Annotated in this window: 49 protein-coding genes and 2 tRNA genes (1 of these 51 running past the window's edge); 26 read left to right on the forward strand and 25 right to left on the reverse strand. The window is 34.7% G+C overall.

All coding sequences use genetic code 11. From position 1 onward, the window contains the following. Nucleotides 1–101: 101 nt before the first annotated feature. A complete protein-coding gene (locus AC6CHK_RS14575) occupies nt 102–572 on the reverse strand; it encodes a VanZ family protein (RefSeq protein WP_498097337.1) in 471 nt (156 codons plus the stop codon). Between the two features lie 185 nt (nt 573–757). Beyond that, nucleotides 758–2,386, reverse strand: a complete 1,629-nt coding sequence (locus AC6CHK_RS14580) for an acyl-CoA carboxylase subunit beta (protein WP_498097338.1) — start codon at nt 2,384–2,386, stop codon at nt 758–760. Between the two features lie 357 nt (nt 2,387–2,743). Here AC6CHK_RS14580 and AC6CHK_RS14585 point away from each other — a divergent pair, with 357 nt between their 5' ends. The 3 genes from AC6CHK_RS14585 to AC6CHK_RS14595 are packed head-to-tail and all read left to right on the forward strand — an operon-like array spanning nt 2,744 to nt 5,491. Beyond that, nucleotides 2,744–3,622 (forward strand): DMT family transporter, encoded by an 879-nt coding sequence (locus tag AC6CHK_RS14585; protein WP_498097339.1) that lies wholly within the window; start codon nt 2,744–2,746, stop codon nt 3,620–3,622. 15 nt (nt 3,623–3,637) lie between these two features. After that, nucleotides 3,638–4,717, forward strand: coding sequence for a putative type IX sorting system protein PorV2 (locus AC6CHK_RS14590; RefSeq protein WP_498097512.1), 1,080 nt, complete (start codon nt 3,638–3,640; stop codon nt 4,715–4,717). A gap of 21 nt (nt 4,718–4,738) precedes the next feature. After that, nucleotides 4,739–5,491, forward strand: a complete 753-nt coding sequence (locus AC6CHK_RS14595; protein WP_498097340.1) for a hypothetical protein — start codon at nt 4,739–4,741, stop codon at nt 5,489–5,491. 52 nt (nt 5,492–5,543) lie between these two features. On the opposite strand, the gene AC6CHK_RS14600 is transcribed toward AC6CHK_RS14595, so the two are convergent. Beyond that, the gene (locus tag AC6CHK_RS14600; protein ID WP_498097341.1) at nt 5,544–6,113 is read right to left on the reverse strand and encodes a fasciclin domain-containing protein; all 570 of its coding nucleotides are present in this window, start codon (nt 6,111–6,113) and stop codon (nt 5,544–5,546) included. Between the two features lie 227 nt (nt 6,114–6,340). On the opposite strand from AC6CHK_RS14600, the gene AC6CHK_RS14605 reads away from it, so the two are divergent. Both AC6CHK_RS14605 and AC6CHK_RS14610 read left to right on the forward strand, forming a co-directional pair. Continuing rightward, nucleotides 6,341–6,907: an RNA polymerase sigma factor gene (locus AC6CHK_RS14605; RefSeq protein ID WP_498097342.1), complete on the forward strand. Its 567-nt coding sequence runs from the start codon at nt 6,341–6,343 to the stop codon at nt 6,905–6,907. A gap of 1 nt (nt 6,908) precedes the next feature. Continuing rightward, nucleotides 6,909–7,733, forward strand: coding sequence for an anti-sigma factor (locus AC6CHK_RS14610; RefSeq protein ID WP_498097343.1), 825 nt, complete (start codon nt 6,909–6,911; stop codon nt 7,731–7,733). A 6-nt stretch (nt 7,734–7,739) separates the two neighbouring features. Here the strand turns inward: AC6CHK_RS14610 and AC6CHK_RS14615 are convergent, their stop codons facing one another. The 5 genes from AC6CHK_RS14615 to ccoN all read right to left on the reverse strand — a co-directional run bounded on the left by AC6CHK_RS14615 (nt 7,740) and on the right by ccoN (nt 19,623). Continuing rightward, nucleotides 7,740–8,663, reverse strand: a complete 924-nt coding sequence (locus tag AC6CHK_RS14615; protein ID WP_498097344.1) for a YihY/virulence factor BrkB family protein — start codon at nt 8,661–8,663, stop codon at nt 7,740–7,742. A gap of 1 nt (nt 8,664) precedes the next feature. Continuing rightward, nucleotides 8,665–11,013, reverse strand: a complete 2,349-nt coding sequence (gene tamL / locus AC6CHK_RS14620) for a translocation and assembly module lipoprotein TamL (RefSeq protein WP_498097345.1) — start codon at nt 11,011–11,013, stop codon at nt 8,665–8,667. Next, entirely contained in the window at nt 11,013–16,049 is a 5,037-nt protein-coding gene (locus AC6CHK_RS14625; RefSeq protein ID WP_498097346.1) for a translocation/assembly module TamB domain-containing protein, read from the reverse strand. The genes tamL and AC6CHK_RS14625 overlap by 1 nt, the downstream gene beginning before the upstream one ends. A gap of 393 nt (nt 16,050–16,442) precedes the next feature. Further along, nucleotides 16,443–17,321 carry a cbb3-type cytochrome c oxidase N-terminal domain-containing protein gene (locus AC6CHK_RS14630; RefSeq protein WP_498097347.1) on the reverse strand — a complete coding sequence of 293 codons (879 nt, stop codon included), beginning with the start codon at nt 17,319–17,321 and terminating at the stop codon, nt 16,443–16,445. 22 nt (nt 17,322–17,343) lie between these two features. After that, a complete protein-coding gene (gene ccoN / locus AC6CHK_RS14635; protein WP_498097348.1) occupies nt 17,344–19,623 on the reverse strand; it encodes a cytochrome-c oxidase, cbb3-type subunit I in 2,280 nt (759 codons plus the stop codon). Nucleotides 19,624–19,795: 172 nt separating this feature from the next. Between ccoN and AC6CHK_RS14640 the strand changes: the two genes are divergently transcribed. Next, on the forward strand, nt 19,796–20,092 hold the full coding sequence (locus tag AC6CHK_RS14640) for a helix-turn-helix domain-containing protein (RefSeq protein ID WP_498097349.1): 297 nt from the start codon (nt 19,796–19,798) through the stop codon (nt 20,090–20,092). Between the two features lie 39 nt (nt 20,093–20,131). Here the strand turns inward: AC6CHK_RS14640 and AC6CHK_RS14645 are convergent. Continuing rightward, nucleotides 20,132–20,202: transfer RNA gene (locus AC6CHK_RS14645), tRNA-Gln, on the reverse strand. A 113-nt stretch (nt 20,203–20,315) separates the two neighbouring features. Further along, a tRNA-Gln gene (locus AC6CHK_RS14650) sits at nt 20,316–20,386 on the reverse strand. A gap of 98 nt (nt 20,387–20,484) precedes the next feature. On the opposite strand from AC6CHK_RS14650, the gene AC6CHK_RS14655 reads away from it, so the two are divergent. From AC6CHK_RS14655 to AC6CHK_RS14675, 5 genes are all read left to right on the forward strand, one after another. Next, entirely contained in the window at nt 20,485–21,519 is a 1,035-nt protein-coding gene (locus tag AC6CHK_RS14655; protein ID WP_498097350.1) for an AMP-binding protein, read from the forward strand. Between the two features lie 47 nt (nt 21,520–21,566). Further along, a complete protein-coding gene (arfB, locus tag AC6CHK_RS14660; protein ID WP_498097351.1) occupies nt 21,567–21,959 on the forward strand; it encodes an alternative ribosome rescue aminoacyl-tRNA hydrolase ArfB in 393 nt (130 codons plus the stop codon). Between the two features lie 44 nt (nt 21,960–22,003). Next, nucleotides 22,004–22,666 (forward strand): hypothetical protein, encoded by a 663-nt coding sequence (locus tag AC6CHK_RS14665; RefSeq protein ID WP_498097352.1) that lies wholly within the window; start codon nt 22,004–22,006, stop codon nt 22,664–22,666. A 28-nt stretch (nt 22,667–22,694) separates the two neighbouring features. After that, nucleotides 22,695–23,666, forward strand: a complete 972-nt coding sequence (locus tag AC6CHK_RS14670; RefSeq protein ID WP_055984018.1) for a deoxyhypusine synthase family protein — start codon at nt 22,695–22,697, stop codon at nt 23,664–23,666. Between the two features lie 291 nt (nt 23,667–23,957). Then, nucleotides 23,958–24,254, forward strand: coding sequence for an MGMT family protein (locus AC6CHK_RS14675; protein ID WP_498097353.1), 297 nt, complete (start codon nt 23,958–23,960; stop codon nt 24,252–24,254). A 186-nt stretch (nt 24,255–24,440) separates the two neighbouring features. Here the strand turns inward: AC6CHK_RS14675 and htpG are convergent, their stop codons facing one another. From htpG to AC6CHK_RS14715, 8 genes are all read right to left on the reverse strand, one after another. Further along, on the reverse strand, nt 24,441–26,333 hold the full coding sequence (gene htpG / locus AC6CHK_RS14680) for a molecular chaperone HtpG (protein WP_498097354.1): 1,893 nt from the start codon (nt 26,331–26,333) through the stop codon (nt 24,441–24,443). A gap of 303 nt (nt 26,334–26,636) precedes the next feature. After that, nucleotides 26,637–27,644 (reverse strand): recombinase RecA, encoded by a 1,008-nt coding sequence (gene recA / locus AC6CHK_RS14685; RefSeq protein ID WP_498097355.1) that lies wholly within the window; start codon nt 27,642–27,644, stop codon nt 26,637–26,639. A 302-nt stretch (nt 27,645–27,946) separates the two neighbouring features. Further along, nucleotides 27,947–29,143, reverse strand: coding sequence for an oxygenase MpaB family protein (locus tag AC6CHK_RS14690; RefSeq protein ID WP_498097356.1), 1,197 nt, complete (start codon nt 29,141–29,143; stop codon nt 27,947–27,949). Nucleotides 29,144–29,315: 172 nt separating this feature from the next. Further along, entirely contained in the window at nt 29,316–30,506 is a 1,191-nt protein-coding gene (gene sucC / locus AC6CHK_RS14695; RefSeq protein WP_498097358.1) for an ADP-forming succinate--CoA ligase subunit beta, read from the reverse strand. A 269-nt stretch (nt 30,507–30,775) separates the two neighbouring features. After that, a complete protein-coding gene (locus AC6CHK_RS14700; RefSeq protein ID WP_498097360.1) occupies nt 30,776–32,053 on the reverse strand; it encodes a chloride channel protein in 1,278 nt (425 codons plus the stop codon). A gap of 221 nt (nt 32,054–32,274) precedes the next feature. Next, the gene (locus AC6CHK_RS14705; protein WP_498097362.1) at nt 32,275–32,661 is read right to left on the reverse strand and encodes a DUF423 domain-containing protein; all 387 of its coding nucleotides are present in this window, start codon (nt 32,659–32,661) and stop codon (nt 32,275–32,277) included. A gap of 2 nt (nt 32,662–32,663) precedes the next feature. Next, nucleotides 32,664–33,746: a hypothetical protein gene (locus tag AC6CHK_RS14710; protein WP_498097364.1), complete on the reverse strand. Its 1,083-nt coding sequence runs from the start codon at nt 33,744–33,746 to the stop codon at nt 32,664–32,666. Between the two features lie 166 nt (nt 33,747–33,912). Beyond that, nucleotides 33,913–35,241 carry a hydroxymethylglutaryl-CoA reductase, degradative gene (locus AC6CHK_RS14715; protein WP_498097366.1) on the reverse strand — a complete coding sequence of 443 codons (1,329 nt, stop codon included), beginning with the start codon at nt 35,239–35,241 and terminating at the stop codon, nt 33,913–33,915. Between the two features lie 147 nt (nt 35,242–35,388). On the opposite strand from AC6CHK_RS14715, the gene AC6CHK_RS14720 reads away from it, so the two are divergent. The 5 genes from AC6CHK_RS14720 to gap all read left to right on the forward strand — a co-directional run bounded on the left by AC6CHK_RS14720 (nt 35,389) and on the right by gap (nt 40,503). After that, nucleotides 35,389–36,648, forward strand: a complete 1,260-nt coding sequence (locus tag AC6CHK_RS14720) for a putative DNA modification/repair radical SAM protein (protein ID WP_498097368.1) — start codon at nt 35,389–35,391, stop codon at nt 36,646–36,648. A gap of 78 nt (nt 36,649–36,726) precedes the next feature. Continuing rightward, entirely contained in the window at nt 36,727–37,485 is a 759-nt protein-coding gene (locus tag AC6CHK_RS14725; RefSeq protein ID WP_498097370.1) for a TIGR03915 family putative DNA repair protein, read from the forward strand. A 139-nt stretch (nt 37,486–37,624) separates the two neighbouring features. Beyond that, nucleotides 37,625–38,398, forward strand: a complete 774-nt coding sequence (locus AC6CHK_RS14730; protein ID WP_498097372.1) for a DUF4846 domain-containing protein — start codon at nt 37,625–37,627, stop codon at nt 38,396–38,398. 83 nt (nt 38,399–38,481) lie between these two features. Then, on the forward strand, nt 38,482–39,468 hold the full coding sequence (gene pfkA, locus AC6CHK_RS14735; protein WP_498097374.1) for a 6-phosphofructokinase: 987 nt from the start codon (nt 38,482–38,484) through the stop codon (nt 39,466–39,468). Nucleotides 39,469–39,498: 30 nt separating this feature from the next. Beyond that, on the forward strand, nt 39,499–40,503 hold the full coding sequence (gap, locus tag AC6CHK_RS14740) for a type I glyceraldehyde-3-phosphate dehydrogenase (protein WP_498097376.1): 1,005 nt from the start codon (nt 39,499–39,501) through the stop codon (nt 40,501–40,503). 69 nt (nt 40,504–40,572) lie between these two features. Here the strand turns inward: gap and AC6CHK_RS14745 are convergent, their stop codons facing one another. Beyond that, nucleotides 40,573–41,493 carry a hypothetical protein gene (locus tag AC6CHK_RS14745; protein ID WP_498097378.1) on the reverse strand — a complete coding sequence of 307 codons (921 nt, stop codon included), beginning with the start codon at nt 41,491–41,493 and terminating at the stop codon, nt 40,573–40,575. Between the two features lie 315 nt (nt 41,494–41,808). Next, nucleotides 41,809–42,690: a mechanosensitive ion channel family protein gene (locus AC6CHK_RS14750; RefSeq protein WP_498097380.1), complete on the reverse strand. Its 882-nt coding sequence runs from the start codon at nt 42,688–42,690 to the stop codon at nt 41,809–41,811. Nucleotides 42,691–42,785: 95 nt separating this feature from the next. On the opposite strand from AC6CHK_RS14750, the gene AC6CHK_RS14755 reads away from it, so the two are divergent. Next, nucleotides 42,786–43,421 (forward strand): peroxiredoxin, encoded by a 636-nt coding sequence (locus tag AC6CHK_RS14755; protein ID WP_498097382.1) that lies wholly within the window; start codon nt 42,786–42,788, stop codon nt 43,419–43,421. A gap of 98 nt (nt 43,422–43,519) precedes the next feature. Here AC6CHK_RS14755 and AC6CHK_RS14760 read toward each other — a convergent pair whose 3' ends face one another. The 3 genes from AC6CHK_RS14760 to AC6CHK_RS14770 form a co-directional block, all read right to left on the reverse strand. Beyond that, nucleotides 43,520–44,110 (reverse strand): hypothetical protein, encoded by a 591-nt coding sequence (locus tag AC6CHK_RS14760; RefSeq protein WP_498097384.1) that lies wholly within the window; start codon nt 44,108–44,110, stop codon nt 43,520–43,522. A 160-nt stretch (nt 44,111–44,270) separates the two neighbouring features. Further along, the gene (locus tag AC6CHK_RS14765) at nt 44,271–44,786 is read right to left on the reverse strand and encodes a hypothetical protein (protein ID WP_498097386.1); all 516 of its coding nucleotides are present in this window, start codon (nt 44,784–44,786) and stop codon (nt 44,271–44,273) included. Nucleotides 44,787–44,871: 85 nt separating this feature from the next. Beyond that, entirely contained in the window at nt 44,872–47,100 is a 2,229-nt protein-coding gene (locus AC6CHK_RS14770; RefSeq protein ID WP_498097388.1) for a TonB-dependent siderophore receptor, read from the reverse strand. Nucleotides 47,101–47,248: 148 nt separating this feature from the next. Here AC6CHK_RS14770 and AC6CHK_RS14775 point away from each other — a divergent pair, with 148 nt between their 5' ends. Then, nucleotides 47,249–48,307 (forward strand): Gfo/Idh/MocA family oxidoreductase, encoded by a 1,059-nt coding sequence (locus AC6CHK_RS14775; RefSeq protein WP_498097390.1) that lies wholly within the window; start codon nt 47,249–47,251, stop codon nt 48,305–48,307. Nucleotides 48,308–48,314: 7 nt separating this feature from the next. Then, nucleotides 48,315–48,473, forward strand: a complete 159-nt coding sequence (locus AC6CHK_RS14780; RefSeq protein ID WP_498097392.1) for a hypothetical protein — start codon at nt 48,315–48,317, stop codon at nt 48,471–48,473. Nucleotides 48,474–48,532: 59 nt separating this feature from the next. Here the strand turns inward: AC6CHK_RS14780 and AC6CHK_RS14785 are convergent, their stop codons facing one another. Then, nucleotides 48,533–50,431: an ABC-F family ATP-binding cassette domain-containing protein gene (locus tag AC6CHK_RS14785; RefSeq protein ID WP_498097394.1), complete on the reverse strand. Its 1,899-nt coding sequence runs from the start codon at nt 50,429–50,431 to the stop codon at nt 48,533–48,535. A gap of 112 nt (nt 50,432–50,543) precedes the next feature. Here AC6CHK_RS14785 and AC6CHK_RS14790 point away from each other — a divergent pair, with 112 nt between their 5' ends. The 3 genes from AC6CHK_RS14790 to AC6CHK_RS14800 all read left to right on the forward strand — a co-directional run bounded on the left by AC6CHK_RS14790 (nt 50,544) and on the right by AC6CHK_RS14800 (nt 53,206). Continuing rightward, on the forward strand, nt 50,544–51,062 hold the full coding sequence (locus AC6CHK_RS14790) for a DUF1761 domain-containing protein (protein ID WP_498097396.1): 519 nt from the start codon (nt 50,544–50,546) through the stop codon (nt 51,060–51,062). Between the two features lie 10 nt (nt 51,063–51,072). Then, nucleotides 51,073–52,233: an 8-amino-7-oxononanoate synthase gene (locus AC6CHK_RS14795; protein ID WP_498097398.1), complete on the forward strand. Its 1,161-nt coding sequence runs from the start codon at nt 51,073–51,075 to the stop codon at nt 52,231–52,233. A 127-nt stretch (nt 52,234–52,360) separates the two neighbouring features. Then, nucleotides 52,361–53,206, forward strand: coding sequence for a carboxypeptidase-like regulatory domain-containing protein (locus tag AC6CHK_RS14800; RefSeq protein WP_498097400.1), 846 nt, complete (start codon nt 52,361–52,363; stop codon nt 53,204–53,206). Between the two features lie 30 nt (nt 53,207–53,236). Here the strand turns inward: AC6CHK_RS14800 and AC6CHK_RS14805 are convergent, their stop codons facing one another. Continuing rightward, the gene (locus AC6CHK_RS14805) at nt 53,237–54,100 is read right to left on the reverse strand and encodes a glycoside hydrolase family 25 protein (RefSeq protein WP_498097402.1); all 864 of its coding nucleotides are present in this window, start codon (nt 54,098–54,100) and stop codon (nt 53,237–53,239) included. 66 nt (nt 54,101–54,166) lie between these two features. On the opposite strand from AC6CHK_RS14805, the gene AC6CHK_RS14810 reads away from it, so the two are divergent. From AC6CHK_RS14810 to AC6CHK_RS14825, 4 genes are all read left to right on the forward strand, one after another. Beyond that, a complete protein-coding gene (locus AC6CHK_RS14810) occupies nt 54,167–55,429 on the forward strand; it encodes an NAD(P)/FAD-dependent oxidoreductase (RefSeq protein WP_498097404.1) in 1,263 nt (420 codons plus the stop codon). Then, nucleotides 55,426–56,097 carry a tRNA (guanosine(37)-N1)-methyltransferase TrmD gene (gene trmD, locus AC6CHK_RS14815; protein WP_498097406.1) on the forward strand — a complete coding sequence of 224 codons (672 nt, stop codon included), beginning with the start codon at nt 55,426–55,428 and terminating at the stop codon, nt 56,095–56,097. Before AC6CHK_RS14810 ends, trmD begins: the two co-directional genes overlap by 4 nt. Nucleotides 56,098–56,368: 271 nt before the next feature. Next, a complete protein-coding gene (locus AC6CHK_RS14820; RefSeq protein ID WP_498097408.1) occupies nt 56,369–57,304 on the forward strand; it encodes an endonuclease/exonuclease/phosphatase family protein in 936 nt (311 codons plus the stop codon). Nucleotides 57,305–57,329: 25 nt separating this feature from the next. Further along, nucleotides 57,330–57,671 carry the 5' portion of an Lrp/AsnC ligand binding domain-containing protein gene (locus AC6CHK_RS14825; RefSeq protein ID WP_498097410.1) on the forward strand. The gene runs 129 nt beyond the window's last position, so the window shows 342 of its 471 coding nt (coding positions 1–342); the start codon lies at nt 57,330–57,332; its stop codon lies beyond the right edge, outside the window.

Raw genomic sequence — 57,671 nt, forward strand, 5'->3', positions numbered from 1 at the left:
AAAGGACAGGCAAAGACATAAAAAAGCGAGTAGTGAAAGCGGGTGTAAGCTCCTGAAAAATATAATAAATTTTAACTGCAAAAATTACATAACTCTTTAAATTAACTATAAGTTGAAGGGCTTCTTTCGTTTTCGTATAATCCAAAATGAAATTTAATATTTGCAATATTTTTCCAAGTTGCATATTTGAAGAGATAAAAACCGATAAGCATTCCAATTGTATTCAAAAATACATCATCTATATCGGCCACGCCTCTTCCTGTCAGGTATTGTATTGATTCAATTATACTTATTGCAATTAAAAAGAACAATGTAATGGGAACAAAACGGTTAAACTTCTTAATGCATAATCCTAACCAACCAAATGGACTGAATAAGAATATATTTCCAAATATATTTACAAGAAATGCCTGATTATCTATATTATTAGCATTAAAAAAATGCTGTATGGTAATAAACGGCTGATGTTGAATATATGATATTTCAGATGGTTCTCTTCCTGAGGCATAAAACATCATGTACAATAAAACGACGGTATATAAGGCAATAAATACTGCAAAATATCTTTTCATAGGTTTCCTTTTGGAATTAAAAAAGAGTTGAAGTGTTTATTAGTTTTTAAGTATAATCTAATAACAAAAATCTTACCTTAGTAGTATGGCGTTTTGAAACTTTATAATTCTTTAATAGTATTTAACATAATATAAAAAGCCCCACTACTTAAAGTGAGACTTTTGTATACTTTTTCAGGTAAAACTTAAACCTGAATAACTCCTAAATTAAATTTTTCAGTGATAGGAGAATGGTTTGCAGCTTCTATTCCCATAGAAATCCATTTGCGCGTATCAACCGGATTGATAATAGCATCAGTCCATAATCTCGCTGCAGCATAAGTGGATTCAGTTTGCTTCTGATATTTTTTTGATATTGAATTTAAGATTTCATTATGCTCTTCTTCAGTGATTTCTTTTCCTTGCTTTTTGAGTGTAGATTCCTGAATCTGCGCTAAAACTTTTGCAGCTTGAGAACCGCCCATTACAGCCAGATCCGCCCAAGGCCAAGCAACAATTAATCTTGGATCATATGCTTTTCCGCACATTGCATAATTTCCGGCTCCGTAAGAATTTCCTGTTATGATTGTGAATTTAGGAACAACAGAATTGGAAACAGCATTCACCATTTTTGCCCCATCTTTTATAATTCCTCCGTGCTCGGATTTTGAACCTACCATAAAACCTGTGACATCCTGTAAGAATACTAAAGGAATTTTCCTTTGATTACAATTAGCAATAAATCGGGTAGCTTTATCAGCAGAATCGGAATAGATTACTCCTCCAAACTGCATTTCTCCTTTACCGCTTTTTACAAGTTTTCGCTGATTTGCAACGATTCCGACAGACCAGCCATCAATTCTTGCAGTTGCACAGATAATTGTTTTACCATAATCGGGCTTATATTCCTCGTATTCAGAGTTGTCTACAAGACATTTTATAATTTCTAAAGTATCATATTGATCGGCACGGGAAACAGGCACAATACCAAAAATATTCTCTGCTTTCTCTTTTGGCGGGAAACTTTCGATTCTATCAAATCCAGCTTTTTCGTAGCTTCCGATAGATTTCATAATGTTTTTAATTCTATCTAAAGCGTCTTTATCATCTTTCGCCTTATAATCCGTAACACCAGAAATTGAACAATGAGTTGTTGCACCACCCAAAGTTTCGTTGTCTATACTTTCTCCAATTGCTGCTTTTACAAGATAACTTCCTGCAAGAAAAATAGATCCTGTTTTATCTACAATCATCGCTTCATCACTCATGATTGGTAAATATGCTCCTCCCGCAACACAGCTTCCCATAACAGCTGAAATTTGAATAATTCCTGCAGCGCTCATTTTAGCATTGTTTCTGAAAATCCTTCCAAACATTTCCTTATCCGGGAAAATTTCATCCTGCATCGGAAGATAAACTCCCGCAGAATCTACCAGATAAATAATAGGAAGCCTGTTTTCCATAGCAATTTCCTGTGCTCTCAAATTTTTCTTTCCTGTAATAGGAAACCACGCACCGGCTTTTACTGAAGCATCATTGGCAACAACCAAACATTGTTTTCCGGAAACATATCCCATCATCACAACAACACCGCCGCTTGGGCATCCGCCGTGCTCTTCGTACATTTCGTAACCGGCAAAAGCACCAATTTCAATGGAATCTGAATTTTTGTCAAGAAGATAATCTATTCTTTCTCTTGCCGTCATTTTCCCCTCGTCACGTATTTTTTGAAGTCTTTTTTCGCCACCGCCTTTTTTTATTTCAGTAAGTAAACGGTTTATTTCAGATAATTTTAATTTGTTTTGATCTTCTCTTTTATTGAATTCGATATCCATGAAATTTGTATTTTTAATCTGCCTAAAGATACTATTTTTATAAAAAACAGACTTAGAAACAGGTTTTGTGTTTAACTAAATGGTTATCAGAAAATTATGAAATATTTAACATTGGTATATTTTTATATGTTTGATTTTTTTTCTAATTTTACAGTAGAGGAAAGGAGCTGATTACTCCATACAATTTCCTCTGTTCCTAGTTTATTTTTTTAATAGTTTATTATTTGAAGGCCCTGAAAGTTTAACAGACTTTCAGGGTTTTTTATAGCTAATAATAAATAACGATAATGATTTTTTTTTGACCTTTTTGTAAAACCTATTTGTAAATTTGCCTGTTAAGTTTAATATAAAATAGACATGCAAAAATTAGCTCTTTTCAGGTTGCATCTTATCGTTTTTTTGTGGGGATTTACTGCAATTCTGGGAAAACTGATTCATGCAAATGCGCAGATTTTAGTGTTTTACAGAATGCTGTTTGCCGCTGTATTTTTATTTGTATTTATAAGAATTTTTAAAAAAGAAAGCATTAAGATCTCAAAAAAGCTTTTTTTTCAGCTTTCGGCAATTGGTTTTTTTATGGCGCTTCATTGGTGGTGTTTTTTTTATTCGATAAAAGTTTCAAACGTCTCAATAGCATTAAGCTGTCTTTCTTTATCTACTTTATTTGCTGCAATTTTAGAACCTATCATTTTCAAAAGAAAAGTTAATATGTCGGAAGTTATCATGGGAATTGTAATTGTAGCCTGTATTCTTTTGATTTTTAAAACAGAGTTGCAATACAAAGAAGGTATATTTTTCGGAATCCTTTGTGCGGTTTTTGGGACTATATTTTCAGTTTTCAACGGAAAGCTTTTTGGAAAAACCAGTCCGGGAAACATTATTTTTTACGAAATTTTCTCCGGCTGGCTCATTTTATCTGTATTTTACATATTATCAGGGCAAATTTTTGAAATGAATGAAATAAACTACAGAGATCTGGCGTTAATAGGCTTGTTGGCAAGTGTTTTCACAGCCTTTCCGATGCTGGAATCTGTAAAGCTTATGAAATATATTTCGCCGTTTACGTTAATTTTAACAGTTAATTTAGAACCGGTTTACGGAATTATACTAGCTTTTTTTATCTTTGGAGAATCAGAACACATGAGTTCAGTATTTTACGTAGCTTCCCTCGTAATGATTTTGGCAATTGTGGCAAATGCGCTGATCAAATCAAGAAAACAAAAAAACATTAATTAAGCATCAATGTATATGATGAAAAAATATCTTTTATTATCACTTTTTCTTTCATTTGGAGTTTTTCAATCTCAGATTATAAGAAAATATTCCAATGAATTTTTAAATATTGGAGCCGGCGCACGAGGCATAGCAATGGGTGGAGCGGTAATTTCCAATCAGGACGATGTATATTCTCCGATGTGGAATCCTGCAGGCTTGAATGGCATCCAAAAAGATTGGCAAGGTGCCGCCATGCACGCAGAATATTTTGAGTCGATTGCAAAGTATGATTATCTGGCTTATGCAAAAGTTTTGGAAGAAGGTGTTTTCGGAATCTCGATCGTAAGATTGGGTGTTGATAATATTTTAAATACAACTCAACTTATTGATACGGAAGGAAATATCGATTATGATAAAATCACTAAGTTTTCACAATCCGATTATGCGGGAATTATCTCTTACGCCTTCAATCCTGGAGGAAATCCGAAATTGGATGTCGGTGTAAACGCTAAACTTGTTTACAGAAATGTAGGAAAATTCGCAAGCGGATATGGTTTTGGTTTTGACATCGGGGCCATTTATAAAGCAGATAACGGATGGAAATTCGGAGGAATGTTGCGTGATGCTACAACAACGGTTAACTTTTGGACAATCAATCAGGATGAGCTTACAACGGTCGTAAACGGTGAAGAATTCAACCCAGCACCAACCGATAAAATGGAGCTTACGATGCCCAAACTGAATGTAGGAGCCAGCAGACTGTTTGAGATCAACAGCAGTATATATGTTTTACCTGAAGCGGGAATCAATGTAGATTTTGCTAAAACTGCAGCGCTTCTTTCAACAGATTTTGCGAGCGTTACGCCTTATGCGGGTGCAGAATTAGGTTATCAAAAGATGATTTTCGTGAGATTGGGTGTCAACAGATTTCAGTCGATTACAGATATTGAAGATCTTCAAAGAAAAGTTTCTTTTCAGCCAAGTGCTGGTATAGGAATCAGATACAGAGGATTAACGCTTGATTATGCGATCAGTAACTCGGGAATTGGCGGTTCCAATTTTTATTCTAATTTCTTCTCTTTGAAACTGGATATGGGAGAATTTAGAAATGATTAAAAATATAATAAAGTTATTATAATGAAGAAATTTTCAATAATCATAGCAGCATTTTGCATTACATTTTCTTATGCACAAAAAGTTTCGGATTATAAATATATAGCGTTGGCGGAAAAATTTACCGGCTTCAAGAATGATCTTTATGGTTTAGATACAGCACTTTCAAAGGCATTGAAAGCAAAAAGCTACGTTGTAGTTGCAGGAAATAAAAATGACTGGCCTTCAGAAGTCAACTCAAATCCATGTAGTGTTTTAAATGCAGATGTTATAAATGACAGCGGTTTTTTAAAGAATAAAATTATTTTAGAATTTAAAGACTGCAATAATAAAGTGATTGAAAGTCAGAAAGCAAGCACGTCGATAAAAGAATTTGAAGAAGGTTATCAGGATGCTTTACGTCAGGCTTTAGTGAAAATTCCTGTTTCCAATCCTGTAAATATGATTCAGCAAACACAAACGGCTACAGTAGAAGCTCCTGCTGTTACATCTTCTGCTAATGAAAGCTCATCGGCTTCAGAAAACAAAGCTGAAAAGTTTAGTAACGGTAAAGTAAATTTACAGAAAATACAAATTGATAATTCTCAATTTATTTTAGTAGAAGATAACAGCTCAGTTCCTTTTGCAACTTTTAAAGCAACTACAAAAAGAGATGTTTTCAGAGTGAAGTTGAATTCCGGCAATTCTACCATCGGATATTACGAAAACGGAAATATCATCATAGAAATCCCAATGAACAACGGAGAATATTCAAAAGAAGTATTCACATCAAAATAAAAAGAAAGCCTTACTTAAAAAGTAAGGCTTCTTAATAAACCATAAAAACTAACTATGGTAATAGAACCGTGTCTATTACATGAATAACGCCATTTGACTGATTTACATCGGCAATGGTCACTTTTGCTTTATTTCCTTTTGCGTCTGTTATATATAAATCTTTTCCTTTAGTCCAGAAAGTAAGCTGCTCACCCGCAACTGTATTCATCATTGCTTTTCCGCTTCCGGCTTTCACGGCTGCCCAAACCTGTTTAGAGCTGTATTTTCCGGGTAAAACATGATATGTTAAAATTTTTGTCAGCATCTCTTTGTTTTCAGGTTTTACCAGACTTTCTACCGTGCCTTTTGGTAGTTTGTTGAATGCTGCATCCGTCGGAGCAAATACGGTGAAAGGTCCTGCGCTTTGCAATGTTTCTACCAAACCGGCTGCTTTTACTGCAGCAACTAAAGTCTTGTGATCTTTGGAGTTTACAGCATTTTCAACAATATTTTTAGAAGGATACATAGCTGCACCGCCTACCATTACTGTTTTTTCTTTCATCGTTTGCGCGATTGCATTTCCGCTGAATGCGAATGATAAAGCGATCATTCCTAGCATTGTGAATTTTGATCTTGAGTTCATTTTCTTGATTTTTTTAAATTATTATATTTGATATCTTCTGCGTTCTTACATAGCATTTACGAAAGTCTTTTGGTTTTAGTTTTAAATTATCCAATATTTAGTTTAATATGTTGTAAATCAATTGTTTATTTTATTTAAATAAATTTTATGTAACGTTTAAAGCAGAGAATAAAGTATTTTGTAAAAAATTCAAGATTTAGTTTCATATCTGTTTTATTTTATTAAATTTGGAACGAAATATAAACACTATTAAAACAAAATATTCGGAAGAGGAACTTATCGGTTTGCTTAAGCAGCAAAGCGAATCTGGTTTTCATCATTTGTATGATCACTATTCCGGTGCGTTGTATGGTGTGATTCTTCGAATTGTGCAATCAAAAGAATATACAGAAGAAATTATTCAGGATGTTTTTGTGAAAATCTGGAATTCTATTCAACAATATGATTCTTCAAAAGGAAGATTTTATACATGGATGATCAATATTGCAAGAAACACGGCAATAGATTATCTGAAATCAAAAGGCTTCCAAAATCAACTAAAAAACCAATCATTACCTGATTTCGTATATAACAACGCGGATCTTTCTACAACTAATAATTCTGATTTTATTGGTTTTAATAAAGTATTGGAAGGTTTAGAAACTGACAAGCAGGAACTTATTGATCTTGCTTATTATCAAGGATATACACAAAGCGAAATATCAGAAAAACTGAATATGCCATTGGGTACTGTAAAGACTAAAATGCGCAATGCATTGATGAAATTAAAAGACCTGTTAAAAGATTTTCAATAAATTGAATAGTAAAGAATACATATCGTCCGGAATTCTAGAATCATATATTCTAGGCCATGCTTCTCCCGAGGAAGCAGGTATTCTGGAATGTGTGATGAAGAATAATGCCGAAGTAAAAGCCGCTTTCGAAGAAACGCAAAAAACTTTTGAAATGCTTGCAACAGCAGAGGCTGTGACACCACCAAGTGATCTAAAATCGAAAATTTGGGAGAAAATTCAACGTGAACAAATCGTTGAAAACGAAAGACCTGTAATTCCTGTCCAAAATAATGAACAAAAACCAATCGTTCAAAAGGAAATTCAGGAAATAAAGAATGAAAACAACAACAACTGGAGAAATTTTGCCGTTGCAGCTTCTTTGTTGTTTCTGATAAGCATGGGCGTGAATTTTTATTGGATGAGCAGCCAATCGCAAATTAATAAAGAAATTGTAAAATTAGAAACAGAAAAGCAGTCTAAAAATATTGCAATCCGGGATTTGCAGCAAAAACTAAATGTCATATCAAATCCGTATATGTTGAAGATCGCATTGGCTGGAGTTGAAAAACATCCTGAAGCCAAAGCAACTGTTTTCTGGAATAAAAACTCAAAAGACGTATACTTAAGCGCAGACACTTTGCCAAAAGCACCCGAAGGAATGCAATATCAACTTTGGGCAATTGCAGACGGTAAGCCCGTAAGCGCCGGGATGTACGAAGAAAATAAAGATACTAAAATCGCATTATCAAACATTCCTAATGCTCAGGCATTTGCAATTACACTTGAGAAAAAAGGTGGAAGCAAGGTTCCGACGATGGAGAATATGTATGTAATGGGTGGAGTTTAATTAAATTTAAGCATTAACTTTTTTCTGACCGTCTCTGTAAAGCTTTGCGCTGCTCCATTTGGCATGTTTCGAAGGCTCGATTCGTAAGCCTTTTTTAAATGTGTAGACTTTCGTAAATTCGGCACCGAAGAAGATCAACATACATGAATAATTGATCCACATCATGATCAAAATTACCGTTCCTGCTGTTCCAAAAGCGGAAGTCGGTTTAAATTCACTAAAATAAAGGCTCAGCAAAAATTTTCCGAAAGTAAAAAGTACAGCAGTAAGTAAAGCACCTTTCCAAACAGATTTCCAGCTGATCTCAACGTCGGGAAGCACTTTAAACATTAGCGCAAAAAGCAGCACGACAATTCCGAAGCCGATCGTAAAGTTGATGATTTCGACAACCATATAGGTTTCAAGTCCAAAATAATTGGTGATAAAATTATTAAAAAGGCTTATTAATGATGATAAAATCATTGTGATCATTAGCAAAAAGCCTAAAATAAGGATCATTCCTAATGAATTGGCACGATCTAAAAGAAATTTCACCAATGCTTTTTTGGGCGCAGCTTCTACGTCCCAAAGGTTATTCAAAGATTTTTGCAGCTGGAAAAAAAGAGTTGTGGAACCGAAAACCAAAGATCCGATTCCGACAATTTTCATAAAAATATTTTCTTTATCGATCAAAGCTCCTGCAATCATATTTTGAACGCTTTCCGCAACTTCAGTGCCCATCATTCCGCTGATCTGATAAGTTATTTCGCCACGTATGGCTTCTTCACCGAAGAAATATCCGGCAATCCAGATAATAATGATAAGTAAACCCGGAATCGAGAAAATCGCATAATATGCCAGGCTCGCTGAGTCGCTTGAAGCAGAAGAATTATTCCATTCTGTAAAAGTTTCTTTGACAACCTGCCAGAAAAATTTTATTTCTTTTATCATATTAAAAAGGATATCCGATTGCAATATTTAAAATTAAATTATCTTTTCTCCAGCTTCCGCTACCAAAGTTGATCTTATCAAAAGCCCATCTGTCTCCTTTATCGTAATAAGGAACTCTCAAAGGCATCGCTAAATCGAGCCTAAGAATTAAAATAGAAAAATCAAGTCGCAAGCCAACACCTGCGCCGACTGCAATTTCTTTTAAAAAGTCTTTAGAAAATTTTCCGCCCGGTCTCGTTATTTCTCCCTCATCATTCAGCTCATCATTAATCAGCCAGATATTTCCGGCATCAGCAAAAACGGCAACATTTAAGAATTTATAAAGATTTGCGCGGTATTCGGCATTTAATTCCAATTTTACATCACCTGCCTGATCAAAGGCTGCTCTTGTATTATTTCCGTCTCTCGGATCGTAACTTCCCGGCCCTAAAGTTCTTGCGCGGAAAGCTCTGATACTGTTACTTCCGCCCACAAAAAACTGTCTTGAGAACGGGATGTGCTCAGAATTTCCGTAAGGAATAGCAACGCCGGCAATCAGTCTGGTTGCAAAAGATGTTTTTTCGGTAAGTTTGTGATAAAAACGAAGGTCATTTTCAATTTTTGCATATTGACTGAATGGCACGCCGAAGATGCTTTTCTGATTTCCTTCTTTAGCATTTCCTCCGGATATAAGTCCTGCAATGTTTCCTGCTAAATCAAGCATTCCTTTATAATAGAATGTATTTTTTTTAGGAAGCATCGTTGTTGAATAAGTGTAAGAATACGTTGGCCCGAAAATAAGTTGCTGCTCTGTAATACGTCTTAAATAAGGGTTATTTATTGCTAAAGAGTCGAACTTCGGGGTGACATTTGCCGGGTCGATTAAAGATATGTCAATCAGTTTCAGCTCATGTTCTTTTCTTACATTTTCTTTCCATTGATATCCGAATGAAGCATTGAATGTATTTAAAGTATATAAAGTTGTACGATTCTGGAATTCATATCCAAGCTGAATATTTGTTCTCGGTACGAAAGCGCTCGAAGAATTAAAACGGAATGGCGCCACAATTCTTGGAATCGACAATTGTGCATTGGCTCCTGCTCTGAAAATATTTTCGGCATCAGAAGGACCGCCGATTTGTACATCAAAAGCACCATAAACGGAAGCTTTAAATTGTTCAGCACCTCTAAAGAAATTTCTTTGAGTCCAGTTTAAATTTACTTCACTTCCTGCGTAGTTGGCTGAATTTGTTCTTGCCAAAGCTTCCAACCTTAGCGATTGTAATTCTCTCGGAGTCAAAACATAATATGCATCAAACTTATGATTTAAAGAATCTGACACAACAAATTCATTTTTAACAAATTTGAAAACACCCAAACTGATGAGCCTGTTTAATGAAAGATTATGGTCTTTTCTGTTATAAATATCACCTTTGTTGAAATACAAAGCACGATCGAAAATTTTCGGTTTAAACTTTTTTTCAGGATCAACTACATAAATATCACCGTATTCATATCCCGAAAGAGAATCGGCACTCATCGGAATTCTGTATTTTCCTCTTTTTACATCACGAAGATTATAATTCGGGAAAACTACAACCTTATCAATCGTAAACTGTTCCGTTGCCAACTGCGGAGTATTGTCTTTCAGCTTTACAATAAGCTCAACTTTAGGTTCGCGCGTTACTGTGCTGTCCGCCTGAACGATAATATTGTCGGGATTGAAATAATAAAATCCTTTCTCTTTTAAACCATCATCTATTCTTTGTCTTTCAGCTTTGATCACATCAAGGTCAAACGGATTTCCAGGTTTTAATAAAGTTTTATCTTTTAAATTTTGAATTTCAGTATTGACTAATGTAGAATCCTGCGGAAAGTTGACATTGCTGATAAGATATCTCGCTCCCGGATTTAAGGTGTAAATTACTTGCGCTTTCTTATTTTTCGAAACGGTATCATATCTTGCTCTTGCATTGAAATAGCCTTTATTTTCAGAATAATTTTCAATGATATCTTTGTTGAATTCACGATCTACATCACCAAGTAAAACAGGCTCTTCACCAAATTTATATTTAAGCCAATATCTTAAGCCTTTTTCTTTTTTTGGTTCTTTCGTTGCATTGTAAGCGTAAAGCTTTGGGCGTAAACCAAGAAAAGAGGAATTGGGTTTTGGTGTCAAATTTTCCTTTAAAGCATCTTTAAGCTCACTTTTTTCTTTTTTCGGAAGAGTATCATTTTCGATATTGATTTCGGCACCTGTGTAAAGCATTTGCCCTTCCTTTAGAAATTTGGTATTGCTACAGGAAATGACAGCCGCAGTGAATCCCGATGCTAAAAAATATTTACAGTATATGTTAAATTTATTTTTCATTATTTAAATTCTACGCCTTCGTTATTCTTATTATTTCTTTTATTTTCTCTTTTCTTCATTTTAGATTTCTGGAAAATATCCCTGAATTTGTCATAATCCAATGTAATGATAAAACCTATTCCGGTCTCCACAATCTGGCCTTGTAAGGCTACCTGATAATCGTTTTTACGGTATGCGCGAAGCATATATCTTCCGTCTCTGGAAAGATTGTAATCTATTGTGACATCTCCGGCAATATTCGTTGTATTTTCGTTTTGTCTTGCTTCACCTTCTACACCAAAGTTGCTTCCAACCGAAACTTTTAGACGATCATTAAGCAATCTTTTGCTGACATCAATGTTAAGATCGGTTCTTTCGTTTCGTTGTCCGGTAGAATAATCTTCTGTAGATTCGAGGTCAAAATTTAGATCAACTCCTTTAATAAGATCTGAAGCTAAATTATTAAGCTGTTGCGAAAGTATTTTACTTACACTCTGTTTCGCCATTGTTTCCGCAGAAAGTCCGGAATTGCTCTGGAACGGATTTTCACCTATAAACCTGTTCAGTAAAAGCAATGCAAAAACCTGCTTATTCATTTCGTTTTCGTCTTGTCTCAACTGAGCCAGTTTTCCGTCAATGGTTTCGGTAACCGCAGAAGATACGGCATTATTTTTTTCGTCTGTTGTAATATCGAACGAAATCTGAGGCTTTAAAAGCTCTCCTTTCAGGATCAATAATGTATTGAACGGAATTCTTTGCTTAAACTGATTCAGAAGTGCCGGATCGCCTGAAAACTGCTGTTCTACAAGGTCGATTGGTGCGGCTTCTGTTCTGTAAATTGCGGTGATATCCAAAGTGGCGGCGGTTGGTTCTCCGGTCCATGTAATCGTGCTTCCTTTTTGGATGTCAAATTTTCTTTTCAGCAGGCTTACAGACAATTCATAGCTTCCTTTTTCAACCTGATAAACACCGACTAAAGTGGTTTTTCCCGACGGATCAATTCCTCCCGTAAGATCGGCTTCGCCTTGCAGCTTCACAAAATCTCCATTGGCTTTATCAATAATAATAGAGATTTTAGCTTCTTTGTCGACTTCAATATTTACATTCACATCCATTCCTTTGATGTTCGTTTGAGAATCGATAGAATCTGTTTTAATGGTTTTGTTTAAAGCAACCTGATCCTGATCTATAAACTCAACAATACCGTCTCTTTCCTGTAACGAAGGGCTGGATTGCGGAAGCACAAAAACAAAATCTGTCGTTTCTGAAACGGCAAGCCTTCCGTCAACTTTCGGTAAATCCAAATCTCCACGAATCTTTAAAGCCGCATCAATCGCAAGAATTCCGTACAGAATCGCATCATTCGACTTTTCAGAATTCACAACTTTAAAATCTTTAGCATTTACATCAAGATTAAATGCAAAATCTCTGTAGGTTTGTGTCAGAACCTGTCCGTCGATGTTTAAAGAATTTCCGTCTTTATCATTGATTTTAAAATTGTCGAATTCAATTCCTCTGTTCGTAAATGCTATTTCGTCATTGATATTTCTGAAATCACTTCCGGTCTGTGAAATCATCAATCCAACATTATTTAACTTCACATCACCTAAAATCTTCGGTGCAGAAGTACTTCCGGTAATTTTCAAATCACCCGACAAATAGCCTTCCGTATTGGTAATTGCATTCATGGTAAAACCCTGCAAAGTTTTCATCTGAAGCTGGTTCATATCAAGATTCAAATCAAAAGTGCTTGCCGAAGTATTGTAGTTTCCGGTGATTTTCATATCATTATTATTCCCGGAAAGCGTAATATCGGCGTTCAGAAGATTGGCAGAAGTATTGTTTACTTTTACATCAAGATTTCCGACCGGGCTTCCAAATACAACTAAATCTGTAATGTCGATATCCGATGTAAACGTCATTTCTTTAGTCAGATTTCTTAATTGAGCGGTTCCGTTAATCGTTCCTTTTGCCAAAAGAGAATCTTTTTTAATGATTTCTGTAATGGTTTCAATTTGAAAATCTTTCAACGAAACATTTAAAGGACTGTTTGGCGAATTGTTTTCCGACTGCAGCAAAATTTCGCTTCCGGCATTAGACAACCTGAAATTATCTGCTAAAATTCCCTGGCTTCCGATTTGTATTTTGTTGTTTTCAGCGACGGTCCAATCCATATAATTTAGTTTTAAACCATTTGGATTCAGAGAAATTTCTGTAACATCATTTATGGATTTAGCATTTCCAGCAATTAAAAACCGCGTTTCATCTTTTTCGTCCTTTGTCGTGATATTATAATTGATGATATTGTTGGCGACATCACCATTAACATTCACTTTATTTAAAGCAAAACTTTCACTTTTCAAAGAAGAAACGCCAAGATTATATTGCAAAGCCTGATTTTCGTTGGTGATTTTTAATGATGTATTTTCCAACGAATAGTCGCCATACAAAACCTGCGGAATTTGGGCATCAACTTCGATTTGTTGAGAATCTGCATTATAATTTCCGTTGATATTGATGGTTTCAAAGCTTTTTAAATCCGGAACAAATTTTCTGATCAGATCATCATTTTTAATTTTTGCATTAAAAGTGAAAAATTGTCCGGCATCTATTTTTTGTGCTTTTCCGGGTTTTTGAAATTGATAATATTGATTAATAGTTTGCTGCAAAGCCCCAAAAATCTGTGTCAGTTTATATTTACCATTCAACTCTACATCAGCGATCTGCGAATTGAGAACGATTTGAGTAGAATCGCTTGTAGATGATGCTTTCAGACTGACATCCTGAATCGGGAAAACTTCTTTTGTGTCTGAAATAGCGAAATTTTTAAGATTCAGATATCCGTTTAAATTATCAGGATCAAGGCTTGTAAAATCACCGTCGATTCCTCCTGCAATGATCATTGGCGAGCTGTAAAAGCCAAGTTTATTCAGATCAAGCTTATTGATGTTTCCGTTGACTTTGACGGTCGGATTCTTTTCGTCATATATTCCTGAAGCCGTCAACTGCAAATTGGCATTCGGATCTTTTGAGTTTAAGATGATGTTGTAGGCACCACGATTTATTTTTCCGACCAAATTCATATTTTGGTAGCGATAACCGTTATAAACTGCAGATTGTACATCGCCTTTGATATCGGCGTTTGCATTTTTAAAATCAAAGCTTTCACCTTTCGCGGAAACTTTTGCCGTAATGGCTCCCAAATCTTTATTCTGAATGATTTTTCCGATCTGTAAATTCTGAAGGTTTGCTTTTACATCATATAATTCGCGGTTTTTTCTTCGCATGTCAACTTTAGCGATAACGGCGGCATTTCCAAGCGTTGAATAAAGATTCAGATTGGCATTCACAACTTTCGTTGAGCCTTTCGCTGTACCTTTTATGCTAAAATTTGATGGTAAAGTAATATTTGAAGGAATTGTATTTTTCGGAACTAAATTATAGATCGTTTTTGCCGATGAAGAAAGTTCTGTAATCTTCAAATCATAATATAAATTGTCAGGATCCATCGCGTTTTTCACCCTTCCTGATGCGGCAATTCTTAGTTGATCCAAGCCTGAAACTTTTAGATTTTGAATCAATAAATTATTTACACTTCCTTTTACATTCGTATTGACGCTCAATATCGCATTTGGATATTTGTTGAACGGAGCGGTATTCCTTAAGGTCGGAACCAAATTTAAAATGTCGGAAAATCCAATTTTTGAGTTTTCAATATTGGCTGAAATTTTTACTGCGCCGAGGTTTGAACTTAATTGTTCGATCGAATTATAATTTAAAACAACTTCATCTCTTAAAACTGTTTTTGGAGTTTGCAGATACAAATTCTTCAAATAAGCCTGCTTTTCTTCATACACAAAATCGGTGTTGAATTTTTGAATATCCAAACCTCTTGCTTCCTGAATTTCTGCTGATTTTACACTTCCTGCAAACTGGTTGTTTTGCATTTTGAAGTTTCGTACGTCGAGATTCAATTTGGCAAAATTCAGATGATTAAAATCCATTCCGGATCGGGTAGGAGCAATAGCCGTATTGTTGTAGGTTACTTTTACATCATCAAGAATCAGTTTTCCTAAAAGCATTTGCATTGCCTTTTCTTTTGTAGAATTTCCAGACGGTTCAGGCTCGTTTTGGCTGTCTTTTGGGTTGGCATTTTCTGCCGGAAGATAGAGATTCGCATTAATGTTTGCGCCTGTAAAGTAAACATTCCCAACATTATAAGTATTGTTTTGTAAATCTATATTGTTGATTTTTGCACTTAATTCTTTGAAGATAACTTTAGCAAAAGTTTTGGTATTGTCATCGCCGTAATCAATATTGAAATTAGTAAATTTTATTCCGTTGAGATCTAATTTCATAGGCTTTTGCTGATTCAGGGAATCTACTTTTTGTTCCGCTTTTTCTGCAACTTCCTTTACAAGATCTTGTTTCAGTTTTAGTTTTAATCCGTCAAGATTAATATCATTTACAGCATAAGAATTGTTTTGAAGATCAAAAGTTTTCACTCTTGTATCAAAAGATTTGAAATATACCTGAATATCATTTCTCGATTGGCGGTCATCGAAAGTCACACCAATATCTTTCAGTTTTATTTTGTCTAATGAAATAATAAAAGGCTTGGATGTACTTTCTTCTTTATCAGATGTCGCAAAAGCATCAATAATGTAATCAAAATTAAATTTTCCGTCAGGATTTCTTACGACATTGGCGCGTACGCCTTCAAGATCGATTGAAGTAAGATCTCCTTTAGAATTGATCAGCTTCCACATATCCAAACCGACATCGAATTTTTTTACAGCCAGCAATGTGTCGATATTCTGACCTTTCAGATACAGGTTTTCCATAATCAGGCTGTTTGGAAAGCCAATATATACGCGCTCCAGGCTTACATCTGTTTTGATCTTTTTTTCCAGATAAACGACGAGCTTATCTTTCACATAGTTTTGAACTGCAGGAAGCCGCAAGCTTAATATAAGCAGAATAAGCAGAATGATGATCGAGATAATTGTGATTACAATACCTCGTATGATTTTTCTTTTATTAAATTTTAGTTTCAAATTTCGTGTGATTTAGACAAATATAATTAATTACTTTTACTCTTGATTTTGGAGCGTTCAACTACATTATGCAGCCTTTATTTATATTGCTTTATGGATTGAAAAATTGAAACATAATGATATTTTCCATGTTTATTCTGTTTTTATAAAATTTTGTTAAAATACCAGCAATATGTTTGCCAACCCGCACCAAATGATAATAATTGATCAATATGTGGTATGTGCGAAAAAAATTAAAACCTGCTCAAAAGAACAGGCTTTAAATCGAAATATGCCCCTATTGAATAAATATTAAGAATATTTAAAGTGAATAGGTTTCAGATGTTAGTCAAATGGTAATAGGGGCATAAATCTGGTGGAGTTTACTTCATGAATTTATATATTTAATATGTTTTATTGTTGCCATTTCGTTTCTTCACCTTGAGGCGCAGCGCCGCCTTGAGCTTCTGTTATTGGAGATTTTTCCTGATTGATATGATAAATATAAGCGGCTACTTTCTCGGCATCTTTTCCTGTGATCGTTCCGTCTTTGATAAAAGGGCGCATTGTAGGATTGTTTGGTGAGCCGTTTTCAAGCATCCAGAAAACATTTTTAAATAAACTTTTTTCTTTAATATTAACCCAATGCGAATCCGTAAGATTGGGGCCAATGCCGCCTTTTCCGGAATCTGAATGACAGGATACACAATTGGTTTTAAAAATCTGCTCACCTTCAGCAATATTATCTGCGTTGTATTTTGCGGTTTCAATGTTGATCGGCGGTGCATTTTTTTCATATTCTGCAATGGATGCAAGCATCGTTTTTGCTTCCTTTTCATATTCTGCGTCGGGATGGGCGTAATCTGTAAAGGCAAACGCAATGATATAAATGACACAGAAAATAATTCCGAAATAAAAAAGCCCGATCCACCATTTGGGTAAAGAATTGTCGAGTTCTGTAATTCCATCAAAACCATGATCGATCAGAATATCTTTTTCTTCAGCTTGTGATTGTTTCTTAAATGCTGAATTCCAAAGCTTTTGAAAATAGGGAGTTGATTTATCAGTTAAATATGACTGCTTTTCTTCTTCGGATAATCTGTTGAAATTTTCGTTTTCTACCAAGTCTCCTATCGAATTCATAATAAAAAGCAGAATGATTATGATGATGAGCAATGCCCAGAAAAAAGGAGAAGTGAAATAACCGGAATCTTGCGCGAACATTTCGAACGCCATAAAAGTAAGGGTCAATGTTACAACGATATATATTGAAATTGGAGTTCTCGTTTTCATTTTAATTAAAATTTTACGATAATTATTTTATGCTTGCCGTTTTGACATCCGTTGTTTTGATATCCTTGCCCAATCTTTGAAGATAGGCGATCATCGCAACAATTTCCCTGTCTTCAAGCGGTATGAAAGTATTTCCTTTTGCTGTTCTTTCTTTTTCCATCTGATCTTTTACGTCGGAAGCTTCGGCATAAATTCTTTTTACAATAGCTTTCGATTGATTGTTCGCCCATTGATCTGCGGAATCTATTTCGGCTTTTGTATAAGGGATATCAAATGTGTTTTTCATCAGTTTCATTTTATCAATCATTTGAGAACGGTCGAGACGATTGGTGATCAACCATGGGAAACGTGGCATAATAGATCCTGCCGAAGTGATTCTTGGATTATACATATGCTTAAAATGCCATGAGTCGGGGTTTCTTTCACCTTCTCTGTGCAAATCGGGTCCTGTTCTTTTTGATCCCCATAAAAATGGTCTGTCATAAACGAATTCTCCGGCTTTGGAATATTGTCCGTTTTTACCGTCAAATCTCATCACTTCATCCCGGAAAGGTCTTATCATTTGCGAATGGCACGAGTTGCAGCCTTCACGGATGTAAAGATCTCTTCCTTCCAGCTCTAAAGGTGAATACGGTTTTACTGCTGATATTTGTGGTAAATTGCTTTTTACTGTTAATGTCGGAACAATTTCCACCAAGCCACCGATTGAAATGGCGACAAACGCTAATATTGATAATAATTTTGGAGTTCTTTCCAGCCAAAGATGTATGCCTTCGCCTTCTTTTCTTGCGTCTCCGACATTGGCTAAGGCCGGAGCTTCTGCCGGAACATTTTTTTGGAAAGAGCCGGCTTTAATTGTTTTATAAACATTTATGACCATTAAAATAGCTCCGCCAAGATAAAACAACCCGCCTAAAAATCTCATCTTAAAATAGGGAATAATTGCAGTTACAGTATCCAGCCAGTTTTTCCACAACAAAGTCCCGTCCGGATTGAATTGTTTCCACATCAATCCCTGCGTAAATCCTGCAATATACATCGGAATGGCATAGAAAATAATTCCTAGAGTTCCGAGCCAGAAATGCCAGTTTGCCAATTTTTTAGACCAAAGTTCGGTTCTCCATATAATAGGAACGAGATAATAAACGACTCCAAATGCCATAAAACCATTCCATCCTAAAGCTCCCAAATGCACATGCCCAATCACCCAATCAGTATAATGCCCAATTTTATTTAAAGATTTTGTTGCTAAAAGCGGACCTTCAAAAGTGGCCATTCCGTAGCATGTAACTGCGACTACAAAAAACTTGAGTACAGGATTTTCTCTCACTTTATCCCAAGCGCCTCTTAATGTTAATAAACCGTTAAGCATTCCACCCCAGGACGGCGCAATCAGCATGATTGAAAAACCAGTTCCGACTGCCTGAGCCCACGCCGGAAGGGCTGTATACTGAAGATGATGAGGTCCGGCCCAGAGATAAACGAAGATTAGCGACCAAAAGTGAATAATTGAAAGTTTATATGAAAAAACCGGTCTGTTAGCGGCTTTAGGCAAGAAATAATACATTAAACCTAAAACTGGCGTAGTCAATACAAATGCAACTGCATTATGCCCATACCACCATTGTACAAGCGCATCTTTTACTCCGGCATAAGCAGAATAAGATTTCCAACTGGTGAAGGATAAAGGAACTTCTAAATTGTTGAATATGTGAAGCATTGCAACGGCAATCCAGGTTGCTATATAAAACCAAATCGCAACATAAAGATGTCTTACTCTTCTTTTGACAATCGTTCCGAACATATTGATTCCGAAAATCACCCAAGAGAAAGTAATTAAAATATCAATTGGCCATTCATGTTCTGCGTATTCTTTTGAAGTATTGATTCCCATTAAGAATGTAATCACTACCGCAATAATCATAATTTGCCAAGTCCAGAAATGAATCCAGGAAAGAGTATCGCTGTACATTCTGGTCTTCAAAAGTTTTTGCATACTGTAATATGCGCCACAAAAGAAAGAATTACACACAAATGCAAAAATCACAGCGCTTGTATGCAGCATTCTGATTCTTCCAAATCCTAAAGCGCCTTGTGAGTTGACTAAGCCTTGGATATTTCCACTTCTCAAACTTTGAATTGTTGTGTCATCTGTTCCGAATAAAAACTCGGGCAACTCAGGATAAAATAGCATTAAAGCAGCGGTCAATCCTAAAATAAAACCGATAATTCCGAATGCAATAGTAGCATAGAGGAATGCTCTGACAATATTATTGTCATAATGAAATTTTTGCGTCTCCATAATTACAGTTGTGTTGTAGAGAATGATTTATTACTTTAAAATATTTATCTATAAATGCTTTATGTAGGAATAAATCATGTGTATATCTAATGTTTTGACAAAGGTATTTACTAACTTTGTCTGAAACTATTAGTTTAACTTCTAAAGTATACTGAAAACTTCTAAAATAAAAATGATGAATGTATGTGGACAAAACATTAGAAAAATTCGTAGAGACAGAGATCTTACACAAGAATATATGGCCTTTGAAATGGGGATTTCGCAAAAAGCGTATTCTGATCTCGAAAATTCTAAAGTAAAGATCAACCTAGAAACATTGGAGAAGATTTCCGCAATTTTAGAAATTAAGCCTTCTGATATTTGTAGTATTTCCGATAAATGCCAAAACAGCTATTATGAAAACAAATGTCATGATCTGATCGAATATATGAAAAAGAACAATCTTCCTATTCCGGATAAATACCTTTAATCTTTAAATAAAAAACCATCCTTGAAAAAGGATGGTTTGTAGACCCACAGGGATTCGAACCCCAACTGACGGTACCAAAAACCGGAGTGCTACCGTTACACTATGAGTCTGTTTTATTTTGGTGGTGCAAATTTAGATTTTTTTTCTTTACACACAAAAAATTATTATGAATTTTATTGCAATTGTATACAAAACAAAAACCACCCTTGAAAAGGATGGTTTGTAGACCCACAGGGATTCGAACCCCGACTGACGGTACCAAAAACCGGAGTGCTACCGTTACACTATGAGTCTGTTTTATTTTGGTGATGCAAATTTACAGTTTTTTTGTTTACTTACAAATCGTTTTTTAATTTTTTTTAAATTTACATAATATTTTATGTGCAGTAAACATGGTGATCGACTTCAATAATCTCGAAATTAATAATTTACATTCTCAGACAGAATTTGAAAAAAAAGTGTTTTTTTTTTTAGAAGAATGGCTTTCGGGTTCTGAAATGGTGAAAGTACAGACTTCCGGGTCAACAGGAAATCCGAAAATTTTTGAAATTGAAAAAAAGAGAATGCTGAATTCGGCAAAAATGACCTGCGATTTTTTAAAACTTAAAGAAAACAATTCGGCTTTGCTGTGTTTACCAACAGAATATATTTCAGGAAAAATGATGATTGTACGTTCTTTTGAGAGGAAGTTGAAGTTAACAGTTACAAATTCATCATTAAAGCCACTCGAAAGTTTAGATTCAGAAATAGATTTTTGTGCAATGACGCCGCTTCAGGTTGAGAATTCTTTAGACAAAATTCATTTTATAAAAAATCTTATCATTGGTGGTGCAGCCGTTTCAGAGTCTTTAAAAATTAAAATTAGCCAAACGCTTAATAGTTTAAACAGCAAAAATCACATTTTTGAAACATACGGAATGTCCGAAACGCTTTCTCACATTGCTTTAAAAGAAATTTATCCAAAATCTGACAACTATTTTACAGTTTTTGAAAATGTTTCTATATCAAAAGATGAAAGAGGCTGTTTGGAGATTTTTGCCCCGGATTTAAATTCTGAAATTTTGCAAACTAATGATTTAGTTGAAATTAATAATAATAAACAATTCAAATTTTTAGGAAGGATTGATAATGTAATTAATTCAGGTGGAGCAAAAATTTTTCCCGAAGAGCTGGAAGCATTGGTGAAAAAAGAAATTACAAATGAAATTGTTTTTTTAGGATTAAAAGACGAAAGTTTGGGACAAAAGTTGATAGCTGTAATTGAAGGGGAAAGATCGGAAGCTTTAATTGAGAAAATATATGAAATTAAATTTGAAAAAAGTTTTCACAAACCGAAAGAAATTATCTTTGTTGAGCAAATTCCACGAACTCCGAACGGAAAAGTAAATCGTCTCGAATTAACCAAAAAATTAAGTAAAAATCTTTAACGGAATTAAGTCTTTACCTTTATTCTTGAAATTTTATATCAAAAGCAATGAAAGATTTTTCAAAAGAACTGAATTTTAAAACTTCCCGAAGCAGCGGGGCAGGCGGTCAAAACGTGAATAAAGTGGAAACTTCAGTCACCGTACTTTGGAAAGTCGATGAATCTGAATTTTTTAATGAAAGACAAAAAGCTTTAATTCAGGAAAAACTCAAAAATAGAATCAACGCAGATGGATTTTTATTCTTAACTGTTTCTGAAAGCCGAACTCAATTAATGAATAAAAATAAAGCGATTGAGAAAATTTTGGAAATCGTCAATAAAGCTTTAATTATTCCTAAAACCAGAATTGCTACGAAACCTTCCAGAGCAAAAAAAGAAAAAAGATTAGACACCAAAAAGAAAATTTCTGAGAAAAAAGAAAACAGAAGGTTTAAGTTTTAATTCTCCATATCAGGAAAAACAGTATTTTTGCAAAAAAATATACAATGTATAAAAAATTATTTCTTCTTGGAGCTTTCGCAGTTCCATTTGCATTTTCAGCGCAGGAAATTCCCAAACAACCAAAAATTTCAATTATTCCGTCTGTCGGATACGCATGGAGAACTGCGGCATTGCCTGTAGGAGTTTCTGATGAGCAGCGAGATTATATAAAAGGTTTGAAAAGTGGAATAAACTTCGATATTTCAGCTTATTATCATTTAAAAGGTATCGTGGGACTTGGATTAAAATTTTCTAATTACAGCGCATCGAGTAACGGAAAGCTAAGCGTGATCGATGACAACGGAAATATTGTTTCGGGCGCGGCCAATACAAAAGATAATATTACTTTTTTTGGTCCGGCTTTAATGATCTCGAACTTCAATGAAACGACAAGACACAAAATGGTTTTGGATATGGGATTAGGAGTAATTTCTTATACTACAAAAACCGGAAATGTAAAAGGCACAGGCTCTAATTTGGGAGCAGAAATTAATTTTGCTTATCAATATCAAATTAATGATAATTTTTTAATAGGACCAAAATTTGGAATGACAGCCGGAACATTGAATAAAATGAAGTTCAATGGACAAACAATTGATTTTGCAGATGATCAAAAAGAAGGCTTACACAGAGTTTCTTTAAGTGCGGCTGCGACATTCCGTTTTTAAATTTTATCTTTGTAAAAAATTAAAAAAAATGAGCAAACCTATTACTGAGTTCATAGAAAAATATTATCTGCACTTCAATGCAGCTGCATTGGTAGATGCTTCCAAAGGTTATGTAGCGCATCTTAAAGATGGCGGAAAAATGATGATCACTTTGGCTGGAGCAATGTCTACTGCTGAATTAGGGAAAATTTTAGCTGAAATGATTCGTCAGGATAAAGTAGATTTTATTTCTTGTACCGGCGCAAATCTAGAGGAAGACTTAATGAATTTGGTTGCGCATTCTCATTACGAAAGAGTTCCGCATTACAGAGATTTGACGGCTCAGGATGAGTGGGATTTGTTGGAAAGAGGCTTAAACAGAGTTACAGATACTTGTATTCCTGAAGAAGAAGCTTTCAGAAGATTGCAGAAACATATTGTAGAAATCTGGAAAGATGCTGAAGCAAAAGGCGAAAGATATTTCCCGCATGAATTCATGTATAAAATGATCCTTTCTGGAGTTTTGGAGCAGTATTACGAAATCCCGAGAGAAAATTCTTGGATGATTGCAGCAGCTGAGAAAAACTTGCCGATTGTCGTTCCTGGATGGGAAGATTCTACAATGGGAAATATTTTCGCTTCTTACTGTATAAAAGGTGAATTGACGGCAACTACAATGAAATCAGGTATTGAATATATGACGTATTTAGCAGATTGGTATACTAAAAATTCGGCAGGAAAAGGAGTTGGGTTCTTCCAGATTGGCGGAGGTATTGCCGGAGATTTCCCGATTTGCGTAGTTCCGATGTTGTATCAAGATATGGAAATGCATGATATTCCGTTTTGGTCTTATTTCTGTCAGATTTCGGATTCAACGACTTCTTACGGTTCATATTCGGGAGCAGTTCCAAACGAGAAAATCACCTGGGGTAAATTAGATATTACAACACCGAAGTTTATCGTTGAAAGTGATGCAACGATCTGCGCACCATTGATGTTCTCTTATATTTTAGAAAATTAATTAGCTGAAGATGAAAGTCTGATGAAGCTTGAAATTATATAAACGCTCCTTTTTTGGAGCGTTTTTTTATTAAATTTAATCTAAAGAATTCACCAGTACAAAATATCGATATGCCAAAATACCTTTCTGTAATTTGGTCAGTTTATTCGGATCTTTGTCACTCAATTTTGGTAAAATTGCTTTATTAATTTTATTTAGTAATCGGAAAAATGATTTTTTCATAACTTTATATTTTAGTGAGAACAATCATTGAAGAAATTAGAATCCAAAAATGATGCAAACAAAATAATCATGGACGAAATATTTAAGCAACAAGTCTGGGAAATAACGAAATTGGTTCCGAAAGGAAGAGTAACAAGTTACGGAGCAATTGCAAAAGCAGTTGGATATCCCAACCATTCGCGACATGTTGGCAAAGCAATGGGAGGTTGCCCGAAAGGCGTTCCTGCACATCGTGTGATTTCAAGCTCGGGAAGTTTATCGGTTCCTGAATTTCAGACCAAATTGGAAGCCGAAGGAATTGAGGTGGAAAATTTTAGAATTAAGAATTTTAAAAAGCTGTTTTGGAATCCAATGACGGAGTTATAAGTTATTAATGATGAGTTATAAATAAAGGCTGAGCGGAGTCGAAGCTTTTAAATATAATACAATTGGAGCCACAAAGTGGCGACTTAGCAGCGTTGGGCAAAGCCCTACGAAAAATATCAACAAAATAAAAATAAAAAAGTTTCGGGGTGACAAAGTCGCCCCGAAACTCATATAAAATTGTTCAAATTACTTTTCCAACTGCTTATAACTTCTCTGAATAAAATCCGTCAAATCTTTTCCTTTCAGCAAATTTTGCGAAAGTTTAGCCAGATCTAAAGCATGTTTTATTAAGCTTTCTTTTTCTTCGTTATTTTCAGTTTTCAAAATCTGATTGGCAAATTCGCTGTTTGAATTCACTACCAAATTATACATTTCAGGGAAACCGCCCATTCCAAACATTCCGCCGCCGCCAGTTGCCTGCATATCTTTCATTCTTCGCATAAATTCTGGCTGTGTAATGGTAAACGGGGCATCATTACTATCTAAATCTTCCAACTGAACCGTGAATTTTTTATCATTTACGGCTTCTTCAACATTCTTTTTTAATGATTCTTTTTCAGTTTCATTTAATTTAGAAATGATTGGTTCGTCTTTTTTAATCAGATTATTGATGTGATCGGCATCTACTCTTGCAAATGAAATTTTATCTTTAGAAGTTTCCAGTTTTTGGATAACATGCGGAATAATGTGAGAATCTAAAAGAAAGACTTCATATCCTTTATCTTTTGCAGCCTGAATATAACTGTGCTGTTCATCTGCATTTGAAGCATACAAAATAATTAAATTTCCGTCTTTATCCGTTTGATTAGGCTTGATTTTTTCCTCTAATTCGTTCCACAAGAAATATTTTCCGTCCGTTGTCGGATACAATGTGAACTTGTCTGCTTTTTCTGCAAATTTTTCTTCAGTAACAATTCCGTATTCGATTACAATTTTAATGTCATTCCATTTTTTTTCGTAATCTTCACGGTTTTCGTTAATTAAAGAAGCCATTTTATCAGCCACTTTTTTCGTGATGTAAGAAGATATTTTCTTCACCGCGCCGTCCGCCTGAAGATAAGAACGCGAAACGTTCAACGGAATATCCGGCGAATCAATAACTCCGCGAAGAAGCATCAAGAAATCCGGAACGATGCCTTTTACTTCATCCGTTACGTAAACCTGATTTTGATATAATTGAATTTTATCTTTCTCAATATTTAAATTATTGCTCAATTTCGGGAAGAATAAAATCCCCGTCAGATTAAACGGATAATCAACATTCAGGTGAATATTAAATAAAGGCTCCTCAAACTGCATCGGATACAATTCGTGGTAAAACTTCATATAATCTTCAGTCGTCAGATCGCTTGGAGCAATCGTCCATGCCGGATTTGGATTGTTGATGATATTATCAACTTCTTCTGTTTCTGCAACTGCGCCTTCAGGAGCGTCTTCCGGCAAAGGTAAAGTGTGTGTTTTTGTTCCAAATTTAATTGGAACAGGCATGAATTTATTATATTTCAACAACAATTCGCGGATTCTTCCTTCTTCCAAAAACTCTGTAGAATCTTCAGCAATATGAAGGATAATTTCAGTCCCTCTGTCGGTTTTGTCAGTTGTTTCTTCTAAAGTAAATTCAGGGCTTCCGTCGCAAATCCAACGAACAGCCGGCTCGTCTTTATAAGATTTAGTTAAAATTTCAACTTTTTCCGCAACCATGAACGCCGAATAAAATCCAAGCCCAAAATGGCCGATAATTCCAGAATCTTTTGCAGAATCTTTATATTTTTCCAAGAATTCTTCAGCTCCGGAAAAAGCAACCTGATTGATGTATTTTTCAACTTCTTCAGCTGTCATACCAATTCCCTGATCGATAATGCGAAGTGTTTTTTGTTCTTTATCAATTTTCACTTCAAGCTTCGGATTTCCGTACTCTACTTTTGCTTCGCCAATGCTCGTCAAATGCTTTAATTTTAAAGTAGCATCCGTTGCATTGGAGATCAATTCTCTCAGGAATATTTCGTGATCACTGTAAAGAAATTTTTTGATAAGCGGGAAAATATTTTCCACAGATACATTAATATTTCCTTTAGTCATAATAATTTTAGTTTTGATTTGTTTTATTCTTCACAAAAAAAATACCATGCGCCAGAAAGTGACAGATTGACAGAAGTGTTTAAAAATAAAAGATTTCTACAAAATCAATAGGAAGCGCTTTAATTCACTTGCAAAAGGTGAAGTCGTCAATTGGCTAGCCAAATTTTAAAAAGTCATTAAACACAATTCAATTATTTATACGATCTGTATAATAATAAGATTGCTTCGTCACTACGTTCCTCGCAATGACAACAAAAAAAAGACGGCCCAAAAGCTGTCTTAATATTTATGTATTGAAAAAAATTATTTAGCTTTATTTTTCAATTCTTCTTTGATTTTGTTTTCCAATTCTTCGGAAAGTTCAGGATTGTCTTTTAATAAATCTCTTACTGCATCGCGACCTTGTCCCAGTTTAGTTTCGCCGTAGCTGAACCAAGAACCGCTTTTCTTCACAATTCCCATATCTACTGCAGCATCGAGGATTTCTCCTGTTTTAGAAACTCCTTCACCATACATAATGTCGAATTCTGCCATTTTGAAAGGCGGAGCTACTTTGTTTTTCACAATTTTCACTTTTACACGGCTTCCGACTGCTTCGTCACCATTTTTGATCGGCGCACTTGCTTTTCTGATGTCAACTCTTACAGAAGCATAGAATTTCAATGCGTTACCACCGGTTGTCGTTTCAGGATTTCCGAACATTACACCGATTTTTTCTCTCAACTGGTTGATGAAAATAACCGTACATTTTGTTCTTGAAATCGTTGCTGTCAATTTTCTTAAAGCCTGAGACATCAATCTTGCATGAAGACCCATTTTAGAATCTCCCATTTCGCCTTCAATTTCTGCTTTTGGAGTCAATGCTGCAACCGAGTCAATTACCACAATGTCAATCGCTCCTGAACGGATCAAATTATCGGCAATTTCCAAAGCTTGCTCGCCGTTGTCCGGTTGAGAAATAATCAGGTTTTCAAGGTCAATTCCAAGTTTGCCTGCGTATCCTCTGTCGAAAGCGTGTTCCGCATCGATAAATGCTGCAATTCCGCCTGCTTTTTGAGCTTCTGCGATTGCGTGTAAAGTTAATGTTGTTTTACCGGAAGATTCAGGTCCGTAGATTTCAATGATTCTTCCTCTCGGATATCCGCCAACGCCTAAAGCGATGTCCAATCCTAAAGATCCTGAAGGAATAACTTCGATGGTCGTGTCAATTGCACTGTCTCCCAACGTCATTACAGTTCCTTTTCCGTAGGTTTTATCTAGTTTGTCAAGCACCAACGCGAGTGCTTTTTTCTTATCGTCTATGTTACTCATCTGTAGTTAAAATAATTTATCAAAAATACGGAATTTTACTTTCAAAAACTAATATTATTTGTTGGCGAACGTGGTTTTTATAGTTAAAAAAATATAAAATTTAATTGGGTATATTGTTCAAAACGAATTAAATGCATAATTAAAACAAACGTTCTTTAAACATTATAAAAAAGATGTCTCAAAGTTTTGTATTTTATGTTGAACTGTTGAAAAAATAATCTCAGTCTAGCCCCGATTGCAGTGGAAATCCTTTTTTGAAAAAAAAGATTGCAACGGAAAGCGGGATTAAGCTCCTGAAAATATTAATGAAAATTCGAATTGTTTGTGACTTTTAAATAATCTTCCAAGACTTTCATCTGGCTTTTATTACCTTTTTTTATTCTCGCATCACGACTTATCAGATTGTCGTAAATTTTATTAATCAGTCTTTTAGTGTTCGGAAAGCCGTTTTTTAGAGGAACATCAGGAATTTGAAGCCGCTTGCATACTTCATCGTCCAGCAAAAACCAAGTACAGCAAATGTGCAGATAACGTAAATTTTTTCTTTGAAACGGATATTTTAAAATAGGATTTTCCAGAGATTCGTTTAAAAGCGAATGAGCCAGCAAAACCGAATCTTTGTCCGAAGACGGCTGAATGGAAGTCCATAAATAAAAATATTCCGTCGCCTGTTTTTTGTTGTCTGGTAAGAGCTTTTCAGGGATTCCTAAAAGATAACCGACGTATTTCCAAAGGTGAAAAATTCCTTTTTCTTCTTCATCCGAAAAAGTATTTCCAAACTTATGCAAACTGTGAAGAAAAACAAGACTGAAGCCAATATAAGTGGCCATCATATCCCAGGAATTGATCGGCTCGCCCCAGTTTTCGGTGTCCCAATCTTTGTAATGTTTTTTAATAGAAAGCCTTGCGTAAGAATGAATTAATCTTGTTTTTATGGCAAATTCGTATCCTTTCTGATGGAGTTCCAAAGCGTCATATCTTGTTACATTTACCCAAAAATCTAAAGTCTCGGAAAGACGTTTTACAGCTCCTTTTTTTAATGCTTCAGTTACAATTAAGGGTTTGTTTAAATAGGCGTAATCATAACCGCCGATGAGGCAATAATCTCTCAACGAAATCAGTGAATCAAGGTTGCTTCGCATACAAAGCTCGGCACCGCTTTTTATTAAATTATAATCGAGCCAGCCGGGAATAGTTTGGGTTTGCTTAAAAAGTCTTTTTACACTTTCAGGTGCATCATCTGTTTCTGAAATACCATTTCGGATATATTTTTCGATCTCTTTTGAGGCTTCATGGAATTTTTTAGTGAAATAAACATCTTTTACCACTTCATCACCGATTTCATCGACATGATAAAAATAATTTGAAAATTTATCAAAATCATCAAGGCTCACTTCAGCACCGGAAAAATCAATTAGCTGCTTTCCGTTTCCTTTCGTCCAGAAATCTCTGAAATGTGGCGAGTCTTTAAATCGGGGTTGTAAAAGTATACCTTCCATTGAGCATAAAAATACAAGTTTTACGCCGAAAATAACTGGTGAGATTATCAGTTTAGTTATTAAATTTAAAAATAGTAAGCGTTTAAAAGTATCAAGAAAAACTTTCTTTACAATTACAAAAAAACCGTTCCAAAAATGAAACGGTTTTAATTATTTAAATTTTAGTTTAATCTTAAGCTAAAACTTCTTTTACTTTGTTTGCAGCTTCTTCTAAAGTAATTGCAGAATGTACAGGAAGACCTGAATCGTCAATTAGTTTTTTAGCTTCAACAGCGTTAGTTCCTTGCAATCTTACGATCAACGGAACAGGAAGGCTTCCCATCGCTCTGTAAGCGTCTACAACACCTTGAGCAACTCTGTCACATCTTACGATACCTCCGAAAATGTTAATTAAAATAGCTTTTACATTTGGATCTCTCAAGATAATTCCGAAAGCAGTTTGTACTCTCTGAGCGTCAGCTGTACCACCAACGTCAAGGAAGTTTGCCGGGCTACCACCGGATAATTTGATAATATCCATTGTTGCCATTGCAAGACCAGCTCCGTTTACCATACAAGCAACGTTACCGTCCAATTTTACAAAGTTAAGACCAGCTTCACCAGCTTCAACATCCATTGGATCTTCTTCTCTCGTATCTCTCAAAACTTCAAGATCTTTGTGACGGAACAATGAGTTACCATCCAAAGTTACTTTAGCATCTACAGCGATAATTTTGTTGTCAGAAGTTTTCAAAACCGGGTTGATTTCGAAAAGAGAAGCATCGATACCAACGTAAGCGTTATATAAAGAAGTGATGAATTTTGTAAATTCTTTGAAAGCATTCCCTTCAAGACCAAGGTTGAAAGCAATTTTTCTAGCCTGGAAACCTTGAAGACCCAAAGCAGGATCGATCAATTCGTTGTGAATCAAATGAGGAGTCACTTCTGCAACATGCTCAATATCCATACCGCCTTCAGTAGAATATACGATTGTATTTTTACCTTCAGCTCTGTCTAAAAGAATAGAAACATAAAATTCTTTAGTTTCAGTTTCTCCAGGATAATAAACATCTTCTGCAACCAAAACTGAGTGTACTTTTTTACCTTCAGCAGAAGTTTGTGGAGTTACCAACTGCATTCCGATGATGTTTTGAGCGTTTTCTTTAAGCTTATCCATATTTGGAGAAAACTTTACACCGCCACCTTTACCACGGCCACCTGCGTGAATTTGTGCTTTTACAACCCAAGCCTGAGCTCCGGTTTCAGCAGTCAATTTTTCAGCAGCAGCTACGGCTTCGTCTACATTATTAGCTACAAAACCACGTTGGATTGCTACTCCGTACTTTGATAAAATCTCTTTTGATTGATACTCGTGAAGATTCATATTATTTTTATTATTTTATTTTAAAATTTAAAGGTTGACAAATTTACTAAAAAGACACGGAAGTTCAAGTTTATTGATCTAAAAATTAAGAAGCGTCTTTATTTTTTTTAATAACAATTATTTTAAACTATTAAGATTTTTGAAGATTATAAGTTTAATTAAGAAAAAGATCTAAAGATATTTATACTTACAACTTATATTCGTTTGCGAAAACTTATTATTCTTAATTACTTAAAAAACTCTTAATGGTTTAAAATACTATCAAAAATTTATTCTTCAGTGAATTTTTCAGATTGCGAGCCGATAAACGGAATTCTCGGAGCCAGAAAATATCCCGTCAAGCTTGCAAAAAGTATCGGAACGAAATAAGTAAAACCGGTTAAAGTTCCCAAAATGATCGTCGTGCTCATCGGAGTTCGTGTCACGCAGGCGTTAATTGCCGCCATACAGCTTACAATCGCTAAAGTTGTATCAACAGCCGGAAACAAATTATGAATAATCAATCCTAAAGTCGTTCCCACAAAGAAAAGCGGAATGATGAAACCACCTCTCCAACCTGAAGTAACGGTGATTGCAATCGCCACTATTTTGAAAATTAAGATTAAAATCAAGAAATTTAAGGCAAAATTTCCGTTGATTATTTCGTTGATTTCGTGATGTCCAAAATATCTTGTGATCGGAAAATAGAAAGCGATAATTCCTAATAAAATTCCGCCAACACAGGTTTTAACGTAAATCGGGAATTTTCTGTATTCAAAAACTTTCTTGAAAAACTTTACTACAAAAATAAAAATCCAGCCAAACAAAGTTCCTACAATCCCGAAAGCCGTTGCATACGCAAAATCATAAACTCCGGTGTATTGATACGCCTTCAAATCCCAAGTCGCGCCAATTCCCAAATGGATAATCAAAGCAAACATCAGGTAACTGAAACAGCTTGCAACCAACGCCGGAATGATAGCTTTATAATATTCAACCGCATGTTTGTGGTGCAGAATTTCCAAAGAAAATAGACTTCCGCCAAGCGGAGCGCCAAAAAGAGCGGTAAAACCAGATGCCATTCCCGCAATGCTTAAAGAACGCAGTTCTTCACCTTTCAGCCTGAAAAGTTTCCCCAAATAAGTTCCTGTTGAGCCTGTCACCTGAACTAAAGGTGCTTCCGGACCTAAACTTCCGCCCGACGCAACGCAAAAAAGCGACGACAAAATCATAGAAGGATTATTTTTCGGCTCCAGTTTTCCTTTATTAAATCGGATGTTATTCACGATTAAATGAATTTCACCCGGATCGCCTATAAAATGAATGACCAAACCAGCCAAAAGACCACAAATCGCCATTGTCGGAATCACCATCCAACCGTGAAATTGATGTAAAAATTCCGTGAAATGTTCCAAAACAATCCAATATAATCCTGCGATTATTCCGCCAATCAGACCTGTTAAAGCCCACATGAAAAAAGTACGACTGAATACAAACGGATTAAACCTTATCGGCTGATCCAAAAGATTGAATGTTTTGATTAATCGCCGTCTTCTGTTGATTTTCATTTTAATTTAATTTTAAAATTGATCATCATTTGTTGTCATGTTTATTTTTTAACGTATGCTTAAAATATTTTTTTGAACCATAAAGAGTTATTAAGAAGTTAAGAACTTTTAAGAATCAACAAATTGATTTAAGCAGACTGCTTTATTTTTACTTCAGTAAATCTTAAAGAAATATGATTGTTTTAATTCTTAAAAACTTAACTGTCTTAATGGTTTAAAATTTATAGTTTATTCTTAGCAAAATAAAGAATCAGCATTGCCCAACTCAGAATCATCAAAAGACCTCCAAGCGGCGTTATCGGTCCTAAAAATTTAAGATTTGCTCCTAAATAATCCTGCAGGCTTAAAAAATAAATGCTGAACGAAAATAAAATTGTTCCAGCAATCATGAATATAGAAATCCATTTTTGTGATGAGGTGTCAAATTTTAAAATATACCCGACAATCAATAAAAAGAAAGCTGCATACATTTGGTATCTCACGCCTGCTTCGAAACTTTCCAGTCTTTCTACAGACAATATTTTTTTTAAAGCATGAGCTCCGAAAGCTCCTAAAATAACAGATAACAGGCCATAAACGGCGCCAAAGATTAAAGTAATTGTTTTCATTTTTATAGTTCTTCTAATTCCAGAGTTAAATATTTTTTTGTTTTGTAATCTTGCCAGGTTCCGACAATTTTATTTCCTTTTACATCAGCTTCAATGTAAGCGCGCGGAATCCATTTTTTGAGTTCTTCGCTGTGATAATCATTTTCTTTGATCGAAATATGGTTGTTTTTCAGTTTTCCGCTCCATTCGATCAGCTTTTTGTTTTTATCATACCAATAAAAAGCGGAAAATGAGCCGTCATCATAAACCTGTTTGATTAAAAGCGTAATTGGATATTTGTTGTCGATTTTACCTTTATAAATTTTATTCTGTATGCTATTTAAATGAATTGTCTTTTCAGATTGTGAAAGTAAGCTTTTACCGTATGTACTCAGATGTTGTTGAATATCTTTGTAAGGTAAATCAATTTGATAACTTCCCAATTCATCCAAAGCTCTCATCGCGTGATTCGAGCAGCGTTCTCTTACGATTGTCAGCTTATCTTTTCCAAAGAAAAATTTGACGTATTCTAAATTCTGTCCGTCAATATTTTCAAGACATTCCTTGTAAAGATTGGTCTGTTCTTTTGCTTCTTCTTCAGAATATCCCGTGTCTTCTTTTGATTTATTTAGAAAAGCCTGAATTTTTTCAGTAACTTTTTTATTGACTGTTTTTTGAATAATATCAACCGAAGCCGGTTCAAAAATATCTTGAATATTAATGTAATTTCCTGTTCGCAAGTCAAAATTTTTCCAGTCGGTAAAGGCTTCAGGATAAGCGCCTGTCGCTTCGCCATCGATCGAAATGCTTAAGATATTTTTAGGAGTTTCCAGCTTTTCCCAGTCATAAAAATAAACGTAATTTCTATAGGAGTTGGTAGCAGTTGCCGCCAGCTGAAAAGGATTTTTGCCGGATTGAGGAATAAATTCCAGCTCGCTTACCTGTAAAAAAGTATTGATTTTTTCTTCAATTAATGGTTTTGAGGAAAAAGAAACAACCGGAAAATTAAAATTTTCAGATTTAGGCTGTAAGTCGGTAATTTTCAGATTTTTCTGCTGAGAAAAGACCATTACAGAAATCAATACAAAAAACAGAACTTTTTTCATTGTCTTGATTTAAGATACATTAAAATAATTCCGCTTATTAAAGTCAGAATTCCAAGAACAATGAAAAAGGTAGAAAATCTCCGCGATCGTTGAAATCCCGGAAGTTTGGTTTTCTTTAAAAAGATTCCAAATACAATGAATCCGATTGGTAATAAAATCTGCATCATTATTGGTTTCTCAATCGGTTAAACTCATTAATAACTTCATGATGCGTCACTGTTTTATCTTTAAAATAAGTCACAAAATGCTGCTTTTCTTCTTCCGTAGCGCCCATTTGGTTCAGAATATTAAATAAATGCATTTTCATGTGGCCTTTTTGAATTCCTGTAGTGACCAAAGAACGCAATGCTCCAAAATTCTGAGCCAGCCCTGAAACCGCCAAAATACTCATCAATTCCTGTGCGGAAGGCTTTCCTAAAAGTGCTAAAGAGAATTTTACCAAAGGATGAAGATTCGTCAAACCTCCGACAACGCCTACCGAAATCGGAAGATCGATCCAAAATCTGAAAACTCCATTGTCTGTCGTGCAATGTGTCAGCGAAGAATATTTTCCGTCTTTTGCAGCGTAAGCGTGCGCACAAGCTTCTGTCGCTCTGAAGTCATTTCCGGTGGCAATCACAACAGCATCCACACCGTTCATGATTCCTTTATTGTGGGTTGTTGCGCGGAATGGCTCGATTTCAGCGATGGTAACGGCTTGTTTAAATTTTCTAGCAAACTCTTCATTTGAAATTCCGCTGTCGTCTTTCAAGTCGTCAATTTTACAAGAAACTTCCGCTCTTACAATACAATCCGGCGTGAAGTTGGAAAGGATGTTCATCACAACCTGTAAAGAATTTTTTTCTTCCTGCGTAAATTCTTCTTCAATGGCAATTTCCTGCTTTAATGTTTTTCCGAACTGTTCAAGACATGAATTGATAAAGTTGGCGCCCATCGAATCTACCGTGTCAAAACTTGCTTTAAGCTGGTAATAATTTGACATTTCGGAGGTTTTGTCGATCAATTTAATGTCTAAAATACCGCCGCCACGATTTCTCATATTTGCCGTAATGCTTTCGGTGGCTTCAAATAGTTTTTTCTTTAATTTAAAATTAAAAAAATGCTGAAGTTTATGAGATTCTACATCAATAATGAAATGTGTATGGCCTAATTTTTTAGTATTAATAATCGTGGTTTTAAAGCCGCCTTTGTCAATCCAGAATTTTGCCGCTTTTGAAGCTGCTGCAACCACCGAACTTTCTTCAACAGCCATCGGAAGAGCCAGTAATTTTCCGTCGATCAGGAAGTTTGGGGCAATTCCGTAAGGCATATAAAAATTGGAAATGGTATTTTCGGAAAATTCATCATGAAGCTTCTGAAGATCAGTGTTTTCGTTCCAATATTGATTGAGTATATTTTGAAATTCCTGGTTTCCTTCGAGATATTCATTCACGAGCCAGTCAATTTTTCCTTGTTTGGTTAATTTAGAAAAACCTTCGATGGGTTTATGATTCATAGCGTAACTTTAAAATGAACCGTAAATGTAGTGATTTTGAACCGTTTTTTTGTTGATAACTTTGCTTAAAAAAGAGTGATATTTCTCAATTTTGGAATTAACTTTGAACAGGAAATTTGATCTAAAATAAACAATTCCCTTATAAATATGAATTTTGACCGCCTGAAAGAAAAGCTCGAAATCCTTGCCGATGCTGCGAAATATGATGTTTCGTGCTCATCAAGCGGTGGCTCGAGAAAAAATAAAAAAGGTGCTTTGGGAGACAGTTCCGCAAGCGGAATTTGCCATACTTACACCGAAGACGGGCGATGTGTTTCTCTGCTCAAAATTCTTTTGACCAACCATTGTATTTACGATTGTGCCTATTGCGTTTCCCGAAGCTCGAATGATATTAAAAGAGCAGCTTTTACGGTGGATGAAGTGGTTGATTTAACGATCAATTTTTACCGAAGAAATTATATTGAAGGTTTATTTTTAAGTTCAGGAATTTTCAAAAATGCCGATACGACGATGGAGCGTTTGGTACGTGTTGCAAAAAAATTGCGGCTTGAAGAAAATTTTAACGGATATATTCATCTAAAATCAATTCCGGGAGCGAGTGACGAACTGATGCAGGAAGCGGCTTTGTATGCCGACCGATTATCAATGAATCTTGAAATTCCTACAGAAAGTGGTTTAAAGCTTTTGGCTCCGGAAAAAAACCGTGAAGACATGCTCAATCCGATGCGGTACATTCAAAACGGGATTACTCAATATAAGGAAGAGAAGAAAATTTTCAGGAAAGTGCCAAAGTTTGCGCCAGCCGGGCAATCGACGCAAATGATTGTTGGTGCAACCAATGAAAATGACCTGCAAATCATCAAAGTTGCCGACCATTTTTATAAAAATTACAATCTGAAAAGAGTTTATTATTCAGGATATGTGCCGGTTTTGGAAGATAAAAGATTGCCTTCTTTAACGACGGAAGTTCCGATGCTTCGTGAAAATCGTTTGTATCAATCGGATTGGTTGATGCGTTTTTATGGTTTTAAAGCTGAAGAAATTTTAGATCCGAATATGCCGTTTTTAGATCTTGAAGTCGATCCGAAATTGAGTTGGGCTTTGAGAAATTTGCATCAGTTTCCGGTTAATTTGCAAACTGCGGATTATCAGATGATTTTAAGAATTCCCGGAATTGGTGTAAAAACAGCGAAAAAAATTGTTTCAGCAAGACGTTTTCAGGTTTTAAATATCGATCATCTTAAAAAATTGGGTGCAGCTGTAAACCGTGCAAAATATTTTATTGATTTCAATGCAGGAAATATTCATCTGAAATATTTAACAGATATTAATCTCAGAAAACTATTGATTGGCGGAAGTTCTTCAAAATTCCAGAATCAGTTTTCTCAGCAGCTGACTTTGTTTTAAATGAAATGAAGAATTTTTAAAAAAATGTTGAGATTCCTTTGTCAGAATGACAAACGCAATAAAATAACTATAATATTAATGGTCACTTTACTTTACGACGGAAGTTTCGACGGACTTTTTACAGCGATATTCGAAGTTTTTGAGTATCGTTATAAAGAAGTGGAAATTGTGAGCAAAGAAAGGTTTCATCAGGAAAATATTTTTGCGGAAATTCATGAGGTAATTACTCAAAATGATAAATCGGAAAGGGTTTTAAATAAGCTAGAAGATAATATAGGCAAATCCGGAATTCATGAGTTGGTCAAGGTTTTTCTTTCAGAAGAATATGATTTGGAGCAATTGATTTTATCGGCCGTAAAACAATCAATTCAATATCCTAAAGAAAATATTCTTCAGAATTACGCCGATAATGATATTTTAAGAATTTCCAAAATTTCTAAATCTGTAAGCCGAGAAAGACACAGAATGACCGCATTTGTGAGGTTTGAAAAAATGCAGGACGATGTTTTCTTTGCTAAAATAGATCCGGATTTTAATGTTCTTCCTTTGATCAGAAAACATTTTAAAGACCGTTATCAAGATCAAAAATGGATGATTTATGATTTGAGGAGGAATTACGGAATTCTTTATGATCTGGAAAACTGCGATTTTTTTTATCCTGACGAAAAATTAGATCTGAACAAATATCAGCAGAAATTTCATGATGAAGAAAATCAATATCAAAAGCTTTGGCAAAGATATTTTACAAAGACGAATATTGTTGAAAGAAAAAATCTGAAATTGCATATTCAGCATGTTCCGAGAAGATATTGGAAGTATTTGACGGAAAAGCATTAAATTTAATCCTTTGCAGGTCTGATAATCTGCCAGAAAAAACATGATGAAAAAAACAATATTTCTAATTATTTCAATTCTAATTCTAAGCTGCAATAATGATAAGACTTTATCAAATAGTAAAAAGGATATTATTAAAAATTTGATTCCAGAAAATTCTGTAAAAATTAATAAAGATAAAAACACGATCAAAGAAAGGTTTTCGCCTCCAAAAGGTTATCGTTGGATTGATGAAAAACATGGATCTTTCGGATATTTTATTGAAAATTTTAAGCTTAAACCTTACGGAAGTAAGATTCTAAAATACGACGGAACTCCGATTGCGACACAAAATCTTCATGAAGCAGTTTTTGATATTGACACAGGAAATAAAGATCTTCAGCAATGTGCCGATGCGGTCATTCGATTGAGAGCAGAATATTTATTTAAGAATAAGCGATTTGATGAAATAAAATTTCATTTTACAAGTGGTGATCTTGTTTCTTGGAATGATTATAAAAACGGAATAAGAACTTTTGTAGATGGAAATTCTATAAGATTTAGAAAAACTGCTGAGTTGGATGATTCGTATCAGAATTTTCGAAATTATTTGGACTTAATATTCAATTATGCAGGAACCATTTCATTAAATAAAGAAACAAAACCGGTCGCCAAAAATTCAGATTTAAAAACGGGTAATATTTTGATAACGCCGGGAAGTCCGGGACATATTGTTTTTATTTCCGGTGTTTGCGCGAATAATAAAGGGCAAAAGTTATTTTTATTAAGTGAAGGTTTTACGCCCGCTCAGTCGATTCATTTGCTTTCCAATCCGTTTGATAAAAATATTTCACCTTGGTATAATCTGCATATTGACGATTCTGAAACTCAAACTGCGAGGTATATTTTTAAGCAGACAAATTTTAGGCATTTTTAATAATGTATATTCAAAACTCTTATAAAGTTACTGCCGTTATCTGAACTTGTTTTTGTAAATTTGTGTCTGAAATTTTTTACTAGATGAAAGAAAGTGCTGTAAAAAAAATTGCAGTTCTTACCTCGGGAGGAGATTCTCCGGGGATGAATGCAGCCTTAAGAGCGGTGGTGAGAACTGCCAACTATTATGATATCGAATGCTACGGAGTGAGAGAAGGCTACAATGGCCTTATTCATGATGATTTCCTGAAAATGGGACCTCGTTCCGTAAAAAATATAATCAATCAGGGTGGAACTATCCTAAAATCTGCCCGTTCCAAAGAATTTATGACCAAAGAAGGCCGTCAAAAGGCTTATGACAATTGCGTTAAACACGGGATTGAAGCTTTAGTCTGTATTGGAGGTGACGGAACTTTCACAGGAGCCAAGATCTTTTACGAAGAATTTGGAATAAAAGTGATCGGCGTACCCGGAACTATTGATAATGATATTTTTGGTACAGACAATACAATTGGCTACGATACAGCTTTGAATACTGCGATGGATGCCATTGATAAAATCCGTGATACCGCAACGTCTCACAACAGAGTTTTCTTTGTTGAGGTGATGGGGCGTGATGCGGGCTTTATTGCGTTAAACAGCGGTTTGGCAACCGGAGCTTTAGATATTTTGATTCCTGAAAAGAAAGACAGTATGGATGAGTTGTTTGCAACGTTCAGAAATGCAGAAAAAACAGGAAAAGCTTCAAGCATCGTTGTTGTAGCGGAAGGCGAAAAGCTGGCAAATATTTATGAACTGGCTGATCAGACAAAAAAAGAGTTTCCGGATTATGATATCCGCGTGGCTATTTTAGGACATATCCAAAGAGGCGGATCGCCAAGCTGTGCCGACAGAGTTCTGGCGAGCAGGCTGGGTTATAGCTCTGTAGTTGGATTAATGGAAGGAAAAACCAATGTAATGGCAGGAATGCGTTCAAACGATATTGTCTTTACGCCAATAGAAGAAGCCATTAAAAAACATAACGAAATCAACAGAGATCTTTTGCTGATTTCAGAAATTTTAGCAATCTAATTTTTTATATAATTAAAAAACAACAAAATTATGTCAACAATTAAAGTAGGTATTAACGGTTTTGGTAGAATCGGTCGTCTGGTATTCAGAGCAATGACTGAAAGAGACAATATCGAAGTAGTTGGAATCAACGACCTTATCAATGCAGAATACATGGCTTACATGTTAAAATATGATTCTGTACACGGAATTTTCCCAGGTGAAGTTTCTGTTGAAGGTAACGATCTTGTGGTAAACGGAAAGAAAATCAGAGTAACTGCCGAAAGAGACCCGAATAACCTAAAGTGGAATGAAGTAGGTGCCGAATACATCGTAGAATCTACAGGACTTTTCTTATCTAAAGATACAGCTCAGGCTCACATCAACGCAGGTGCAAAAAAAGTAATCCTTTCCGCTCCTTCCAAAGATGATACTCCAATGTTTGTGATGGGGGTAAACCACAAAGAACTTACTGACGATATCAAAATCTTGTCAAACGCATCTTGTACGACAAACTGTTTGGCGCCTTTAGCTAAAGTAATTCACGATAACTTCGGAATTGTTGAAGGTTTAATGACAACTGTACACGCTACAACAGCAACTCAAAAAACTGTTGACGGTCCTTCAATGAAAGACTGGAGAGGCGGTAGAGCTGCTTTAAATAATATTATTCCTTCTTCTACAGGAGCTGCAAAAGCGGTAGGAAAAGTAATCCCTTCATTGAATGGAAAATTAACAGGTATGTCTTTCAGAGTACCAACTGTTGACGTTTCTGTAGTAGATTTAACAGTAAGAATTGAAAAATCTGCTTCTTATGAAGAAATCTGTTCAGTAATCAAAGCTGCTTCTGAAGGTGAATTGAAAGGTATTTTAGGATACACTGAAGATGCTGTAGTTTCTCAGGATTTCGTAGGAGATAAGAGAACGTCGATATTCGATAAAGACGCGGGTATCATGCTTTCTCCAAATTTTGTAAAGCTTGTTTCTTGGTATGATAACGAAATGGGTTACTCAAACAAATTGGTTGATATGTTGATTCATTCTGCTTCTTTATAATTGGTAATAAATAATTAGCATAAATAAAAAAAGCCTTCCAATTTTGGAAGGTTTTTTTGTAAAGAGATTTTATGGATTTCCCACAGATCCGCCGGTATTATTTCCTTGACTGCTAAAGGCGATGTTAATTCCTATTCCAAGCCAGCCTTTCCCATTGTATTTCCAGTTATAATTATTCTGATCATTTTTGCTGATATTATCAAAACCATATGTAAGTCCAACATTAATTGTGTTTGTAACATGAATTAAAACACCTGTATTGATTGTGAACGCGCTTACATTTGTAGCTGAAGTTGTACTGCTATTAGATTCATCCAACTGTATGCTTGCCAATCCAAATCCGAAAATTGGTTCTAAAGCAAAGCCATTTTCTACCTCTCTATTCCATCTTGTTTTTGCACCAATGTTAGCACCTAGATTAACATTAGCATCGAAATTAAAATCACCAAACCGTAATTTAAAAGGAACAGTATAAACTCCTACTCGCCAATCAACTCTATTATACAATGGTTTTGTACTCAATCTAAAATTATCTAAAGGTAAAGAATACACAACTTTTTTTCCACCTATAACTTTGGAAGAATTATTTGAAAGTTCACCCATTAGATTTTTTAAACCTTCGTCGTTTTGATGATTTGAAAATATTTCTTCTAATTTTCTGAGATAGTTACTTTTTAGATTTTCGCTTTGAGATTGATTATTTATCTTTTCTTGTAGATTTGTATTTTCAGCAAAATCTCCAAAGATAAAATTAACAATGTCATCCGTTATTGATATTACCTTTACCCTAAATCTTGATCCTTCAATTTCTGATTGAATTTCTGAAAGTGTAGCCTTTTGATTCAAATTAGTTTCACTCTTAAAAGCATTTAAGTTCTCTTTTGAAGGGTAGTTGAAATAATAATTACCATCTATCGTAATATTACTTTCCTGTCCGAAAGTTATTCCTGCACATACAAGCAGCAATAACAACAAAATTCTTGTTCTCATGATTAATTTTTTTATTGATTAGTTTTTGGTTTACAGTGAAACATCAACTATCAAAATAGCTGAGTTTTCATTTGTTATTAGTTTGTACAAATATCACAATTTATCAACATATAAACTATATTTTTATAATATTTTTAAAGATTTGTTAATATTGTTTGAAATATTTAAGGTTTAATGGCTGCTATATGCTACCTGAAAATTAAAAGCATTAAGATTAACATAAAATTGCTGTAACGTTTTTAAAGTTGCAACAAATATGTAAAAAGCAAAACCTTCCGCATTTGGAAGGTTGTATGTTTTACGATAAAATTTGGTTTAAATTTCTTTTGATGCGCCATTAACTCCGGCATTGTTGATATTAATGGTTGTTGGTGTTACTAAAGGAATATTATCTTCATCAAGACGCTTTTTTATTTTTGTTAAAGCTTCACTTTTGATTGTCAGCATATTGGCGCCTATCTGAATCCAGAATTTTGCCTGAAGAGTAAAAACACCTTGATTCAGATTGGTAAATATTACTTCGGCAGTTTCTATTTTGTCAATACCTTCTATACCTGTAATGACCTCTAAAATTCCTTTTTGGGCTTTGTTTGCATCTTCACCAGCAGGAATTTCAAAATCTAAAATAATTTTTCGCTGAGGCGATGCAGTGATATTTGAAAATGGTGCACTAAAAATTACCTGATTTGGGATATACACTTTTTTTCCGTCGTCACTTATTATTTTTGTTGTCAAAAAACCAATTTCAATTACTGTTCCCGAGTTTCCTCCGATGATCACATAATCTCCAACTTTAAAAGCTTTGTCGATACCGATTAACATTCCTGAAAAAATACTTGATACAAGATCTTTCAGAGCAACACCGGCAATAACCCCTGCAACTCCCAAACTGCCGATAAATTTCCAAAGAAAACTACTGAATCCCATGATTTCCAAGGCGATAAAAGTACCCATCAAAATAATGATAAATCTGAAAATGCCAATTAATGTAAGTATGGAACCTTCTTTTTTACTTTTAGGAAATACTTTGTGGAGGATTTTTACGGCGATTTTACTGAAATACTTACTCGTCATCAGGAAGAATGAGAAAACTATAATTCCTACAACCAGCTTCGGAGTAAGTGCGGCAAATTTGATATACCAATTTTCGAGGACTCTGTATACAACATCAATATAACTTAAGCCGTTATTCTCCATGGAATTTAATTTAAATTTAAAATTTATTTTTAAGCAAATATTTTGCCAGTTACAAAAAGTCTATTAAATTTGTAGACTAATAAAAGCAAAATATTATGTCAATTAAACTAGGAGACACCGCACCCAATTTTCAGGCAGATTCTTCCGCCGGAACTATTGATTTTTATGAATATCTGGGAAATTCCTGGGGGATTTTATTTTCACATCCGGCAGATTATACTCCGGTTTGTACAACTGAGCTCGGATATACATCAAAATTACAATCAGAATTTGAGAAAAAAAATACAAAAGTAATCGCTCTGAGTGTAGATGGAGTGGAAGATCACAAAAGCTGGATTAAAGACATCAATGAAACTCAAAATACCGATGTGCAGTTTCCAATCATTGCAGACAAAGACAGAAAAGTTTCAGAATTGTATGATTTTATTCATCCAAATGCTTCTGCAACGGCTACGGTACGTTCGTTATTAATTATAGATCCCGAAAAAAAAGTAAGGTTAATTATTACTTATCCCGCTTCAACAGGAAGAAATTTTAATGAAATCTTAAGGGTTTTGGATTCATTGCAATTAGTTGATTCCCACAAAATAGCAACTCCTGTCAATTGGAATGATGGTGATGATGTTATTGTTCCGCCGTCAATTTCTACAGATGATGCAAAAGCTATTTTTCCAAAAGGTATTACGGAAATAAAGCCTTATTTGCGATACACGCCGCAACCCAATAAATAAGCTTTGATTTTTTTATTTATTATATATAGTTTAGTTTTAATTTGAAGAAAGCGGCCCAGAAATTTCCGGGCCGCTTTTTGTATTATTTTAAATAGAAATTATTTCAAATCGTTTGCTACTTGTTTAGCTTTTGAAGTTGGAATAAAAATACTGAAACCTACATTAAAAGTAATATTTGATGTAAGACCTTCATTACCAAATCCTGTCACTCCGACATATTTTACCAAGCCTTCAAGTCCGATATTTGGTGTGATGAAGTATGAATATCCAGGTCCTACTCCGAAATCTAATCCGGTTGTAGATGTTCCTCCTTTTGTAGATTGTCCTCCTATACCTAGATTTCCTTCAAAAAACCAACGACCGTGATTTAATAAGTTGTCAACTCCTTGTTCATTTGGAGATAAATAATAACGTCCTAATCCTCCTACAGCATAAGTAAACTGGGTTCCTGAATCTTTACTTACTTTTTCAGAGCCTAATGTTACGTATCCACCTACTGCCAGATTATCTTTAACAAAGTAAGCAGCTTTGGGCTGTATTGCAAAGTTGTAACCTGCATCTGTATTTAAACCAAATCTGCTAGATATTAGGCTACTACCAACCATCCAGTTACCTTCTTGAATTTGAGCATTTGCTGTACCGGACATACCAACCACGGCTAATATTCCTGTTAAAATTAGCTTTTTCATAAATTTATAATTTTAATAATTAATGTTCATTATTTGATAACGTTATTAATCCAATAAATGTGCCACAATTCATTGCTAAGCCTCTTTTATTGAATTTTAGAAGAATTGTGGAAAAATCAATAATAAACAAATTAAGCTTAAAATTTTAACTATTTTGCAATTAAATCAATAATAAAATTATTGCAGCGATAAGTCCTGCTGCGGCAAATTTGATTCCTTTTTTGAAAGCTTTTGTTTTAGGATTAAACATCCAGAATCCTGACAGAACGAAAAAGAAAAGACAGAGACCAAAAAAAGCATTAAGAGGCGAAAGTGTATCTTCAGACTTGGCTTTGTGAAGTTTTGTCATTTTATCCAAAACAATCGGAAGTTCCATTTTAGCATATTTCGCCTGTCCGGTTGATATGTTGTAAGTTCCTTCTTTGAAATGAATAATGCTGTTTTCTGTACTTTTTACCTTTAAGTTTTTTATTTTCAACTCTTTTTCGAGTTCTTTTTCCGAAAGATTTTTTGCAATTATTTTGTCATACAGTTTTTCCTTTTTTAGAAAATTGGTGTCTCTGTAAATCAACAACATGCCGCTCAGCGCATATATGATCATTATTCCTGCCGTGAAATATCCCAAATACCTGTGCGTGATTCTCATAAAACTTCTTGTATCCTTTATTTTATCCATAAGTTTTGCTTTTTTTAATTTTAAAAGTGGAACTGCAAAAATGCAATTCCACTTTAAATAAAGAAAATAGTATTGTTATTAATTTTTAAAGTTTGTATATAAGCGTGAAATAATAATTTCTTGGCGTTATAGGGTTTACAGAATAATTTTCGTGAACAGTATAATTTACAACGTCAAACATGTTGCCCACTTTCCCCTGAATTGTGAATTTTTTCCATTCGTATCCAAGTGATAAAGATACGGTTGTGTAATCTTTCAGTCCAAATGTTCTGCTTACTCCATTTCTTTCAACAAGACTATTTGCTCCTGTTTTTGTATCATTCCATCCGGCTAATCTTCCGCCAATATAATACGCGCTTGCACCTATCTTCAGACCTTTTGCTATTCTTTGGAATGTGTAAAATACTGAAGCGTTTGCCGTAGTTGAAGGAGTACGAACCAGTCTTTGTTTTTCAACATATCCGAAAACTTCCGGCGTCTCCAAGTAAACTGCATTGTTGTAAGAAACACCACCAATAATAGAAAGACCTTCCGTTGGATTTCCTGTAATATCTAGCTCCACACCACGGCTTCTCATCTTGCCTGCAAACTCTTTGATGAAAGAGTCTGAGTTTGAATCTCCGTTTGCTAAAAACTGCGCAGTCTGGTAATAATTATTGTAAACAATCTGGTAAGCCGTTAAATTAACAGCCAAAGCATTATTCCATATGTTCTTTTTTACACCAACTTCGTATTGGTCGATAGTTGTGGGTGATAAAGTCTGGGTATAAATATCTTTACCAATATTCTGTACAAATGAATTGGTATATGTAGCAAATACAGAAAGATTATCATTTGGCATGTAAACCAAGCCTGCTTTTGGTGAAAAAGCTCTGTCTACAGCTGCCGTATTTATTTTGTCCTTATCTATATTGTCTTTAGTAAATTCATTTTCAACATTTGGCATTATTTGCAGATAAGACCATCTTAATCCTGCAATAACTTTAAGCTGCTTTGTAAGACTTATATAATCCTGAACGTACAATCCAAAACGTTGTGAAGGAATTCTTGTTCTTGTTTTTAATGAAGCATCAGGAATTTCGCCACTTGTCCAGCTAGAAGGATTATCCATATAAATTATTCCGTTTGAACTTCCGTTGGTGCCATATTTTGTAGGATTTGTATAGGTGTAATTATTCAGAACACCATAGTCACCATCGCTTCCTATCAATACTTTATGATTGATTTTTCCGGTATTAAATTCTCCATTCACATTCAATTGAAGAGATGTATAATTCTGCTCATTAAATGTTTTATGTAAAGGACGTTCCCATTTCAAACGTTGATCTGCATCATAAGACCATTGTATTCTTTCTGTAGAAAAATAATCTTTTGTATAATATTGATAAGAGCCTACGGCATTGAAGGTCCATTTGTCGGAAAGCTGATGATTAAAAGTGATATTGGTAGACATTTGCTGTACATTCTGATATTGCCAGTCTGCGCCCAAAAATGTATTTCTTGGAAGCCTATCGTTTAGTACAAAATCTTTTGAAGGGTTTGTAATGGTGCCAATCCCGAAATCCGGAGTGAAATTATTTTTCAGGTAATCTGCTTCTACAATCAATTGAGATTTGGTTCCAAGATTGAATAAAAAAGAAGGATTAAAATAATACTTCTCAGATTGTACAACATCTCTGAAACTTTCTGCATATTCATAAGCGCCATTTACTCTGAAAGCTGTATTTTTTGACAATGGCCCGTACAGATCAACCATTGGTTTGTAAGAATTCCAGCTGCCGGCATTGAGGCCGATGCTTCCTCCAAAATCGAATTTTGGCTTTTTGGTGATCAAGTTGATGATACCTCCTGCTGCTGTATTTCCGTAAATCATAGCATTGGCACCTTTCAAAACTTCCACTCTTTCCAATCCGCTTACTTCAGGGAAAACTCCGCTGTTTATTCTAGCTCCGTTCTTAAAAATATTATCGTTTCCTAAAATAAAGCCACGTCCGCCAAAACTATCCTGAGAATTTCCTCTTGATGAAGTAATGTACATTCCGTTTACATTCTGTAAAACATCACCAAGCTGTTTTGCCTGCTGCTGCTCAATAATCTCATGCGTGACAATAGATAATGCTTGTGGATTTTCCATTACCGTAAGATTCGACTTTGTAGACAAAGGTTTTGCTTTGTTTGGGTTTCCTTTTTTGTGAAGATTCACGTCTTCAATGGTTTGAATTCTGATTGTGTCACTTTCAGAATTGTTTTTCATTTGTGCATTTAACGTTGTTGCAAAGGCAAGTAAGCCAACAAAAATAATTTTTCTTTTCATTTTATTTGGAATAGGTTAAAATAATTCAGCAAAAGTAAGTGTAAAAATAATGTTATTTAGAATTAATAAAAATAAAACGAATGATTTTTATCATGTTTTTAAGTAGTCCTTAAATCTTTATAAATATATTTGTTGAAAAAATAAAACTATGCAATTGGTAAAAGTTGGCCTTTGCGCCTTTGGAATGAGCGGGAAAATCTTTCATGCTCCGTTTTTAAAAGAGCATCCCGGTTTTTTTATGTCCGCAATTGTAGAACGAACAAAGGAAGATTCGAAAGCAGATTATCCTGATGCTGTCATTTACCGTTCGGTAGAAGAAATGCTTGAGAATGCTGATATTGAAGTTGTTGTTGTGAATACGCCTGTTCAGACTCATTTTGAATATTGTAAAATGGCTCTCGAAGCAGGAAAAAATGTAATTGTAGAAAAGCCTTTCACCGTCAATGTAAACGAAGCAGAAGAATTGGTAAGATTAGCAGAGGTCAAAAATCTTTTTTTAAGTGTTTATCAAAACAGAAGATTTGACCGTGACTATCTTCAGGTGCAAAAAGTAATTTCTGAAGGAAAATTAGGAACAATCAAAGAGGTTGAAATCCGTTTTGACAGATTCAGAACCGAACCAAGTGCAAAAGAACATAAAGAAAATCCTGAATTAAACGGCTCTGGCTCTGTTCATGATCTGGGCTCGCATCTTGTGGATCAGGCAACACAGCTTTTCGGCTTTCCTGAAAAACTTTTTGCAGACGTGTTTTCGATGAAAGGAGAAGAATTTGCCAATGATTATTTTGAAATTTTATTGTATTATAAAGATGATTTAAGGGTGAGATTAAAATCTTCAGTTTTTACCAAAGAAGATCATTTTGCTTATAAAATTCATGGACATAAAGGAAGCTTTTTGCAGGAAAGAACCGACAATCAGGAAAACGAATTGTCAGCCGGAATAATCCCAACGTATGGAAAAGACTGGATGCAGCCTTTAAAAGAATCTGACGGAATTCTCAATTATTTAAATGAAAATTCAGAATCAAAAAAGATTTTAACCTCAAGCCAACCCGGAAATTACATGAATTATTATCAGCAAATCTACGAACATATTGTTTTCGGATACGCTTTGCCATCGCTGGGAAATGAAGTAATTCAAAATATGAAAATCATTGAAGCAGCTTTGGAGAGTTCTAAAAAAGGAAAAATTTTAGACTTAAATTAAAGAAATTATGAAAAAAAGAAGTTCAAGTTTTACAGTGATCGGTCTTTTGTTTGTCGTGATTGGCATAACGTTGGTCGACGATAATAGATTTCTGAGATATGGTTTCCTTTTATTAGGAATGGCGTTTCTTTCTTACAGTATTTTTACAATGGTTAAGAAAAGATAATCTTCAATATAAAAAAGAGCTGCTCAATTTCTGAACAGCTCTTCATATTTTAATTTATCTTAATCCTGAAGCTCAAGCCACCTCATTTCATGGTTTTCGAGTTTTTCAGAAAGATTTTCCAGTTCTGCAGAAAGTTTTGCAATTTTCTCGTAATCAGTTTCATTATTTAGCTGTTCTAAAATTGCTGCTCTTTTTGCTTCAAATTCAGGAATTTCTTTTTCAATCGTTTCCAGCTCGCGTTGTTCTTTAAAAGACAATTTCTTTTTCGGAGCTTGAATCTTTGGAGTCTCTACAACAACCGGTTTTTCAATGACTTTCTCAACGACGGTTTTTGCTTTTTTATCTTCATTCTTTTGGTTTCCGTCTTCCAATTTTTTATTTTCTCTGTATTCTGAGAAGTTTCCAATAAAATCTTTTATTTTTCCTTCGCCTTCAAACGCTAAAATATGGTCAACAATTCTGTCCATAAAATATCTGTCGTGAGAAACGATAATCAAACTTCCCTGGAAATTTAAAAGGAAATTTTCCAAAACCGTCAAAGTCGGAAGGTCAAGATCATTCGTAGGCTCATCAAAAATCAAAAAGTTTGGATTTTGATATAAAATGTACATCAAATGCAATCTTCTTTTTTCACCTCCTGAAAGCTTTGAGATTGGTGAATACTGCGTTTGGTCATCAAATAAGAATAATCTCAAAAATTGCGATGCTGTAATCGTTCTTCCGTTTGCTAAAGGGAAATTTTCTGAAATATCTTTAATAAAATCAATTACTCTTTCTTCCTCTTTATACTTCAGACCTTTCTGAGAAAAATATCCGAATTTGATGGTTTCACCAGTTTCAATTTCCCCAGAATCTTTTGGCTCAAAACCCTGAATGATATTTAATAAAGTAGATTTTCCGGCTCCATTTTTTCCTACAATTCCTACTTTCTCACCACGTTGAAATGAATAACTGAAATCTTTCAGCAACAATTTATCCCCATAGCTTTTAGAAATATCTTTGAGTTCCAGAATTTTGTTACCCAATCTTTTCATTTCAAAATCAAGTTCCAAAGATTCTTTTCGGGTGTCGGTTTTGGCTACCTTTTCAGTTTCGTAAAAATCGTCTTGTCTGGATTTTGATTTTGTAGTTCTCGCTTTCGGCTGTCTTCGCATCCATTCCAATTCTTTTCTGTAAAGATTTTGTGCTTTGTCGATGGTTGAGTTCATATTATCCTCACGAATCATTTTATTCTCCAGATAAGTTGCGTAAGAACCATTGTGAAAATATAGATTCTGATCTTCCATTTCCCAGATAATTCCGCAGACTGCATCAAGGAAATATCGGTCGTGAGTTACCAAAAGAAGGGTGATTTTCGCTTTGTTTAAATAATTTTCAAGCCATTCTACCATTTCCACATCAAGGTGGTTGGTAGGCTCATCCATAATCAAAAGCGTGTGACGATGTTCTGCTCTGGTTTCCGTTAAAAGTTTTGCCAAGGCAACACGTTTGATCTGCCCACCGGAAAGCATTCCCATTTTTGCTTCAAGATCAGTGATTTTCAGCTGAGAAAGAATCTGTGTCATCTCGTTTTCAAGATCCCAAGCCTTATGGATTTCCATTTCAGCTAAAGCTTTTTCCATGAAATCAGGATCGTCTGAAAGGAGTGATTTGTGATAATTTTTTAATGCCTTGATTGGTGCAGAATCTAAAGTCATCATAAATTCCTCAATCGTCAAATCAGATTCAAAATCAATTTCCTGATCAAACAAAACCACCTGAATATCTTTATTAATGATTACAGAACCGCTGTCTGCGATTTCTTTCCCCATTAAAATTTTCAGCAAAGTAGATTTTCCGCTTCCGTTTTTGGCAACAATGGCAATTTTATCACCTTCATTGATATTGAAAGAGATGTTTTTAAAAAGAGTTTTTATTCCGTAAGATTTTGTAAGATTCTCAGCAGCAACGTAATTCATTAATAAGCAAATTTTTGTGGTGCAAAAGTACGAATTATTAAAGCTAACGATAAATATGTTTTCGTAAACTTTTTTGATGTAGATTTGATATCAACAACTAATATTAAAAACTATGATTCAAATTAATTTTCTGGCAATTGTATTTGCTGCTTTAGTTCCTTTGTTAATGGGATTTATTTGGTATAATCCAAAAGTTTTTGGAAAAGTATGGATGAAAGAATCCGGCTTGACGGAAGAAAAATTGAAAGGCGGCAACATGGCGGTTATCTTTATCATTTCAATTGTGCTGTCAATCATGATGGGAATGTTTTTGCAGTTTGTAACGATTCATCAATTCGGCGCATTAGGAATGATTGGCGGAGACACAAATCTGGCAAAACCATCATTTACAGCTTTCATGCGTGATTACGGAACGGCGTACCGTTCGTTTGGGCACGGCGCTTTGCATTCTTTCATGGCGGGTATATTTTTCGTGCTTCCACTTATCGCAATCAATGCGATGTTTGAAAGAAAATCATGGAAATATGTTTTAATAAATACTGCTTTCTGGACGATTACGATCACCATTATGGGCGGAATCATTTGCGGATGGTATGCAATCGACGGCTTCAATCTTGTGACGCCAAAATAATAATAATTAAATGATAAGGCTGCATTTAGTGGCCTTTTTTATGTCTTATACTTTTACAATTTATACCAGTTTTGCAGAGCTTCCCGAAAGTTGGAACGATGTAATCGGGCGGCATAATATTATGTTGTCTGTTGAATATTTTCAGGCTTTGGAATCTTCCGGGCCGCACAATATGTCTTGCTATTTTGCTGGTTTTTTTAAAAATGAAAAGCTTATCGGAGGTGCTTTGTTTCAGCATATAAATTTCGTACAGCATAATAGTTTTCAGAAGAATGAGCTTTTTTGTAATCTGAGAAATTTTATTGCAAAAAAGATCAGCAAAAATGTGATGATTTTGGGCAATAATATGCTGACCGGACAAAACGGTTTTCATTTTGATTTTTCACAAATTACCGTCGCGCAGATGACTTCTCTTTTGGATCAGGCTGTGCATGAAGTGCAAAGTAAAAAAAAACGTACGTCGCTCATTATTTATAAAGATTATCAGGAAGATTTTATAAAGCATTTTCAGGGAAGAGCTTACAAAAGCTTTTTCAGGTTTTCAGTTCAGCCCAACATGATTTTAAAATTGAAAGAAAACTGGATTACTTTTGAAGATTACCTGAATAATTTTTCCACAAAATACAGAACGAGAGCCAAATCTGCAAAGAAAAAAAGCCTTGGAATTCAAAAAAAAGAAATGAATCTCAACGATATAAAAAATCATCAGCAAGAAATGAATGTTTTGTATCAAAATGTTGCGGAAAATGCAAACTTCAATACATTTTTCCTCACCGAAAATCATTTTGAATATATGAAGCGAAATCTAAAGGAAAATTTCAGGGTTTTTGGTTATTATCTTAATGGAAATCTGATTGGCTTTTATACTTTGATCCTTAATAAAAAAGATGTTGATACCTATTTTCTCGGCTACAATAAAGATTTGCAGAAACAAAAACAAATCTATCTGAATATGCTTTTGGATATGGTTGAATTTGGAATTAATGAAAGATTCCAGCGCATTATTTTCAGTAGAACTGCTTTAGAAATAAAATCGACAATTGGCGCCGAGCCGGTGAAAATTTTTGGATTAATAAAACATAGACACAAATTTATCAATCAGTTTATCGGAAAAATATTTACTTCGATAAATCCCGAAATCAAATGGATTCAGCGGAAACCTTTCAAATAATAATTTAAGTTGGATCACAAACCTGTGATTTTTTTTATATTTAATTTAACGGAATCATCATTAAATTTAATAAGATATTATGAAGTTTTTTATTCTGAAATAATGATTTTTGTGTCAAACTTTTAATATGAAAAAACTCAATTTTTTAATCTTGTTATTTGTTGTAATTTTCATTCGGGCGCAGGTGATTTCCGGAACTGTTTTGTCAAAAGAAGACAATCAGCCGATTCCTTATGCTAAAATTGGTGTTGAAAATGAAAATATTGGTGTGATTTCCGACGAAAAAGGAAATTTTTCCATTGATCTTTCTAATATTAATATTTCCGGTAAGCTGAAAATCGAAGTTGCAGGATTCGAAAGCTATACGGAAACGGTAGAGAATTTCGTAAAAGCAAATCAACAAAAGATATTTTTAAAAGATAAATTTAGAAATATTCAGGAAGTAAAAATCACGCCTAAAAAGCTTGTTGATAAAAATTGGGGTGTTAATACGAAAACCAAAAGTGTTTTGTATTCGGTAAATCCGCAGCTCCGCAAAGACGATTTTCTTGGAGAAACCGCATTGGAATTTCACACAAAAAAGAAAGCGAAAATAAAAAATATCAATCTGAATATTGCAGAATTTACATCCGACAGACCGGTTTTGCTTCGTTACAGTATTTACAGCGTGAAAAATGGCTTGCCCGATAAAAATATTCTGGAAGAAGAGATCACCATTGAGTTGACTAAAGATCAGATAAAAGACGGAACTTTCACATTGGATGTCAATGATAAAAACATTTGGGTTCAGGGAAAATTTTTTGTTGGGATTCAGTTTCTGAAAGAGTTTGAAGGTAGGATTTTCATCAGCGCAGCTTTATTCAGAGCGGGTTTTATGAGGAAATTTTACGGTGACTGGCAAAAGCTCAGCATTGCAGCTCCGGCCATCAATATTGATGTAAAAGTTGATAAAAACGGTAAGAACGAAGATTGATTCTGAAAAAGATGAATCGTGTGAAATAATTTAATCCAAAGTCAGGCTTTTCAAAGACCAGATTCCGCCATTGTAAATATCAATATCGACTTTGGTGTTGATTCCGTAAACAATTCCGTTTTCGGTAAATTGCCAAAAATCCCATTTATCATCAGGAGATGGCGTAGGAACATCATTATAATTGGCCAGCCAAAGCGGATAATCATCAAATTCGCCTTTTAAAAAGTCTTTATAATAATGATAATATGTGTAAATAATCGGTTTTTCGCCATAAGTTTCTTCCACGATTTTGCACCAGATTTTCAGATCTTCCACCAATTTTTTGTTTGACTTTCTTTTGGGAATTTTTTCAATATCCAAAATAGGCGGAAGGTCGCCGCTTTCCAGTTTTACGTTTTCCAGGAAATTATTTGCCTGAATGATAGGATCTTCATCAGCTCGGTAAAAATGATAAGCGCCACGGATCAGATTATGTTTTTTTGCCTGTTCCCAAAAATCATTAAAATGTTTGTCGGCACCTCGGTTTCCCATCGTTGCACGCATTACGACAAATTCCAGAGGAATCGTTTTGTTTCCGATGCTTAAACTATCCCAGCTTATATCTTCTTTATTCTGATAATGCGAAATGTCAAAACCATACGTTTTATCAAGATTATTGCTAAGTATTTTTTGAATTCTTAAACCTTCATTTTCGCTGTTATAAAGCTTTTTGTGAGTGAATTTGTCAAAATATAAAGCATAATAATAGCTGATTGATTGCTTTAAATATAATCCCGTTCCGATCAATGCAATCAGCAAAACAACCAAAACGATTTTCCGTCGCAGAAAATAATGATTGCGTCGCTTTTTATGGATCTTTTTGGCAGTTTTTTTGGTGTACTTTCTAGGGCTCATAAAGTTTTGCAAAACTAACTTTTTAAGACTATAAATTACTAAACAAAATCAGTAAATTTGTGTATTATGGAAACACGCGAAAAGATCATCATCATCGGAGGAGGTTTTGCGGGGCTGCAGCTTGCGAAGACTTTAAACAACAAAAACAAAAAAGTAATCGTTCTCGATAAGGTAAACCATCACATGTTCCAGCCGCTCTTTTATCAGGTGGCGTGCGGCAGGATAGAGCCTTCCAACATTTCTTTTCCGTTCAGAAAAATCTTTCAGCGATCCAGAAATACACAGTTTCGTTTAACGGATGTAAAACAAATTATTCCAGCCCAAAATAAGGTGATTACCGATGAAGCAGAATTTACTTTTGATAAATTAATTATTGCAACAGGCTGTAAAACAAACTTTTTCGGAAATAAAGATCTTGAAAGTAAAGCTTTCGGGATGAAAAATACTCAGGAAGCCATCAGTATCAGAAATCATGTTTTGATGACTTTTGAAAAGCTTATTCTCGAAAAAAGCCGCAGCGACGACGGAAACTGGAATATCGTAATCGTGGGAAGCGGACCGACCGGAGTTGAACTAGCCGGAGCTTTTTCGGAAATGAAAAAAGAAATTCTGCCAAGAGATTATCCTTATATGAACTTTGGGCAGCTTAAAATCATTTTGGTAAGCTCTACCGAAAAACCGTTGGCCGTGATGAGCCTTGAAGCGCAAGAAAAATCTGAACAATACCTTAAAGAATTAGGCGTAGATTTTATGAGTGGTGAAGTGGTTACAGATTATGACGGAGACAGAGTTTACCTGAAAAGCGGAAAAGAAATTCCGTCAAATAATGTCATCTGGGCAGCCGGAGTTACAGGAAATGTGGTTGATGGTTTTCCTTCGGAAAATTTGGTAAGAAACAGATATATTGTCGACCGCTTCAACAAAATAAAAGGATATGAAAATATATATGCAATCGGCGATATTGCTTATATGGAAACCCCGAAATATCCGAAAGGACATCCGCAAGTGGCCAACGTGGCGATAAATCAAGGGAAAAATCTCGGAAAAAATCTTTTGAAAAAAAACAGTGCTGATTGGAAAGAATATGAATATGATGATCAAGGCTCTTTAGCCACAATCGGAAAACACAGAGCGGTGGTCGATTTGCCATTTATCAAATTTCAGGGACTTTTTGCTTGGTATTTTTGGATGTTTTTACATTTAATGCTTATTTTGAGCGTTCGAAATAAACTGGCAATATTTTTTAACTGGATGTGGAGCTATTTTAATAAAGATTCATCCTTACGATTAATCATTTCGCCGAATAAAAAAAATAATACGCAGCAATGAGGATTGATATAATAAGCGTACTTCCAGAATTGATGGAAAGTCCGTTCAGAACTTCTATTTTGAAGAGAGCAGTTGATAAAGGTTTGGTAGAAGTGCATTTCCATCAGCTGAGAGACTGGTCGATTAACAAACACAGACAAATTGATGATGAACCTTATGGCGGCGGTGCCGGAATGGTAATGATGGTGGAGCCTTTGGATAAATGTATTTCCGAGCTAAAATCTCAACGGGATTACGACGAAATAATATATCTTACTCCGGACGGCGTTACGCTCAATCAGAAAATAGCCAATTCTCTTTCAATAAAAAACAATCTGATTTTTCTTTGCGGACATTACAAAGGTATCGACCAAAGGGTGAGAGATCTTCACATCACAAAAGAAATTTCGATAGGTGATTACGTGCTTACCGGCGGTGAATTGGCAGCTTGTGTTCTTGCAGATTCGATTATTCGCCTTGTTCCGGGAGTTTTAAATGATGAGCAGAGCGCTTTGACGGACAGCTTTCAGGATGATCTTCTTTCGCCTCCGATATACACGCGCCCTGAATCTTATAAAGGTTTGGAAGTTCCTAAAATTCTATTGAGCGGAAATTTTGCTAAAATCGAAGAATGGCGACATGAAGAAGCCGTAAGAATCACTCAGGAAAAGCGTCCGGATTTACTTTAAGAATATTTTAAATTAGAAAGGTGATAATCAATGCAATCGTTTGCAAATTATAATTTTTAACTTATTTTTCAGAATTTTTTAACTAAATTTTTGTGAAAGTAATTTTGTTATAATTGGAATTTTTGCTCAAATTATTTAACAACCTTACGATAATGCCAAATTTTATAGCTTTTTTATGAAAAATTAATTATAAAATATTTATTCATATTAAAAAAAACAATAAATTTACAGTCTGAAATTAAAAAGTCAGGTGTCAACAGAAAAATAGGTAATGGAACTGTTTGCTTTTTATAATGTAGAAAACTTGTTTTTGCCAGATCAGGTACAAGTCCACAGGCTGGATCCTACAAAATCGGGCCTTAGAAATTGGGACGAGAGAAAATACAGAGACAAGCTTTTCAAAATTTCCCATGTTTTTCAGTTGATGAAAGAAGAGGCGGGTGTATTGCCTTGTATGATCGGGTTGTCGGAAATTTCAGGAAGGAAGGTTTTGGAGGATCTTGTAGAAATGCAGCCATTCAACTCAGAATACGGGATTGTGCATTATAATTCAATGGATGAAAGAAAAGTAGATGTTGCGTTGCTTTATAATAAGTCGAAAATCGAAATATTAGATTCTGAAGCCATTACATTTTTCTTTGAAATTGAAGATAAAAACCCTGAAAACTATGACACAACAAGAGATGTGTTGTTTTCAAAAGTAAAATATAAGGAAGAGATCATCAATATCTTTGTAGCTCATTTGCCTTCAAAGAGAGAAAAAGATGTGAATCAGCCAAAAAGAAATTTTATTCTGAGTGAAATAAGGAGTAAAATTTTAAAAATAATAAATGTAGATAAGGAAAACGTCATTTTGTGTGGTGATTTTAATGAGAACCCCAATGATGAAAATCTGATAAAAATACTTTTTGACGATACCAATCAGAAGGTACTGGAAAACCCTTTTCAGGAGTTGTTTTCAACTGAGAATTATTCAGCTTTTCATTATAAATCAGGGCTTTTGTTTGATCAGATTTTACTGTCTAAATCTTTTTTTAAGGAAAATAATACACTGTCTTTTTATGACGCAGAAATATTTAAACCTGAAAAAATAAGAAGCAAAGACAAAATGTATAGCGAAAGGCCTTTCAGGACATATGCTGGAACTCGCTATTTGGGAGGATACAGTGATCATTTTCCGGTTTTTGTAGCATTAAGAAATAAATAATAATTAAGGTAATAATTAAAATAATATGAAAAATTCAAGCAGTACAAGTTATCATTTAGATCCTTTGGATAAAGAAATTATTTACATGCTTATGGACAATGCTAAAAGTTCTTTAGCGTATATATCTAAGCAAGTAGGGATTTCGACTACAGCAGTGCATCAAAGAATAAAAAAGCTTGAGCACGCGGGCGTTATAGAGAATTCTATCTCTTTCCTGAACCCTAAAAAAATAGGATACAAAGTAGTGTCTTACATCGGAATGTTTCTTGATCAGCCGGGTCATTATCCTGAAGTTGTAAAAGCTCTAAACGAAGTAAATGAAGTAGTTGAAGCACATTATACAACAGGAAATTATACTATTTTCCTA

The organism is Chryseobacterium sp. GQ58, from assembly GCF_059758895.1.

Coding starts and splice junctions, on each gene's coding strand:
- AC6CHK_RS14575 (WP_498097337.1), bottom strand. CDS start 572: ATGAAAAGATATTTTGCAGTATTTATTGCCTTATATACCGTCGTTTTA.
- AC6CHK_RS14580 (WP_498097338.1), bottom strand. CDS start 2,386: ATGGATATCGAATTCAATAAAAGAGAAGATCAAAACAAATTAAAATTA.
- AC6CHK_RS14585 (WP_498097339.1), top strand. CDS start 2,744: ATGCAAAAATTAGCTCTTTTCAGGTTGCATCTTATCGTTTTTTTGTGG.
- AC6CHK_RS14590 (WP_498097512.1), top strand. CDS start 3,638: ATGAAAAAATATCTTTTATTATCACTTTTTCTTTCATTTGGAGTTTTT.
- AC6CHK_RS14595 (WP_498097340.1), top strand. CDS start 4,739: ATGAAGAAATTTTCAATAATCATAGCAGCATTTTGCATTACATTTTCT.
- AC6CHK_RS14600 (WP_498097341.1), bottom strand. CDS start 6,113: ATGAACTCAAGATCAAAATTCACAATGCTAGGAATGATCGCTTTATCA.
- AC6CHK_RS14615 (WP_498097344.1), bottom strand. CDS start 8,663: ATGATAAAAGAAATAAAATTTTTCTGGCAGGTTGTCAAAGAAACTTTT.
- tamL (WP_498097345.1), bottom strand. CDS start 11,013: ATGAAAAATAAATTTAACATATACTGTAAATATTTTTTAGCATCGGGA.
- AC6CHK_RS14630 (WP_498097347.1), bottom strand. CDS start 17,321: ATGAAAACGAGAACTCCAATTTCAATATATATCGTTGTAACATTGACC.
- ccoN (WP_498097348.1), bottom strand. CDS start 19,623: ATGGAGACGCAAAAATTTCATTATGACAATAATATTGTCAGAGCATTC.
- AC6CHK_RS14640 (WP_498097349.1), top strand. CDS start 19,796: ATGATGAATGTATGTGGACAAAACATTAGAAAAATTCGTAGAGACAGA.
- AC6CHK_RS14655 (WP_498097350.1), top strand. CDS start 20,485: ATGGTGATCGACTTCAATAATCTCGAAATTAATAATTTACATTCTCAG.
- arfB (WP_498097351.1), top strand. CDS start 21,567: ATGAAAGATTTTTCAAAAGAACTGAATTTTAAAACTTCCCGAAGCAGC.
- AC6CHK_RS14665 (WP_498097352.1), top strand. CDS start 22,004: ATGTATAAAAAATTATTTCTTCTTGGAGCTTTCGCAGTTCCATTTGCA.
- AC6CHK_RS14670 (WP_055984018.1), top strand. CDS start 22,695: ATGAGCAAACCTATTACTGAGTTCATAGAAAAATATTATCTGCACTTC.
- AC6CHK_RS14675 (WP_498097353.1), top strand. CDS start 23,958: ATGGACGAAATATTTAAGCAACAAGTCTGGGAAATAACGAAATTGGTT.
- htpG (WP_498097354.1), bottom strand. CDS start 26,333: ATGACTAAAGGAAATATTAATGTATCTGTGGAAAATATTTTCCCGCTT.
- recA (WP_498097355.1), bottom strand. CDS start 27,644: ATGAGTAACATAGACGATAAGAAAAAAGCACTCGCGTTGGTGCTTGAC.
- AC6CHK_RS14690 (WP_498097356.1), bottom strand. CDS start 29,143: ATGGAAGGTATACTTTTACAACCCCGATTTAAAGACTCGCCACATTTC.
- sucC (WP_498097358.1), bottom strand. CDS start 30,506: ATGAATCTTCACGAGTATCAATCAAAAGAGATTTTATCAAAGTACGGA.
- AC6CHK_RS14700 (WP_498097360.1), bottom strand. CDS start 32,053: ATGAAAATCAACAGAAGACGGCGATTAATCAAAACATTCAATCTTTTG.
- AC6CHK_RS14705 (WP_498097362.1), bottom strand. CDS start 32,661: ATGAAAACAATTACTTTAATCTTTGGCGCCGTTTATGGCCTGTTATCT.
- AC6CHK_RS14710 (WP_498097364.1), bottom strand. CDS start 33,746: ATGAAAAAAGTTCTGTTTTTTGTATTGATTTCTGTAATGGTCTTTTCT.
- AC6CHK_RS14715 (WP_498097366.1), bottom strand. CDS start 35,241: ATGAATCATAAACCCATCGAAGGTTTTTCTAAATTAACCAAACAAGGA.
- AC6CHK_RS14720 (WP_498097368.1), top strand. CDS start 35,389: ATGAATTTTGACCGCCTGAAAGAAAAGCTCGAAATCCTTGCCGATGCT.
- AC6CHK_RS14725 (WP_498097370.1), top strand. CDS start 36,727: ATGGTCACTTTACTTTACGACGGAAGTTTCGACGGACTTTTTACAGCG.
- pfkA (WP_498097374.1), top strand. CDS start 38,482: ATGAAAGAAAGTGCTGTAAAAAAAATTGCAGTTCTTACCTCGGGAGGA.
- gap (WP_498097376.1), top strand. CDS start 39,499: ATGTCAACAATTAAAGTAGGTATTAACGGTTTTGGTAGAATCGGTCGT.
- AC6CHK_RS14745 (WP_498097378.1), bottom strand. CDS start 41,493: ATGAGAACAAGAATTTTGTTGTTATTGCTGCTTGTATGTGCAGGAATA.
- AC6CHK_RS14750 (WP_498097380.1), bottom strand. CDS start 42,690: ATGGAGAATAACGGCTTAAGTTATATTGATGTTGTATACAGAGTCCTC.
- AC6CHK_RS14755 (WP_498097382.1), top strand. CDS start 42,786: ATGTCAATTAAACTAGGAGACACCGCACCCAATTTTCAGGCAGATTCT.
- AC6CHK_RS14760 (WP_498097384.1), bottom strand. CDS start 44,110: ATGAAAAAGCTAATTTTAACAGGAATATTAGCCGTGGTTGGTATGTCC.
- AC6CHK_RS14765 (WP_498097386.1), bottom strand. CDS start 44,786: ATGGATAAAATAAAGGATACAAGAAGTTTTATGAGAATCACGCACAGG.
- AC6CHK_RS14770 (WP_498097388.1), bottom strand. CDS start 47,100: ATGAAAAGAAAAATTATTTTTGTTGGCTTACTTGCCTTTGCAACAACG.
- AC6CHK_RS14775 (WP_498097390.1), top strand. CDS start 47,249: ATGCAATTGGTAAAAGTTGGCCTTTGCGCCTTTGGAATGAGCGGGAAA.
- AC6CHK_RS14780 (WP_498097392.1), top strand. CDS start 48,315: ATGAAAAAAAGAAGTTCAAGTTTTACAGTGATCGGTCTTTTGTTTGTC.
- AC6CHK_RS14785 (WP_498097394.1), bottom strand. CDS start 50,431: ATGAATTACGTTGCTGCTGAGAATCTTACAAAATCTTACGGAATAAAA.
- AC6CHK_RS14790 (WP_498097396.1), top strand. CDS start 50,544: ATGATTCAAATTAATTTTCTGGCAATTGTATTTGCTGCTTTAGTTCCT.
- AC6CHK_RS14795 (WP_498097398.1), top strand. CDS start 51,073: ATGATAAGGCTGCATTTAGTGGCCTTTTTTATGTCTTATACTTTTACA.
- AC6CHK_RS14800 (WP_498097400.1), top strand. CDS start 52,361: ATGAAAAAACTCAATTTTTTAATCTTGTTATTTGTTGTAATTTTCATT.
- AC6CHK_RS14805 (WP_498097402.1), bottom strand. CDS start 54,100: ATGAGCCCTAGAAAGTACACCAAAAAAACTGCCAAAAAGATCCATAAA.
- AC6CHK_RS14810 (WP_498097404.1), top strand. CDS start 54,167: ATGGAAACACGCGAAAAGATCATCATCATCGGAGGAGGTTTTGCGGGG.
- trmD (WP_498097406.1), top strand. CDS start 55,426: ATGAGGATTGATATAATAAGCGTACTTCCAGAATTGATGGAAAGTCCG.
- AC6CHK_RS14820 (WP_498097408.1), top strand. CDS start 56,369: ATGGAACTGTTTGCTTTTTATAATGTAGAAAACTTGTTTTTGCCAGAT.